The 48,507-nt window shown below is 70.5% G+C and carries 36 protein-coding genes (1 of these 36 cut by a window edge); 21 read left to right on the forward strand and 15 right to left on the reverse strand.

Features of this window, described 5'->3' with window-relative positions; genetic code table 11:
* The 3 genes from ACI2L1_RS28365 to ACI2L1_RS28375 all read left to right on the forward strand — a co-directional run.
* Positions 1 to 168, forward strand: partial view of an FGGY-family carbohydrate kinase gene (locus tag ACI2L1_RS28365; RefSeq protein ID WP_404742206.1) — the 3' end only. The gene continues 1,269 nt to the left of window position 1, outside the view; the window shows 168 of its 1,437 coding nt (coding positions 1,270-1,437); its start codon lies off the left edge, out of view; its stop codon occupies positions 166 to 168.
* Between the two features lie 170 nt (positions 169 to 338).
* Complete coding sequence (locus ACI2L1_RS28370; protein WP_404742207.1) at positions 339 to 2,072, forward strand: ABC transporter ATP-binding protein; 1,734 nt, start codon at positions 339 to 341, stop codon at positions 2,070 to 2,072.
* Positions 2,072 to 4,000: an ABC transporter ATP-binding protein gene (locus tag ACI2L1_RS28375; RefSeq protein WP_404742208.1), complete on the forward strand. Its 1,929-nt coding sequence runs from the start codon at positions 2,072 to 2,074 to the stop codon at positions 3,998 to 4,000. Before ACI2L1_RS28370 ends, ACI2L1_RS28375 begins: the two co-directional genes overlap by 1 nt.
* Before the next feature lie 32 nt (positions 4,001 to 4,032).
* Here the strand turns inward: ACI2L1_RS28375 and ACI2L1_RS28380 are convergent, their stop codons facing one another.
* The 5 genes from ACI2L1_RS28380 to ACI2L1_RS28400 all read right to left on the reverse strand — a co-directional run bounded on the left by ACI2L1_RS28380 (position 4,033) and on the right by ACI2L1_RS28400 (position 11,295).
* A complete protein-coding gene (locus ACI2L1_RS28380; RefSeq protein ID WP_404742209.1) occupies positions 4,033 to 5,334 on the reverse strand; it encodes an RNA polymerase sigma factor in 1,302 nt (433 codons plus the stop codon).
* A 192-nt stretch (positions 5,335 to 5,526) separates the two neighbouring features.
* On the reverse strand, positions 5,527 to 7,431 hold the full coding sequence (gene dnaG / locus ACI2L1_RS28385) for a DNA primase (RefSeq protein WP_404742210.1): 1,905 nt from the start codon (positions 7,429 to 7,431) through the stop codon (positions 5,527 to 5,529).
* Between the two features lie 184 nt (positions 7,432 to 7,615).
* The gene (locus ACI2L1_RS28390; RefSeq protein WP_404742211.1) at positions 7,616 to 8,881 is read right to left on the reverse strand and encodes an NAD(P)/FAD-dependent oxidoreductase; all 1,266 of its coding nucleotides are present in this window, start codon (positions 8,879 to 8,881) and stop codon (positions 7,616 to 7,618) included.
* A gap of 188 nt (positions 8,882 to 9,069) precedes the next feature.
* On the reverse strand, positions 9,070 to 10,311 hold the full coding sequence (locus ACI2L1_RS28395; RefSeq protein WP_404742212.1) for a deoxyguanosinetriphosphate triphosphohydrolase: 1,242 nt from the start codon (positions 10,309 to 10,311) through the stop codon (positions 9,070 to 9,072).
* 132 nt (positions 10,312 to 10,443) lie between these two features.
* Positions 10,444 to 11,295, reverse strand: a complete 852-nt coding sequence (locus tag ACI2L1_RS28400; protein ID WP_404742213.1) for a sirohydrochlorin chelatase — start codon at positions 11,293 to 11,295, stop codon at positions 10,444 to 10,446.
* A 213-nt stretch (positions 11,296 to 11,508) separates the two neighbouring features.
* Here ACI2L1_RS28400 and ACI2L1_RS28405 point away from each other — a divergent pair, with 213 nt between their 5' ends.
* Together ACI2L1_RS28405 and ACI2L1_RS28410 are read left to right on the forward strand one after the other, a co-directional pair.
* Complete coding sequence (locus ACI2L1_RS28405) at positions 11,509 to 12,195, forward strand: vancomycin high temperature exclusion protein (protein WP_404742214.1); 687 nt, start codon at positions 11,509 to 11,511, stop codon at positions 12,193 to 12,195.
* A gap of 169 nt (positions 12,196 to 12,364) precedes the next feature.
* Entirely contained in the window at positions 12,365 to 14,446 is a 2,082-nt protein-coding gene (locus ACI2L1_RS28410) for a molybdopterin oxidoreductase family protein (RefSeq protein ID WP_404742215.1), read from the forward strand.
* A 1-nt stretch (position 14,447) separates the two neighbouring features.
* On the opposite strand, the gene ACI2L1_RS28415 is transcribed toward ACI2L1_RS28410, so the two are convergent.
* Positions 14,448 to 14,867, reverse strand: a complete 420-nt coding sequence (locus tag ACI2L1_RS28415) for a gamma-glutamylcyclotransferase family protein (protein WP_404742216.1) — start codon at positions 14,865 to 14,867, stop codon at positions 14,448 to 14,450.
* 131 nt (positions 14,868 to 14,998) lie between these two features.
* Between ACI2L1_RS28415 and ACI2L1_RS28420 the strand changes: the two genes are divergently transcribed.
* Both ACI2L1_RS28420 and ACI2L1_RS28425 read left to right on the forward strand, forming a co-directional pair.
* Positions 14,999 to 16,654: a M4 family metallopeptidase gene (locus ACI2L1_RS28420; RefSeq protein ID WP_404742217.1), complete on the forward strand. Its 1,656-nt coding sequence runs from the start codon at positions 14,999 to 15,001 to the stop codon at positions 16,652 to 16,654.
* 78 nt (positions 16,655 to 16,732) lie between these two features.
* Entirely contained in the window at positions 16,733 to 18,058 is a 1,326-nt protein-coding gene (locus tag ACI2L1_RS28425) for an aminoglycoside phosphotransferase family protein (protein ID WP_404742218.1), read from the forward strand.
* Positions 18,059 to 18,104: 46 nt separating this feature from the next.
* On the opposite strand, the gene ACI2L1_RS28430 is transcribed toward ACI2L1_RS28425, so the two are convergent.
* Both ACI2L1_RS28430 and ACI2L1_RS28435 read right to left on the reverse strand, forming a co-directional pair.
* Positions 18,105 to 18,545 carry a VOC family protein gene (locus ACI2L1_RS28430; RefSeq protein WP_404742219.1) on the reverse strand — a complete coding sequence of 147 codons (441 nt, stop codon included), beginning with the start codon at positions 18,543 to 18,545 and terminating at the stop codon, positions 18,105 to 18,107.
* A 100-nt stretch (positions 18,546 to 18,645) separates the two neighbouring features.
* The gene (locus tag ACI2L1_RS28435; RefSeq protein WP_404742220.1) at positions 18,646 to 19,227 is read right to left on the reverse strand and encodes an NADPH-dependent FMN reductase; all 582 of its coding nucleotides are present in this window, start codon (positions 19,225 to 19,227) and stop codon (positions 18,646 to 18,648) included.
* Positions 19,228 to 19,506: 279 nt separating this feature from the next.
* Here ACI2L1_RS28435 and ACI2L1_RS28440 point away from each other — a divergent pair, with 279 nt between their 5' ends.
* Together ACI2L1_RS28440 and ACI2L1_RS28445 are read left to right on the forward strand one after the other, a co-directional pair.
* On the forward strand, positions 19,507 to 20,028 hold the full coding sequence (locus tag ACI2L1_RS28440; RefSeq protein WP_404742221.1) for a hypothetical protein: 522 nt from the start codon (positions 19,507 to 19,509) through the stop codon (positions 20,026 to 20,028).
* A gap of 111 nt (positions 20,029 to 20,139) precedes the next feature.
* Positions 20,140 to 20,784, forward strand: a complete 645-nt coding sequence (locus ACI2L1_RS28445; protein WP_404742222.1) for a class F sortase — start codon at positions 20,140 to 20,142, stop codon at positions 20,782 to 20,784.
* On the opposite strand, the gene cpt is transcribed toward ACI2L1_RS28445, so the two are convergent.
* Both cpt and ACI2L1_RS28455 read right to left on the reverse strand, forming a co-directional pair.
* Entirely contained in the window at positions 20,768 to 21,313 is a 546-nt protein-coding gene (cpt, locus tag ACI2L1_RS28450) for a chloramphenicol phosphotransferase CPT (protein WP_404742223.1), read from the reverse strand. The genes ACI2L1_RS28445 and cpt overlap by 17 nt on opposite strands.
* Positions 21,314 to 21,328: 15 nt before the next feature.
* Positions 21,329 to 22,111, reverse strand: a complete 783-nt coding sequence (locus ACI2L1_RS28455; protein ID WP_404742224.1) for a sulfite exporter TauE/SafE family protein — start codon at positions 22,109 to 22,111, stop codon at positions 21,329 to 21,331.
* 157 nt (positions 22,112 to 22,268) lie between these two features.
* Here ACI2L1_RS28455 and ACI2L1_RS28460 point away from each other — a divergent pair, with 157 nt between their 5' ends.
* The 5 genes from ACI2L1_RS28460 to nirD all read left to right on the forward strand — a co-directional run bounded on the left by ACI2L1_RS28460 (position 22,269) and on the right by nirD (position 28,319).
* Positions 22,269 to 23,348, forward strand: a complete 1,080-nt coding sequence (locus ACI2L1_RS28460) for a polyprenyl synthetase family protein (protein ID WP_404742225.1) — start codon at positions 22,269 to 22,271, stop codon at positions 23,346 to 23,348.
* Entirely contained in the window at positions 23,345 to 23,977 is a 633-nt protein-coding gene (locus ACI2L1_RS28465) for a biliverdin-producing heme oxygenase (RefSeq protein ID WP_404742226.1), read from the forward strand. Before ACI2L1_RS28460 ends, ACI2L1_RS28465 begins: the two co-directional genes overlap by 4 nt.
* Before the next feature lie 177 nt (positions 23,978 to 24,154).
* A complete protein-coding gene (locus ACI2L1_RS28470) occupies positions 24,155 to 25,369 on the forward strand; it encodes an NAD(P)/FAD-dependent oxidoreductase (RefSeq protein WP_404742227.1) in 1,215 nt (404 codons plus the stop codon).
* Complete coding sequence (nirB, locus tag ACI2L1_RS28475; protein ID WP_404742228.1) at positions 25,369 to 27,972, forward strand: nitrite reductase large subunit NirB; 2,604 nt, start codon at positions 25,369 to 25,371, stop codon at positions 27,970 to 27,972. The genes ACI2L1_RS28470 and nirB overlap by 1 nt, the downstream gene beginning before the upstream one ends.
* Positions 27,969 to 28,319, forward strand: a complete 351-nt coding sequence (gene nirD / locus ACI2L1_RS28480) for a nitrite reductase small subunit NirD (RefSeq protein ID WP_402260231.1) — start codon at positions 27,969 to 27,971, stop codon at positions 28,317 to 28,319. Before nirB ends, nirD begins: the two co-directional genes overlap by 4 nt.
* A 52-nt stretch (positions 28,320 to 28,371) precedes the next feature.
* Here nirD and ACI2L1_RS28485 read toward each other — a convergent pair whose 3' ends face one another.
* The gene (locus ACI2L1_RS28485) at positions 28,372 to 28,836 is read right to left on the reverse strand and encodes an SUKH-3 domain-containing protein (RefSeq protein ID WP_404742229.1); all 465 of its coding nucleotides are present in this window, start codon (positions 28,834 to 28,836) and stop codon (positions 28,372 to 28,374) included.
* On the reverse strand, positions 28,833 to 33,521 hold the full coding sequence (locus ACI2L1_RS28490; protein ID WP_404742230.1) for an RHS repeat-associated core domain-containing protein: 4,689 nt from the start codon (positions 33,519 to 33,521) through the stop codon (positions 28,833 to 28,835). The genes ACI2L1_RS28485 and ACI2L1_RS28490 overlap by 4 nt, the downstream gene beginning before the upstream one ends.
* Before the next feature lie 205 nt (positions 33,522 to 33,726).
* Here ACI2L1_RS28490 and ACI2L1_RS28495 point away from each other — a divergent pair, with 205 nt between their 5' ends.
* Positions 33,727 to 34,377, forward strand: a complete 651-nt coding sequence (locus ACI2L1_RS28495) for a LysE family translocator (protein ID WP_404742231.1) — start codon at positions 33,727 to 33,729, stop codon at positions 34,375 to 34,377.
* 4 nt (positions 34,378 to 34,381) lie between these two features.
* Here the strand turns inward: ACI2L1_RS28495 and ACI2L1_RS28500 are convergent, their stop codons facing one another.
* Positions 34,382 to 35,308: an oxidoreductase gene (locus tag ACI2L1_RS28500; protein ID WP_404742232.1), complete on the reverse strand. Its 927-nt coding sequence runs from the start codon at positions 35,306 to 35,308 to the stop codon at positions 34,382 to 34,384.
* A 229-nt stretch (positions 35,309 to 35,537) separates the two neighbouring features.
* Here ACI2L1_RS28500 and ACI2L1_RS28505 point away from each other — a divergent pair, with 229 nt between their 5' ends.
* The 3 genes from ACI2L1_RS28505 (at position 35,538) to ACI2L1_RS28515 (ending at position 37,865) form a co-directional block, all read left to right on the forward strand.
* The gene (locus ACI2L1_RS28505; protein WP_404742233.1) at positions 35,538 to 36,698 is read left to right on the forward strand and encodes an alkaline phosphatase PhoX; all 1,161 of its coding nucleotides are present in this window, start codon (positions 35,538 to 35,540) and stop codon (positions 36,696 to 36,698) included.
* Positions 36,699 to 36,800: 102 nt separating this feature from the next.
* The gene (locus ACI2L1_RS28510; RefSeq protein WP_404742234.1) at positions 36,801 to 37,292 is read left to right on the forward strand and encodes an excalibur calcium-binding domain-containing protein; all 492 of its coding nucleotides are present in this window, start codon (positions 36,801 to 36,803) and stop codon (positions 37,290 to 37,292) included.
* 153 nt (positions 37,293 to 37,445) lie between these two features.
* The gene (locus tag ACI2L1_RS28515; protein WP_404742235.1) at positions 37,446 to 37,865 is read left to right on the forward strand and encodes an excalibur calcium-binding domain-containing protein; all 420 of its coding nucleotides are present in this window, start codon (positions 37,446 to 37,448) and stop codon (positions 37,863 to 37,865) included.
* A gap of 143 nt (positions 37,866 to 38,008) precedes the next feature.
* Here ACI2L1_RS28515 and ppdK read toward each other — a convergent pair whose 3' ends face one another.
* A complete protein-coding gene (gene ppdK, locus ACI2L1_RS28520) occupies positions 38,009 to 40,729 on the reverse strand; it encodes a pyruvate, phosphate dikinase (protein ID WP_404742236.1) in 2,721 nt (906 codons plus the stop codon).
* 418 nt (positions 40,730 to 41,147) lie between these two features.
* Positions 41,148 to 42,350, reverse strand: coding sequence for an ROK family protein (locus ACI2L1_RS28525; protein WP_404742237.1), 1,203 nt, complete (start codon positions 42,348 to 42,350; stop codon positions 41,148 to 41,150).
* Between the two features lie 120 nt (positions 42,351 to 42,470).
* Here ACI2L1_RS28525 and ACI2L1_RS28530 point away from each other — a divergent pair, with 120 nt between their 5' ends.
* From ACI2L1_RS28530 to ACI2L1_RS28540, 3 genes are all read left to right on the forward strand, one after another.
* Positions 42,471 to 43,913, forward strand: a complete 1,443-nt coding sequence (locus ACI2L1_RS28530) for an MGH1-like glycoside hydrolase domain-containing protein (RefSeq protein ID WP_404742238.1) — start codon at positions 42,471 to 42,473, stop codon at positions 43,911 to 43,913.
* A complete protein-coding gene (locus tag ACI2L1_RS28535) occupies positions 43,910 to 45,850 on the forward strand; it encodes a glycogen debranching N-terminal domain-containing protein (RefSeq protein WP_404742239.1) in 1,941 nt (646 codons plus the stop codon). Before ACI2L1_RS28530 ends, ACI2L1_RS28535 begins: the two co-directional genes overlap by 4 nt.
* A gap of 251 nt (positions 45,851 to 46,101) precedes the next feature.
* On the forward strand, positions 46,102 to 47,853 hold the full coding sequence (locus tag ACI2L1_RS28540) for a CDP-alcohol phosphatidyltransferase (RefSeq protein ID WP_404742240.1): 1,752 nt from the start codon (positions 46,102 to 46,104) through the stop codon (positions 47,851 to 47,853).
* Positions 47,854 to 48,507: the final 654 nt, after the last annotated feature.

Genomic DNA, 48,507 nt, shown 5'->3' on the forward strand with positions numbered 1-48,507 from the left:
TGGGCGCTCGGGACGTCGCAGGGCACGCTCGATCCGCGTACCCCGCCGATGTGGCAGGGCCCGGCCGGGCAGGTCCTGGAGCCCGGCGAGGAGCTGGCGGTGGGGCAGGCGGTGCGGCAGCAGTACGTGTCGGTGCGGGAGCAGACGTACCCGGGGGCGTTCCGGTAGGCAAGCACCCGGAAGGTAAGGGTCCGGTAGGAGTCCGAGCCCGCGAGACCCCGTAAAGCCGTATGAAGCACTGCTGTCGGCTTAATCGGTTGAGGTAACGCGGGTGGAGTGTCCGACGATAGGGGCCAGGGGCAACCAACCGCCCCACCGCCGACTCCGAGAGACGTAGCGTGCTCATACGACTTCTGCGGACCTATCTCAGGCCCTACAAGAAACCCATCGCCCTCCTGGTGCTGCTGCAGTTCCTCCAGACCTGCGCCACCCTCTACCTGCCCACGCTCAACGCGGACATCATCGACAACGGCGTCGTGAACGGGGACACCGGCTACATCCTCGGCTACGGCGCTGTGATGATCGGCATCTCACTGGTGCAGGTGGTCTGCAACATCGGGGCCGTGTTCTACGGCGCCCGGACCGCCGCCGCGCTCGGCCGGGACCTGCGGGCGGCGGTCTTCGACCGGGTCCAGTCGTTCTCGGCGCGCGAGGTCGGTCACTTCGGGGCGCCCACACTGATCACCCGTACGACCAATGACGTCCAGCAGGTCCAGATGCTGGCCCTGATGACGTTCACGCTGTTGGTGTCTGCGCCCATCATATGCGTGGGCGGCATCGTGCTGGCGCTCGGCCTGGACGTGCCGCTGTCCGCGGTACTGGTGGCCGTGGTGCCGACCCTGGGCATCTGTGTGACGTTGATCGTACGGCGGCTGCGGCCGCTGTTCCGGTCCATGCAGGTGCGTCTCGACACGGTGAACCGGGTGCTGCGCGAGCAGATCACCGGCAACCGGGTCATCCGGGCCTTCGTGCGCGACGCGTACGAGGAGGACCGGTTCCGGAAGGCGAACACCGACCTGACGGAGATCTCGCTCAAGACCGGCAACCTGCTCGCGCTGATGTTCCCCGTGGTCATGACGACGGTGAACCTGTCGTCGATCGCGGTGGTGTGGTTCGGCGCCCACCGGATCGACAGCGGCGGGATGCAGATCGGCGATCTGACCGCGTTCCTCGCCTATCTGATGCAGATCGTCATGTCCGTGATGATGGCCACCTTCATGTTCATGATGGTGCCGCGCGCGGAGGTGTGCGCCGAACGCATCCAGGAGGTGCTGGACACCTCCTCCAGCGTGGTCCCGCCGGTGGCGCCCGTCACCGAGCTGCGGCGGCACGGGCATCTGGAGATCCGGGGCGCGGGCTTCCGCTACCCGGGTGCCGAGGAGCCGGTGCTCAGGGCGATCGACCTGGTGGCCCGGCCCGGCGAGGTGACCGCCGTGATCGGCTCGACCGGCAGCGGCAAGTCCACGCTGCTGGGCCTCGTGCCCCGGTTGTTCGACACGACCGACGGCGAGGTGCTCGTCGACGGCACCGAGGTGTCGACCATCGACCCGAAGCTGCTGGCCAGGACCGTCGGGCTGGTGCCGCAGAAGCCGTATCTCTTCGCGGGCACGGTCGCCACCAATCTGCGCTACGGCAACCCGGACGCGACCGACGAGGAGCTGTGGCACGCGCTGGAGGTGGCGCAGGCCAAGGGCTTCGTCGAGGGGCTGGAGAACGGGCTCGACTCCCCCATCGCCCAGGGCGGCACCAATGTCTCCGGTGGTCAGCGGCAGCGGCTCGCCATCGCGCGCACGCTGGTGCAGCGGCCGGAGATCTACCTCTTCGACGACTCCTTCTCGGCCCTCGACTACGCGACCGACGCGGCCCTTCGGGCGGCGCTCGCCGAGGAGACCGCGGAGGCCACCGTCGTGATCGTGGCCCAGCGGGTGGCCACCATCCGGGACGCGGACCGGATCGTCGTCCTCGACGAGGGCCATGTCGTCGGCACCGGCACCCACCGCGAGCTGATGGCGGACAACGAGACCTACCGGGAGATCGTGCTCTCCCAGCTCACGGAAGCGGAGGCTGCCTGATGGCCGGGCCCATGGGGCGCATGATGGCGGGCACCGGTCCCGAGAACCGCTCGCTGGACTTCAAGGTGTCCGGCAGGCGGCTGCTCGCCCAGTTCAAGCCGGAGCGGCTCACCCTCTACGCGATGCTGGCCTGTGTCGTGGTGAGCGTGGGCCTGAACGTGGTCGGGCCGAAGATCCTCGGCAGGGCCACCGACCTGGTCTTCGCGGGCATCATCGGACGGCAGATGCCCACCGGGGCGAGCAAGGAGGAAGTCCTCGCCGGGATGCGGGAGCGCGGCGAGGGTCAGGTCGCCGACATGCTCCGCAGCACCGACTTCACCCCCGGCAAGGGCATCGACTTCACCGCCGTGGGGCAGGTCCTGCTGCTGGCGGTCGGGGTGTTCCTCGTCGCCGGGCTGCTGATGGCGGTGGCGACACGGCTGGTCAACAGGACCGTCAACCGCACGATGTTCCGGATGCGCGAGGACGTCCAGACGAAGCTGTCGCGGCTGCCGCTGTCGTACTTCGACAAGCGCCAGCGCGGCGAGGTCCTCTCCCGGGCGACCAACGACATCGACAACATCGGCCAGACCCTCCAGCAGTCGATGGGTCAGCTCATCAACTCACTGCTCACCATCATCGGTGTGCTCGCGATGATGTTCTGGGTGTCCTGGCTGCTGGCCCTGGTCGCACTGGTCACCGTGCCGCTGTCGTTCGTCGTCGCCACCCGCGTGGGCAAGCGCTCGCAGCCGCACTTCGTGCAGCAGTGGCGCACTACCGGCAAGCTCAACGCCCACATCGAGGAGATGTACACCGGGCACACCCTGGTGAAGGTGTTCGGCCGCCAGGACGAGTCGGCCGCGCAGTTCGCCGAGCAGAACGACGCGCTGTACGAGGCCGGGTTCAAGGCGCAGTTCAACAGCGGGGTCATGCAGCCGCTGATGATGTTCGTCTCGAACATCAACTACGTTCTGGTGGCGGTCGTGGGCGGACTGCGGGTCGCGTCCGGCTCGCTCTCCATCGGTGACGTGCAGGCCTTCATCCAGTACTCCCGGCAGTTCTCGATGCCGCTGACGCAGGTCGCGTCGATGGCGAACCTGGTGCAGTCGGGTGTCGCCTCGGCCGAGCGGATCTTCGAACTCCTGGACGCGGAGGAGCAGGAGGCGGATCCGGTGCCGGCGGTGCGGCCCGAGGAACTGCGCGGGCGGGTGGCGCTGGAGGGCGTGTCCTTCCGGTACGACCCCGAGAAGCCGCTCATCGACGACCTCTCGCTGAAGGTGGAGCCCGGGCACACGGTCGCGATCGTCGGCCCGACGGGAGCCGGGAAGACCACCCTGGTCAACCTGCTCATGCGGTTCTACGACGTCTCGGGCGGCCGGATCACCCTCGACGGCGTGGACATCGCGAAGATGTCCCGGGACGAGCTGCGGGCCGGGATCGGGATGGTCCTCCAGGACACCTGGCTCTTCGGCGGCACCATCGCGGAGAACATCGCGTACGGCGCCTCGCGCGACGTGACCCGGGGCGAGATCGAGGAGGCGGCGCGGGCGGCACACGCGGACCGGTTCGTGCGCACCCTCCCCGAGGGCTACGACACCGTGATCGACGACGAGGGCAGCGGGGTGAGCGCGGGCGAGAAGCAGCTCATCACGATCGCCCGGGCCTTCCTGTCGGACCCGGTGATCCTGGTCCTCGACGAGGCGACGTCGTCGGTGGACACGCGTACGGAGGTGCTGATCCAGAAGGCCATGGCCAAACTGGCGCACGGCCGCACGTCGTTCGTGATCGCGCACCGGCTCTCGACGATCCGGGACGCGGACACGATCCTGGTGATGGAGAACGGCTCGATCGTCGAACAGGGCACGCACACGGACCTGTTGGAGTCCGGCGGGGCGTACGCACGCCTGTACAAGGCACAGTTCGCGCAGGCGGTGGCGGAGGTGGACTAGCGGGAAAGGGGCCGTTGGGAAACGGCCCCTTCTCAGTCCAGGTAGCCCCTCAGCTGATCCGCGAAAGCGTGATCCCGCAGCTTGTTCAGCGTCTTCGACTCGATCTGCCGTATCCGCTCCCGAGTCACCCCGAAGATCCGCCCGATCTCCTCCAACGTACGTGGACGCCCGTCGGCCAGCCCGTACCGGAGTTGGACTACCTTCCGCTCACGCTCGCCCAGCGTCGACAGCACAGCCTCCAAGTGCTCCCTGAGCAGTAGGAACGCCGCCGACTCGACCGGCGAGGCCGCGTCGCCGTCCTCGATGAGGTCACCGAGGGCGACATCGTCCTCCTCGCCCACCGGCGCATGAAGCGACACCGGCTCCTGGGCGAGCCGCAGCACCTCGCTCACCCGCTCCGGCGCGAGTTCGAGATGCGCGGCGACCTCTTCCGGCGTGGGTTCGTACCCGCGTTCCTGCAGCATGCGGCGCTGGACGCGGACGACCCGGTTGATCAACTCGACGACATGGACCGGGACTCGGATCGTCCGGGCCTGGTCGGCGAGGGCTCGGGACATGGCCTGGCGGATCCACCAGGTGGCGTAGGTGGAGAACTTGTAGCCGCGGGCGTAGTCGAACTTCTCGACCGCCCGGATCAGGCCCAGGTTTCCCTCCTGGACCAGGTCGAGCATGGTCAGGCCGCGGCCGACGTACCGTTTCGCGACGGAGACGACCAGGCGCAGGTTCGCCTCGATGAGCCGGCGCTTGGCCATCCGGCCCAGCACGACCAGGCGGTCCAGGTCGAGCCCCAACTGGCTGTCCAGATCCGGGGTGTTGAGAAGTTTCTCCTCGGCGAACAGGCCGGCCTCGACCCGGCGGGCGAGTTCGACCTCCTCGGCGGCGGTGAGCAGCGGGATACGGCCGATCTCCCGCAGGTACTGGCGGAACAGGTCCGAGGACGGCCCGCTGGTGTCGGCCCGGTTGCGGGCGGGTTCGACCGGCTCGGGGGGCTCGGTGGCCTCCAGCGCCTCCGCGGGCGGTTCGGCGGACTCGGCCGGTGTGTCCGGCTCGGCCTCGGGATGGTGCACGGCACGGCTCTGCGGGGGTACCGCGACCAGTACGTCGGTCTCGGCATCCGGCTCTGCTGTGTCGTCCGCACTGTTCTCGGTCTGTGCGAGGGTCTGGGTCTGCACGGGGGCGACCTCCAGGATGATCGCTGCCAAGGGGTACGGCAGCGGTACTTCGGGGGCGGAGTCGGCGGCCTCGCCGCTGTCCGTCCCGTACGCGATGAGCGGAACCGCGGGGGTCTGGGACCCGCTGGGGACGGATCGGCCGCGCTCCGAGGACTCAGGCACCGGAACCCAGTGTGGAGTACGACACACAGCCGCCACGAGGGGCGTGCGGTGACTTTTTGAGTCCGGTCCGTGACCGCGTGGTTACTTTGCCTTACGAGTGCGCGGCCCTGCGGGGCTTGAAACCTCTGCGCCACCCGGCGGAGCCGCACATCGATGCGGCCCCGCGCCCCTGGGGCCGGCCGCGTCAGCCCCTCAGAGAGCCGCCGTGCCCTGCTCCCGCAGTGCCTGGCCGTACTGCTGCAACACCCACATCTCGTTCTGCACGGCGGCCAGATGGGCCGGGTCGCCGCCGGTGCCGAGGCGGATCAAGGTGCCCTGGATCTCCTGGATGCGGCGGTCGACGGCGCGGCGGCGGACGGTGACCAGCTGGTCGCCGGCGTAGTTCTCGTCCACTGTGCGCCGCATGATCGCCTCGACGGCGAGTTCCGTGACCATCGCGCGGACCGCGTCGTCGGGGGCGGCCTCACGAACCCGGACCAGGTAGTCCTGCGAGTCCTGGACGCCGTACTCGGCGCCGCCGGCGTCCATGATGGCCTGGCGTACGGCCGCGTAGGGCGGGGCGGTGAACTCGTCGATGCCGTACGCGTCGAAGGCCGGGGAGACCAGTTCGGGGCGCTGGAGGGCGAGCTTGAGCAGCTCGCGCTCGGTGGCGTAGACGGGGTTGCGGAGGGTGAGGGCGGGGCCGGAGACCGCGGGGCGGGGGGCGCTGTCGTACGGCTGCTGCGGGCCGCGGGCCGCGGGGGCCGGGCCCTTGCCGCCGCGGTCGCGGGCCCAACGGGCCAGCTGGGCCACCCGCTTGACCACGAACTGGGTGTCGAGGATGCCGAGCATGCCGGCCAGCTGGACGGCGACCTCGTGCTGGGCACCGCTGTTCTTGATGCGGGCGACGATCGGGGCGGCTTCGTCGAGCGCCGCCGCGCGGCCCGCCGGGGTGTCGAGGTCGTAGCGGACGACGATCTGGCGGAGCGCGAACTCGAAGAGCGGGGTGCGGGGTTCGACCAGGTCGGCCACCGCGTCGTCGCCCTTGGCGAGGCGCAGGTCGCAAGGGTCCATGCCGTCGGGGGCGATGGCGATGTAGGTCTCGGCGGCGAACTTCTGGTCGTCCTCGAAGGCGCGCAGGGCGGCCTTCTGGCCGGCCGCGTCGCCGTCGAAGGTGAAGATCACGCGGGCCGAGCCGTTGTCCATCAGCAGGCGGCGCAGGATCTTGATGTGGTCGCCGCCGAAAGCGGTGCCGCAGGTCGCGATGGCGGTCGTCACCCCGGCGAGATGGCAGGCCATGACGTCGGTGTAGCCCTCGACGACGACCGCGCGGGACGCCTTGGCGATGTCCTTCTTCGCGAGGTCGATGCCGTAGAGGACCTGGGACTTCTTGTAGATCGCCGTGTCGGGCGTGTTGAGGTACTTCGGGCCGTTGTCCGCCTCGTAGAGCTTGCGGGCGCCGAAGCCGACGACCTCGCCGCCGATGTCGCGGATCGGCCACATCAGACGGCCGCGGAAGCGGTCGATGGGGCCGCGGCGGCCCTCCTGGGAGAGGCCGGAGAGCAGGAGTTCCTTGTCGGTGAAGCCCTTGCCGCGCAGGTAGCGGGTGAGGTGGTCCCAGCCCTGGGGGCTGTAGCCGACGGAGAAGTGGGCGGCGGCGGCCTGGTCGAAGCCGCGCTCGGCGAGGAACTGGCGGCCGGTGTCGGCCTCCGGGCCGGTGGCCAGCTGCTCCATGTACCAGTCGGCGGCGATCTTGTGGGCCTCGACCAGGCGGATGCGTTCGCCGCGCTGGTGGGCGGGGTTGTAGCCGCCCTCCTCGTAGCGCAGGGTGATGCCGGCCTGGGCGGCTAGGCGCTCGACCGCCTCGGAGAAGGTGAGGTGGTCGACCTTCATCACGAACGTGATGGTGTCGCCGCCCTCCTGGCAGCCGAAGCAGTGGAAGAACCCCTTGCTCGGACTGACCTGGAAGGACGGCGACTTCTCGTCGTGGAACGGGCACAGGCCCTTGAGGTTGCCGCCGCCCGCGTTGCGCAGCTGGAGGTACTCGGACACCACGGCGTCGATCGGGACCGCGTCCCGTACCGCCTTCACGTCCTCGTCGTTGATCCGTCCTGCCACGTGGTGATTCTACGGGGCCGAACTGACACTCCTGGGGCGAGACGGCTTTCCGGCCGGGGGTCCGGGGGTTGTCCCCCGGGAAATGCAGCACGGGGCCGAACTGACACTCCTGGGGCGAGACGCTTTCCGGCCGGGGGTCCGGGGGTTGTCCCCCGGGAATCGCAGCACGGGGGTGCGCCGACACTCAAGGGACGAGGCTTTCGAGCGGAACGTGCGGGTCCGCCAGGGAGTCGGTGTTCACCTGTGTCTTCGACCTGATCAGCTGCTGGATGGGCTCTGTGACGTCCCACACGTTCACGTTCATCCCGGCCAGCACTCGACGGTCCTTGAGCCAGAACGCGATGAACTCACGCTTTCCTGCGTCTCCCCGGATCACCACTTCGTCGTATGTCCCCGGGGGCGCCCAGCCGCTGTACTCCATCCCCAGGTCGTACTGGTCGGAGAAGAAGTAGGGCACACGGTCGTAGGTGAGCTCGCGGCCCAGCATCGCGCGGGCCGCCGCCGGGCCGCCGTTGAGGGCGTTGGCCCAGTGCTCGACGCGCAGACGGGTCTCGAACAGGGTGTGGTGGAAGGACGCCACGTCACCGGCCGCGTGGATGTCGGGGTCGGAGGTGCGCAACCGCTCGTCGACCACGATCCCGCCGCCATGGGTGCGGTCGGCGATCTCCAGACCGGCCGCCTCCGCCAGCGCGGTCCGGGGGGCCGCGCCGACCGCCGCGAGGACATCGTGCGCCGGATGCTCCTCGCCGTCGTCGGTGCGGGCCGCGAGGACCATGCCGTCCTGGCCGACGATCTCGGTGAGCTTCGCCCCGAAGTGGAAGCGGACGCCGTGCTCACGGTGCAGTTCGGCGAAGATGTTGCCCAGCTCGGGTCCGAGGACCGAGTAGAGCGGGGTGGACAGCGGCTCCACGACGGTGACCTCGGCGCCGTACTCCCGGGCCGCCGCCGCGACTTCCAGACCGATCCAGCCCGCGCCGGCGATCACGATGTGGCCGTTGTCCCTGCCCAGGGCGGCCAGGACGCCCTTGAGGCGCTCGGCGTGGGCGAGGCGGCGCAGATGGTGGACACCGGCCAGGTCGGTGCCCGGGATGTCCAGGCGCCTGGGTTCGGAGCCGGTGGCGAGCAGCAGCTTGTCGTAGCGGACTGCGGTGCCGTCCTCACCGAAGCGGACCGTTTTCGCCGTACGGTCGATGGCGTCCACGGTCTCGCCGAGGTGCAGCTCGATGTCGTTCTGTGCGTACCAGGCCGGTTCGTGGACGAAGACGCTGTCGCGCTCCTCCTTGCCGAGGAGGTAGCCCTTGGAGAGCGGCGGACGCTCGTAGGGGTGGTCGCGTTCGTCGCAGATCAGTATCACGCGGCCGGTGAAGCCTTCCGCCCGGAGCGTCTCGGCCGCCTTCGCGCCGGCGAGACCTCCTCCGACGATGACAAATGTCTGATCCGCGTCGACCACTTGATGCCTCCTACGGGGGGTCTGGGGGGTGTCCCCCCAGTAAACACAGCGGGTGCCGCCACATGGGAGCGTCCCGCACGGAGCGTGATGGGGGAAGAGGGAGTGGCCCGATCAGGCCACGGAGGGTCACATTCGGGCTCGATCCATGTCACTCCCGTCCCATCCGCACGACTCTTGTCCCGCAAGCATCACAGGTGTCCCGTGAGACGTGCGTGAAGCGAACGGGCGGACGCGTCGGTGAGGGAAGCGATCTGATCGACGATCACCCGTTTGCGGGCCCGGTCGTCGGGCGCCCGGTCGAACAGCGCGCGGAACTGGGGGTCGAGGCCGTCCGGCGCGCGGACCGTGAGCGCCTCGGCCAGTTCGGCGACGACGATCCGCTGGTCGGCCCGCAGCCGCTCCTGCTCGGCGCGCTGCATGACGTACCGGTCGGCGACGGCCTTGAGGACCGCGCACTCCAGGCGGGTCTCGTGCGGTACGACGAGTTCGGCGCCGTATCTCGTGAGCCGCCCGGTGCCGTGGTGCTCGCGCGTGGCCGCCTCGGCGGACAGGCAGAAGCGCCCGATGAGCTGGCTGGTGGCGTCCTTGAGGCGGGCCTGGGCGACGGCTGATCCGTCGTAGCCGTGCGGCCACCACGGTTCTTCCTGGAGTCGGTCCAGGGCGGCGGCGAGTTCTGCGGGGTCGGTGTCCTCGGGGACGTATCTGCCGAGGGCGACCTCGAAGACCGCCAGGCGTTCCGGCTCCGCGTGCAGGCAGTTGGGGTCGATGTGGCCCGCGTGGAGGCCGTCCTCGACGTCGTGCACCGAGTACGCAACGTCGTCGGCCCAGTCCATGACCTGGGCCTCGAAGGTGGTGCGGGTGCCGGGGGCGTCCTTGCGAATCCAGTCGAAGACGGGGCGGTCGTCCTCGTAGACGCCGAACTTGTGCGACGAGTGCGCTCCGCGGGGCCAGGGGTATTTGGTGGCCGCGTCGAGGGTGGCCCGGGTGAGGTTCAGTCCTACCGAGCCGTCCTCCGTGAAGCGTTTGGGCTCGATGCGGGTGAGGAGCCTCAGGGACTGGGCGTTGCCCTCGAAGCCGCCGCAGTCGTCGGCGAACTCGTTCAGGGCCTGTTCGCCGTTGTGGCCGAACGGGGGGTGGCCGAGGTCGTGGGCCAGACAGGCGGCCTCCACCAGGTCCGGGTCGCAGCCGAGGGCCGCTCCCAGTTCACGGCCGACCTGGGCGCATTCCAGGGAGTGGGTCAGGCGGGTGCGGGGGCTGGCGTCCCACGCCTGACTGCGCGTTCCGGGGGTGACGACCTGCGTTTTGCCGGCGAGCCTTCTGAGCGCGGCGGAGTGGAGGATGCGGGCGCGGTCGCGTTGGAACGCGGTGCGGCCGGGGCGTTTGTCGGGTTCTGGGGCCCAGCGTTCGGTTGACTGCAGGTCGTACGGCATGTCTCGACAGTACGGGCAGGGACTGACAATTCGCCGGTGCGTCTGCGGGGATCCGATGAGTGGCGAGTGCGGCGCCGATGTGGCTGGTCGCGCCCACGCGGCGGAGCCGCAGATCGATACGGCCCCGCGCCCCTATGCAGCTGAAGTCGCCTGTGTCGCCAATGCCTGGTTGTAGCGGTGGAGGATCAGGTCCGCCATGGCGGGGTGGGTGCCCAAGGGGGACGAGGCGATCCATGGGGCCTTCTCAGCGCACTGCGTCGCGAACAGGCCCGGGGCTGTGAAGTACGACGCCACCGCCACCCTTTCGCGGCCCCTTGCCGTCAGCGCCCTGATCGCCGTTTCGACCGTCGGAGTCGCCGCCGAGGCGTATGCCGGGATCACCGGGACTCCCAGGCGGCCCGCGAGGAGTTGGGCCGTGCGGCGGGTGTCCACGGCCGATTCCGGGTCGCGGGAGCCTGCCGCCGCGAGGACCACGGCGCTCGTTCGGCGGGTCTCCTCATCCATCCCCGTGTCCCAGCCCGCCTCCATCAAGCGGGCGTGCAGGGTGTCCACGAGGAGGGGGTGCGGGCCGAGGGGGGCCGCCACGCGTGTGCGTGCCCGGGAGGCCGCCGCCATGTCGGGGATGTCGCGCTTCACGTGGTAGCCGCGGGAGAGGAGGAGCGGGACCAGGACCGCCTCCGCCGTCCCCAGGGACGCCAGAGTGTCCGGGAGCAGGGGCTCGTTGAGTTCTATGTGGCCCAGGTGCACCGGCAGGTCCGGGCGCTGTGCGCGGACCTGGTCGAGGAGTTCGTGGACCGTGTTCAGGGTGCGCGGGTCGCGGCTGCCGTGGGCCACGAGGACGAGCGCGGGCGGCTCGGGGCGGCGCCTGCCGTCGAGCTGGACGAGGCTGAGCTGGCTGGCGAGCTGGCTGCTGATCCGGTTCATGATGTGCGCCGTACTCTCGAGATGGTCGCGAGGAGCTTCCGAGTTACTCGTCGCCGTCATGGAGAGATGGTGGCGGCCGGAAGTTGCCTTCCCGTTGCACAGGAATGACGGGTGTTTTCCGGCGGTTCACGGTGGGGTGCATGGGGTCTGTGAGGTGGTGTGACCTGCGCTTTCGTCAGCGAGAGTGAGACTGGTCACGTCGTCCGCGGCGAACCGCGCGGGCTGACGTCACGTCTCTCGTTGTCGAAATGGCGACCGGGGAGGGACCGTCCGATGCGACTGCCGAAGGGGCGAAGACCACGTCTGCCACGCACGCGTGCCGGTCGGCGGCGGCTCGTTCAGGCCGTGATGGCGGTGTGCGTGCTCGCGCTGCTGCCGTCGACGTGGATGTACGTCGTGACGGGTGACCGGCTGCGCACGACGGCCGACGCGCCGCGCACCGAGGTCGCCGTCGTCTTCGGTGCCGGGCTGTGGGACGGCGAGCCCTCGCCGTATCTCGCGCACCGGCTCGACGCGGCGGCGAAGCTGTACCGGGACGGGCGGATCAAGGTCGTTCTCGTCACCGGTGACAACAGTCGCAAGGACTACGACGAGCCCGACGCCATGCGCGTCTATCTGAGGCGGCACGGCGTCCCGGACACCCGGATCGTCAGCGACTACGCCGGTTTCGACACCTGGGACTCCTGTGTCCGCGCCAAGAAGATCTTCGGTGTCGACAAGGCCGTACTGATCAGCCAGGGCTTCCACATCCGGCGGGCGGTGGCGCTGTGCGAGGCGGCGGGTGTCACCTCGTACGGCATCGGCGTCGACGACAGGCACGACGCCACCTGGTACTACGGCGGCGTCCGGGAGATCCTCGCGGCGGGCAAGGCGGCGCTGGACGTGGCGTTGCGGCCGGATCCGCGGTTCCTGGGGCCGAAGGAGCCGGGGGTGACGAAAGCGTTGGCCTCGGCACGGTGAGCCTGTGGCGTCTTTCACACCGTGGGCGACGTCCGTACCGTCCGGTGGCGGCTCTCAGGTGCGCCGATGCGTGCCTCACGGTTTCCGGGCGCCGAGCGGGAGGTCGCCGTCTTGGGCGCGTAACAAAGAGCCGTCCCCGGTGTAACACGGCCGAAGCACGCTGAAGGGCATGCAGAACTCCGCGACGCCCACGCACTGCCCGTACTGCGCCCTGCAGTGCGGCATGAACCTCACCCCCGCTCCGGACGGGACCGTCGAGGTGAGCGAGCGCGCGGACTTCCCGGTGAACCGGGGCGCGCTGTGCGGCAAGGGCCGTACGGCGGCCGCGGTGCTCTCGTCCCGGGTGCGCCTGACCTCCCCGTTGGTGCGCTCCGGGGGCACGCTGGTGCCCGCCACCTGGGACGAGGCACTGGACCGGATCGCCCACGAGTTGTCCCGCACGCGCGCGGAGCATGGCCCGGACGCGTGCGGGGTCTTCGGCGGCGGCGGGCTCACCAACGAGAAGGCGTACACGCTCGGCAAGTTCGCGCGGGTCGTCCTCGGCACCTCACAGATCGACTACAACGGGCGCTTCTGCATGTCGTCCGCGGCGGCCGGCGGAATGAAGGCCTTCGGCCTGGACCGGGGACTGCCGTTCCCCCTTGAGGACATCCCGAAGTCGGGCTGTGTGATCCTCGTGGGGTCCAACCTCGCCGAGACCATGCCGCCGTCGCTGCGGTTCTTCAGCGAGCTCAAGGAGAACGGCGGCACACTGATCGTCGTCGATCCGCGCCGCACGAAGACCGCCGAGCAGGCCGACCTGCATCTGATGCCCCGCCCGGGGACGGACCTCGCGCTCGCCCTCGGGCTGCTGCACCTGGTGGTGGCAGAAGGCCGCACGGACGAGGCGTACATCAGCGAGCGCACGACCGGCTGGGAGGACGCGCGGGCCGCCGCGATGGCCCACTGGCCGGAGTACGTCGAGCGGATCACCGGTGTGCCGGTGCCTCAACTCCGGGAGACCGTACGGCTGTTCTGCGAGCCGGAGTCCGCGATGGTGCTGACCGCGCGCGGGCCCGAGCAGCAGTCCAAGGGCACCGACACCGTGAGCGCGTGGATCAACCTGTGCCTGGCGACCGGGCGGGCGGGGCGGCCGCGGTCCGGGTACGGCTGTCTGACCGGGCAGGGCAACGGACAGGGCGGGCGCGAACACGGCCAGAAGGCCGACCAGTTGCCCGGTTACCGCAAGCTGGACGACCCGGCGGCGCGGGCGCATGTCGCCGAGGTGTGGGGCGTGGACCCCGACTCGCTTCCCGGGCCGGGGCGCAGTGCGTACGAACTGCTGGACGCGCTGGGCACCGACATCAAGTCCCTGCTGCTGATGGGCTCCAACCCGGTGGTGTCGGCTCCGCACGCGGCGCACATCGAGGAGCGCTTCAAGTCCCTTGATTTCCTGGCGGTCTGTGACGTCGTGCTGTCGGAGACGGCGGAACTCGCGGACGTGGTCCTGCCGGTGACCCAGTGGGCGGAGGAGACGGGCACCACGACCAACCTGGAGGGGCGGGTGCTGCTGCGCCGACGGGCGATCACGCCTCCGGACGGCATCCGCAGCGATCTGGACGTCATGCACGAACTCGCCGACCGCCTCGGTGTGGAGAAGGGCTTCCCGACCGACCCCGAGGAGGTCTTCGAGGAGCTGCGCCGGGCGAGCGCGGGCGGTCCGGCCGACTACTCCGGGATCACGTATCGGCGGCTGGCGGAGGAGAACGGCGTGTTCTGGCCGTGCCCGACACAGGACACGGTGGTGCACCCCGGCACCCCGCGTCTCTTCCTGGACCGCTTCGCCACCCCGGACGGCCGGGCCCGCTTCGTCCCGGTCTCGCACCGGGCGATCGCGGAGGAGCCCGACGAGGAGTACCCGGTGCTGCTGACGACCGGCCGGGTCGTGGCGCAGTACCAGTCCGGCGCCCAGACCCGCCGCGTGGACGAGCTGAACGCCGCCGCGCCCGGGCCGTTCGTGGAGCTGCACCCGCGGCTCGCGGAGCGGCTGGGGGCGGCCGAGGGCGATCCGGTGGCCGTGGTCTCGCGGCGCGGGCGGGCCGTGGCACCGGCCCGCATCACGCTCGGTATCCGCCCGGACACCGTCTTCATGCCCTTCCACTGGTACGGCGAGGGCCGCGCCAACACCCTCACCAACCCGGCGCTTGACCCGACCTCGCGGATGCCGGAGTTCAAGGCGTGCGCGGTGCGGGTCGAGGCGGTGGAACGGTAACTCACCTGAGCAGCCAGTCGCCGCTCTCGATGAGCTTGCCGCGGGTACGCAGGCGGGCGGCGACGCGGGGTGCCGCCACATAGACCCAGGCTCGCACGGAGGTGCCGTCGGCCGTGCGGATCACCTCGCGGGCGACCCGTTCGTACAGGTTGCGCGGGTCCCCGGGGATGTGCTCCTCCAACTCGTCCAGGGCGACGAGCAGTTCGGCGTAGGCATCGGCCCGCGGGGTGACGAGTTCCCCCATGGTCACTCCCCCGACCTCCTCGACGGCGTACGGGTATCCGGGGCCGTCGTAGAGCAGTGCGCCCGCGAGTCGGGCCGGCTCCTCGGAGCGGATGCGGCCGCGCAGGAAGAGGTCGTGGTTGACCTCGCCGGGGCGGAGGGTGCCGTAGACGAAGAACGGGAGTCTCGCAGGGGTCACAGAAACGATTCTCTCCTCTCACATACCTGCACGTGACGCGGTATGGACATGGCTTGTCATGGCCTCTTAAATCTTCGTCAACATCCGCGCCACCCCCCACGCGCCCCGTTGGCGCCTTTCAGAGGAGACCGATGAGTCGGATACGGCCGTACGTCCGAGGTGCCCGTTCCCGTCGTCTCGCCACCGCCGGAGTGACCGCCACCGCCGCCACCCTGCTGGCCGCCGCCCTCTCCCCCACCGCAGGTGCCGCCGACCGTCCGACCAGGGCCACCGCGCTCGACAACGCCGCGTCGGCCCTGGCCGACCGGGCCTCGGCGCTGGGACTCACCTCCGCCCAGGACACCAAGGTCCGTGACGTGATCGTCGACGCCGACGGCACGCAGCACGTCCGCTACGACCGTACCTACCACCAACTGCCCGTGCTGGGCGGTGACTTCGTGGTCCATCTGGCGCCGGACGGGGCGTACAAGAGCTCCTCGCGCGCCACGAAGCGCGCGATATCCCTGTCGAGCGTCACCCCGGCCCTGTCCGCCCCGAAGGCCGCCGAGCTCGCGGTGAACGCGCTCAAGGCGGCCAACCTCGGCGAGACGCTGAAGAAGCTGACGGCCAAACCCCAGCTGGTCGTCGACGCGCTGCACGGAGCGCCGAAGCTGGCCTGGCAGACGAACGCGGTGGCGCAGGACTCGCTCGGCAACCCGGTCGCGCGGACGGTGCTCACGGACGCCGGGTCGGGCGCCCAGATCGACGCCTGGGACAGCATCGAGCAGGCCACCGGCGACGGCAAGTCGCTGTACGGCGGGACGGTTCCGCTGGAGACGACGCTGTCGGGGTCGACGTACCAGCTCAAGGACGCGACGCGCGGGAACACGTACACCGGCGACGCGGCCAACAAGACCGACCTGTGCTTCCTGAACATCTGCCTCAGCCGGGCGCCCGCGACCCTTTTCACCGACGCCGACAACCACTGGGGCACGGGGGCGGCTTCGGACCGGGCCACGGCCGCGGTGGACGCGCAGTACGGCACCGACGTCACCTGGGACTACTACAAGAACGTCCACGGCCGGAACGGCATCGCCGGGGACGGCAAGGGCTCGTACAACCGCGTCCACTACGGCAACAACTACAACAACGCCTTCTGGGACGACAGTTGCTTCTGCATGACCTACGGCGACGGTGACGGGACGCAGCTCGGCCCGCTGGTGTCGCTGGATGTGGCGGGCCACGAGATGTCGCACGGTGTGACGTCCAAGACGGCGGCGCTGACGTACTCGGGCGAGTCCGGCGGGCTCAACGAGGCGACCTCCGACATCTTCGGGACGCTGGTGGAGTTCTACGCGGGCAACTCCTCGGACACCGGCGACTATCTGATCGGCGAGAAGATCGTCCGCTCCGGCTTCGGCCGCGACGCCCTGCGCTACATGGACAAGCCCTCCAAGGACGGCAACTCCGCCGACTCCTGGAGCAGTTCGGTGGGCAACCTCGACGTCCACTACTCCTCCGGCGTCGCCAACCACTTCGCGTACCTGCTGGCGGAGGGCAGCGGGCCCAAGACCATCAACGGCGTCAGCTACAACTCCCCCACCTCCAACGGCTCTACCGTCACCGGCATCGGGCGGGACAAGCTGGGCGCCATCTGGTACCGGGCGCTGACGGTCTACATGACGTCCTCGACCAACTACGCGGGTGCGCGGACGGCGACCCTCAACGCCGCGAAGGATCTGTACGGTGCGGGCAGCACGGAGTACAACGCGGTGGCGGCGGCCTGGAGCGCGGTGAACGTGAACTGACGTCACTGTCCGGGGAGTTGTGGTGCGGCCGCCTCCGGATCCGGGGCGGCCGTGTCCGGCCGGGGGCGAGGAGGGCGCGTGGGTGAGGGCGACCCGCACATCCATGTCGAGGTGAAGGTGGTCCGCGGCGAGGCCGCCGTCCGCACCATGCTCGCGTCCACGTTCGGCCTGGTGGGCGACCTGCCGAGCGTCGTCACCACCGGGTGCGGGGTGCGGGTGCCGTACGCCATGACCTCGCCGCGGCCCGACCGGGTGACGTGTCTGGCCTGCCGGGAGCACGCGCGCGCCGAGCATCTGCGTTTCGCCGACGAGATCGAGCGCATCGGCAGCCTGCCGGGGTCTCCCGTCACCCCGCCGAGGCCCGGCAGGCCGCGGCGCGGCACCGCGAACTCGCGGAGCGGTTCTCGTCCGGCACCGGGGGCTGAAGAAAAGCGATGGCACGGGGCTCGTACGCGCGGATACGCTCCACCGCCGATATCCCCACCCCCTCTCCCCCGGAGCCCCATGTCGTCCACCACGAAGATGCACGCCGACGAGCTCGACATCGACACGGAGCTGGTGAGCGGGCTGGTCGCGGACCAGTTCCCGCAGTGGGGCGAACTCCCCGTCACCCGCGTCGACTCGGCCGGGACGGACAACGCGATGTACCGGCTCGGGGACGACATGGTCGTACGGCTGCCGCGGTTGCCCGGTGGCGGGCACCAGGTGGACTACGAGCACCGGTGGTTGCCCCGGCTGGCACCGCATCTGCCGCTGGCCGTGCCGGAGCCGTTGGCGAAGGGGGAACCCGGCCGGGGGTACGCGCTGCCCTGGGGGGTGTACGGGTGGCTGGACGGGGACAACGCCTACGACTCGCCGATCACCGAACTCACCGACACGGCGGTGGAGTTGGGGCGTTTCGTCGCCGCGTTGCGAGCGGTCGACGCCACCGGCGCACCGGCCTCCTACCGCGCCGGGCCCCTCCACGTCTGTGACGACGACACCCGGCCGGCGATCCGGGACCTCGGTGCCGACGGCATCCTGGACGCGACCCGTGCGATCGCCCTCATCGACGAGGCCCTCCGACTCCCGCACTGGGATCGCGCACCCGTCTGGCTCCACGCCGACCTCCTCCCCGGCAACCTGCTCACCGCGAACGGCCGTCTCACCGCGGTCATCGACTTCGGCTGCCTCGGCGCCGGGGACCCGGCGGCGGACACCCTCCCGGCCTGGACCCTGTTCAGCGGCGACAGCCGCCGCCTGTTCCGGGAGGCGACGGAGGTCGACGAGGCCACCTGGGAGCGGGGACGCGCGTGGGCCCTGCGCTGGGCAGTGGGCGCGGTGCACTACTACCGGGGCGGCAAGAACCCGGTCCTCACGGCGGTGGGGATACGGGCCATCGAGGAAGCACTCGCCGGGGACTGAACCCGACACCGCCTCCGGCCCCACGAAGACGTCGCAGCGCGATCGCTCACGACGGGCCCTGACCGAAGTCCGGGAGTGTCACCGTGCCGTCCTCCGCCAGGGGGAAGCCCGGGTTGTGGGCCACCTCCCAGGCGTGGCCGTCCGGGTCGGTGAAGGCGCTGGAGTAGAAGCCGATGGTGTTCACGGCGGGGGGTTTGGTGATGGTGCCGCCCGCCTCCGCGACCTGCGCGAGGAGGGCGTCGACCTCCGCCTCCGAGCGGACGTTGTGGGCCAGTGCGATGCCGCCGAAGCCGCTCGCGGGGCCCGGTTCCAGGCCGCAGTCCGCCGCCAGTTTCTCCCGGCTCCACAGGACCAGGCCCAGGCCGCCCGCCTGGAAGAAGACGGTCTCCGCGACCTCCTGGCCGCGCCAGCCGAGGGCCTCGTAGAAGGCCTTGGAGCGGGCGAGGTCCGAGACGCCCAGCGTGATCAGGGTGATGCGCTGTTCCATGCCCATCACCTCACCGTAGTCCCGACGGCGGGAGCCGGCGCGACACCCCGGCCGGGGGCGACACTCCGGCCAGGGGCGACACCGGGCCAGGGGTGCGCCTTCAGCCGCCGTAGGGCCTCGCCGCCCTCCCCTCCCTCAGCACGCTCCCCCACCACACCAGCTGGTCCAGCATCGTCTTCGCCGCCGCCTCCGGGCCCGAAGGGGCCTTCAGACGGCCGTCCTCGAAGGAACCCCCGGCGTTGTGGAAGCTCACCGTGTCCCGCACCGTCACCGCGTGGAGTTCGGCGAAGACCTGGCGGAGGTGCTCGGTGGCGCGCAGGCCGCCCGAGATGCCGCCGTAGGAGACGAGGGCCACCGGCTTGGCCTGCCACTCCGTGAAGTGCCAGTCGATCAGGTTCTTCAGGGCGGCCGGGAAGGAGTGGTTGTACTCGGGGGTGAGGACCACGAAGGCGTCCGCCGACGCGAGCCTGGGGGTCACCGAGGCGAGGGCGGCGGTCGCGCCGGGGGTCGGGGCGAAGGTCGTGGGCAGGTCGATCCCGGCCACGTCCACGACCTCGGGGGCCAGGTCGTCGCGGTCGCGCAGGCGGTCGAGGAGCCAGTCGGCGACGACGGGACCGAAGCGGCCGTGACGGTTGCTGCCGATGACGAGGGCGACCCGGAGAGGAGCGGTGTCTGTCTGCATGCGGCACAGCCTCGTACCTCGACCAAAGTTGAGGTCAAGCCCGGATCGCGGACAGCGGGGTCACCCGTTCACACCCGCACCCCGCACTCTTCGGGTTCTCTTCGACGAGCTGCCCGCCGTACTGCGATGACCTGCTGAAACCTCGGTCACGCGGCGCCGGTGCACGCCGACCTGACACCCATTCACCACATTTCTGACGCACCATCAGGAAGCGGGCTCGGCCCACTGCCACTTACCTCGACAGCAGAGGGACCCCACCCGAGAGCCCGAAGGAGCACCATGCGCCCCACCGCCCGCCTGCTGACCGGCAGCGCGCTCGCCGTCGCCGCAGCGGGTCTCGTCTGCGCACCCGCGTACGCCGGGGGCGCGAACGGCCTTGAGGTGTTCCCGTCCTCCGTCGTACCGGGCGGACAGGTCACGGTGAACACGGGGGCGTGCGGGGACGGCGGTACGGCGGCCGGGGACGCCAGCGCGGTGGGCGCGGGCCCCTTCACGCTGGCGCCCAGCACGCACGAGGGTGACGCGATCGGGCAGTTCCAGGTGCCGCCGAGTGCGCAGCCGGGGACGTACGAGATCGCCGCGACCTGCGCGGAGGACGGCCGGCGGGTGACCGGCGACCTGGTGGTGACGCTGGCCTCCGGGCGACAGCCGGTGCCTCCCAGGGGAAGTGTGAAGACGGGGGTCGGCGGCGCACTTGGCCACGATCCCGTGCAGACCGCGGCCGGTGTGGCGGCTCTCGCCGTCGCCGCCGCGGGCGGTACCTGGCTCCTGCATCGCCGGGCGAGAGGCGACGGGATCTGACGGACACCCTCCGCTGTCCGTCCGCCGGTACCGCATGTCCCCTCCCCCTCCGGGTCCGACGCCCCTCGCGGCCCGGAGGGGGACGGGCAGGCCAGCCGTAGAGGAGGCTCTGTGCTCAACCGCAGATTCGGCAACACCGCGATAGCGGGCGTCACCGTGGTGGCCCTGTGCTCCGGTGCGTGGCTGCTGCGCAGCGGCGCCGAGACGCATGCCCCGCCGCAGCCGTCCGCCGCCCAGGCGCACTCCCCCGCAGGGACCACCGCCGGCCAGGATGCCGGGAGGGGCGCGGCGGCCGCCCTGCCGCCGTCTCCGCCCGACCGGATCCGCGTCCCCTCGATCCACGTGGACGCGCCCCTGATGGGCCTCGCCCTCACTCCCACCGGCAGTCTCGATGTCCCGCCGGCCGCGAAGAAGAACCTCGCCGGCTGGTACGAGGCCGGCACCACCCCCGGCGAGACGGGCACGGCGATCGTCGCCGGACATGTCGACAACGCCGAAGGACCCGCCGTCTTCTACGCCCTGGGGGCCCTGCGCAGGGGCAGCGCGATCGAGGTGGACCGGCGCGACGGGAGCATCGCGGTGTTCACCGTGGACGCCGTCGAGGTGTACGACGCGAAGGACTTCCCCGACGAGAAGGTGTACGGCGCCGCGAGAAGGCCCGAGCTACGGGTGATCACCTGCGGCGGAGGCTACTCGCGCTCGACCGGGTACCGGGGCAACGTGGTGGTGTTCGCACACCTCACGGGGAGTCGCTGACGACCGCCTCGGCGATGGTCCGCGCACACACCAGGGCCTCGGTATGTGTGGTGTCCACCTCCAGGTCGTACACCACACCCTGGTGCACGATCGTCGCCTGCTTCTCGGCCATCCCGCGCGCCCGGTCGCCGCGGACGATCTCCCGTCCCGCGGCCACCTCGGGGTCGCACCGGACCCCCACCCACAGCACGTTCAGCCCGTCCAGGGACTTGCGCCACCGTTCCTGCGAGTGGCTGCCGCCCAGGAACACGTCGTCGACGATCACCCCGGCGCCCGCCCAGGCCGTCGCGGCGACGCCCGCCCGCCAGGCCGCCTCAAGGCGCGTGAACTCCTCGCCGACGCTCACCCCGCCGTCCGCCGCGAACGCGATCCCCGCGTCGGAGGACGTCAGCGACGCGGGCATCGACGCGACGAACCCGTCGATACCGAAGGCCAGCCACGGGTCGGACAGGACCGCCTGCAGACACCGCACGATCCCCGACTTGCCGGAACTGGAACCGCCGTTGAGCACGATCACCTGAGTCGTCACGGCGCCACCGTAGCGTCAGGCGAGCCACTGCTCGTACGCAATATTCGCGACCAGTGCGAACACGACCGCCAGCAGGACGACCCGTACGAACCCGCTGCCCCTCTTCAGCGCGGTGTGCGCGCCCAGGGTGCCGCCCGCGAGGTTGAACAGGGCCATGAGGGCGGCCAGTTGCCACAGGACGGTGCCCTGCCAGGCGAACATCGCGAGCGCCCCGGCGTTGGTGCAGCAGTTGACGATCTTGGCGGTGGCGGAGGCGGTCACGAGGTCGAGGTGGAGGACCGCGGTGAGGGCGAGGACCAGGAACGTGCCGGTGCCGGGGCCGATCAGACCGTCGTAGAAGCCGATACCGAGGCCCGCGAGGCCGATCGCGGCGAGGACCTGGCGGCGGGTGGCGGGGCCGGTCGCGGGGGCGGTGCCGAAGGCGGGGCGGAGGATCACGAAGGCGGCGACGGCCAGCAGGACGACCATGATCAGCGGCTTGAGCACCTCCGTGCTCATCCCGGCCGCGAAGAAGGCACCGGCCGAGGACCCGGCGACGGCCGCGATCCCGATGCGGACGGCCAGGCGTACGTCCACGGGGGCCTTGCGGGCGTACGTCACCGCGGCCCCCGAGGTGCCGACGATGGCGACCGCCTTGTTGGTGCCGAGCGCGTACGCGGCCGGGGTGCCGGACGGCAGGCCGAGCAGCAGGACCGGCAGCAGGAGGAGGCCTCCGCCGCCGACCACGGCGTCGATCCAGCCGGCCGCGAGGGCAGCGAGGCACAGGACGACGGCGGTGGTCAGCGATATGTCGGGCATGATCGCGACCCTAAGGGACGCCACCCTGAGGGATGGGCGCACGGGGCGCCGAGAGCATCCGGGGCGGTCACGAATCGGCCACACTCATAGAGAAAACGTGCACGTATGGCCAAAGATGATCTCGCTCTGATCTATGGGGAAGACCGACCATTCACCTGTGGACGCGACACACTTAGAAGCGGTCGTACGCCGGGACGCCGCGCTGCTTGAGGACGATCTGGCCGTGTTTCTCGGCGGCCTCTCCGGTGACCTGAAGGACTCGGTGTACGCCGCCGCGCTGGAGCGGTCCCTGTACACGCCGGTGGCCGACGCGCTCGGCTCCAAGGTGGGCCAGCAGGCCCTGCCCCCGGCCGCGGGGGCACCCGGCGGCCGGGCTCCGCTGCGGCCGTCGATGGTGTACTGGGCGTACCGCAACTACCGGGGTTTCACCGAGGAGCCGGACTCCGCCGACCTCGCGGTGATCCGGCGTACGGCCGTCGCCGTGCGGATCCTGCTGAAGGCCGCGGTCGTCCTCGACGACATCCAGGACGGCAGCGCGGTGCGGTACGGCGAGCCCGCGCTGCACGCCACCCACGGCGTCCCGGTCGCCCTCAACACCGGGTCCTGGCTGATCATGGCGGCGCTGCGGCACGTGGCGGACCCTGCGGTGACGGACAGCCTGGTCGGCTCCGTCGGGCGCGGCTTCACCGGCCAGGCCGCCGACATGGCGACCAGGTCGGCCGAGGCTCAGGCCGAGCTGCTGGCAGCGTCCCGCGCGGAGCGGGTGCGGTTCTGGGAGTCGGTCGCCGCGCACAAGACCGGCACGCTGTTCTGGATGCCGCTCGACGCGGCCCTCGCGGGTCTGCGGGTCGTCGAGGAGGAGCGGCGCACCCTGGACGAGGCGATGCGCCGGCTGGGACTCGCGAGCCAGTTGTTCAACGACCTGACCGACGTGGTCCCGGAGTTCGGGGGCGCCAACGAGGACTTCGACGGGCTGAGCAACCGGGTGTCCCTGGAACTGCTCGGCCCGGCGCCGGAGGAGGACGCGCGGTCGTACGTCCTGGGCCACCCGAGGCTGCCCGGCCTGCTGCGCGACCTCTCCGCCGAAGCGGCCGAGCTGAAACGGTCGGCGAAGGAACTCGTCCACGGCGTGTGCCGGTCCGAGGCGAGCGCGGCCTACTTCGACATCACGATCGACCGCAAGGGCCACCTCATCGACCGGCTCTGCGAGACGTTGCGGCAGCGAGGTGACACATGACTCCCACAGCGGCGGAGCGCCTGCGGTCCGCGACCCGGGCCTGGCACGACATCCTGCAGACCAGCGACTTCGCGCTCGCCCTGCTCGCGGGCAGGCTGCCGCTGGACCGGTACGTCGGCCAGCTCACCGCGTACCGGGTGATCCTGGCGGCCCTGGAGACCGAGCTGACCCGCACGACCTGCCCGGACGTGGTCCGGGTGTGGTCGCCGGACCTGATCAAGGTTCCGCTCATCGACGGAGATCTGCGGTACTTCGGGGAGGGGGGCGCCGGGGCCGGGAGCCTCGCGGCCGACGCGGCGGGAGCCTTCGCCGACGACATCCGGCGGACGGCCGTGGCCGCACCCCGCGAGCTGCTCGGGTTTCTGTATGTACTGGAGGGCTCCACCCTGGGTGCGCTGTTCCTGCGGCCGCATCTCCTGGCCGCGCACCGCCTCGGTGACACCGACGGCACCACCTACTACGCGAGCGGTGACCCCTCCCGCTGGGCCCGCCTCACCGCCCTCCTGAACGAGACCCTGACCGACCCGGAGCCCCTGAACCGGGTGATCGCGGCGGCGGAACGTGCGTACCGTCACACCGCGGCCGTGACGGAGGCGCTGTCGAGGGGGCTGGCCCAGGACGGGTCGTAGACCAGGCCGTACGCCCTCACCGGCCCCGATCCCGCCCGCCCCGGCCCTCCTCACAGCGCACACCGGCCGCCCGCCCCCAACCCTCACATCCGCCCCCCGCGCTCGGGGAGGGCAGCGTTCCTCGTGGGAAACAGACGCGATGCGGTCGGGTAACACCCGCACCGCACGCTCCTAGGCATGACCTCGAATACGCGTGTGGTGGTGATCGGCGCCGGCCTCGCGGGCGTCCGTCTCGCCCGGCGGCTCGGAGAGCTCGGCACGCCCGTGACGCTGATCGGCGAGGAGGAGCACCGCCCGTACAACCGGGTGCTCCTCGCCGAGGTGCTGGCGGGACGGTACACGCCGGACGTGATCGCGCTCCCGGCTCCGGCCGCGCTGACCCGTGCCCGGGTCGCCGGCATCGACCGCGAGGCGCGGACCGTCGAGTGCGCGGACGGTTCGAAGATCGCATACGACCGGCTGGTTCTGGCCACCGGCTCGAACCCGGTCCTGCCGCCGCTGCGTGGACTGTTCACCCCGGATCATGTGCTGCCGGAGGGCGTCCACGCCTTCCGCACCATGGACGACTGCCTCGGGCTGTCCGAGGCGGTCCGGCCGGGAGTGAAGGCGGTCGTGATCGGCGGCGGCCTCCTCGGGGTCTCGGCGGCCCGCGCGCTCGCCCAGCGCGGCGCCCAGGTGATCCTCGCCCAGCAGTCCGAGCGGCTCATGGAGCGCCAGCTCGACCCGAGCGCCTCCAAGCTCGTCCGCCGTCACCTCGGAGACCTCGGCGTCGAGGTCCACACCGATCTGCGCGTGCGTGACGTGCGCTGCGTCGGCGGCGCGGTCCGCTCGGTCGAGATGGCCGACGGATACGCCCTCGACGCCGAGATCGTGGTCCTGGCCTGCGGGGTCCATCCCCGTGTCGGCCTCGCGCAGACCGCGGGCCTGGACGTGCGCAAGGGGATCGTCGTGGACGACGAACTCCGCACCTCCGACCCGTACATCCACGCCATCGGCGACTGCGCACAGCACGACGGCAACGTCTACGGACTCGCCACCCCGGCCCTCGAACAGGCCGATGTGCTCGCCGAGTTGCTGGCCGGTCGGGCGAACGCCCGCTACACCGGCACCCGTTCACTGACCCGGCTGACCCTGCCCGGCCAGACCGCGTTCGACCTGGCGGCGTTCGGCGAGACCGAGCCGCTCCCGGGCGACGACGTCGTCCAGCTCGCGGACGCCACCCGCGGCACCTACCGCAAGGTCGTCGTCCGCGACGACCGCCTGGTCGGCGGGGTTCTCGTCGGCGAACTCGGCACCGTCGGCGCGCTCGCCCGCGCCTGGGAGGGAGCAGAGCCGCTCCCCTCCGACGGCGGACCGCTGCTCCACCTGCTCACCAACGATGGAGGCTCCTGATGACCGCCACCCCGGAGGCCACGGAGGCCACCCCCACGATCGTGCTCGTCGGCCACGGCATGGTCGGCCAGCGCTTCCTCGAAGCCCTCGCCGAGCGCGGCCTGACCGCGACGCACCGTGTGGTCGTGCTGTGCGAGGAGCCGCGGCCCGCGTACGACCGCGTCGCCCTCACCTCGTACTTCTCGGGCAAGACGCCCGAGGAACTCTCCATGACGGACATGGAGTTCATCGAGACGCACGGCATCGAGCTGTACATCGGTGATCCCGCCGAGGCGATCGACCGCTCGTCGAAGAAGGTCACGGCCCGCTCCGGCCAGGTCTTCGACTACGACACCCTCGTCCTCGCCACCGGCTCGTACCCCTTCGTTCCGCCGGTGCCGAACAAGGACGCCCAGGGCTGCTTCGTCTACCGCACGATCGAGGACCTCCTCGCCATCGAGGAGTACGCGAAGACCCGTACGACCGGTGCCGTGGTCGGTGGCGGTCTGCTCGGTCTGGAGGCGGCCGGTGCGCTGAAGGGGCTCGGACTCACCTCCCACATCGTGGAGTTCGCGCCGCGGCTGATGCCGGTGCAGGTCGACGACGGTGGTGGCGCGGCGCTGCTGCGCACCATCGAGGAGATGGGCCTGAGCGTGCACACCGGGGTGGGCACGCAGGAGATCGTGGTCGACGCCGAGGGCGCCGTCACCGGCATGAAGCTCTCCGACGGCTCCGAACTCGCCACGGACCTGGTGGTGTTCAGCGCCGGTGTCCGCCCCCGCGACCAGCTGGCCCGCGACTGCGGTCTCACGGTCGGCGAGCGCGGCGGCATCACGGTGGACGAGCAGTGCCGTACGGTCGCCGACCCGCACGTGTTCGCGATCGGCGAGTGCGCGCTGGCCGCCGACGGCCGGGTGTACGGCCTGGTGGCCCCCGGTTACGAGCAGGCCGAGACCGCGGCGGCGACCATCGCCTCCGACGAGGCCGCCTTCCTGGGCGCCGACCTGTCGACCAAGCTGAAGCTGCTCGGCGTGGACGTGGCCTCGTTCGGTGACGCGCACGGCGCGACCGCGGACTGCCTGGACGTCGTCTACTCCGACTCCCGCGCGGGCCTGTACAAGAAGCTGGTCATCGGCCGCGACGGCACGCTGCTCGGCGGCATCCTGGTCGGTGACGCGGACGCGTACGGCACGCTGAAGGCGTTCACCGGTTCGGTCCCGCCGGTCTCCCCCGAGTCGCTGGTGCTGCCCGCCGGCGCCGGGGAGTCCGTCCAGCTCGGCCCGTCCGCGCTGCCGGACGAGGCGATCATCTGCTCCTGTCACAACGTCTCCAAGGGCGCGATCCGCGGCGCGGTCACCGATCACCAGTGCACGACCGTGCCCGAGGTGAAGAAGTGCACCAAGGCCGGTACCGGCTGCGGCAGTTGCGTCAAGGTCCTCGGCCAGCTGGTCACCGCCGAGCTGGAGGCGTCCGGCGTCGAGGTCGACAAGGGCCTGTGCGGCTGCTTCTCGCAGACCCGCGAGGAGCTCTACGAGATCGTCCTCGCCCTGCGCATCAACACCTACCAGGACCTCCTGGACCGCTACGGCCGCGACGAGGCCAAGGGCGGCGACGGCTGCGAGATCTGCAAGCCGGCGGTCGGCTCGATCATCGCCTCCCTCGCCCCGACGATCGGCGCGAGCGGCTATGTCCTGGACGGCGAGCAGGCCTCCCTGCAGGACTCCAACGACCACTTCCTCGCCAACATCCAGAAGAACGGCTCCTACTCGGTCGTGCCGCGCATCCCCGGCGGTGAGATCACCCCCGAGGGCCTCATCGTGATCGGCGAGATCGCCCGTGACTTCGGCCTCTACACGAAGATCACCGGCGGTCAGCGGATCGACATGTTCGGCGCCCGCGTCGAGCAGCTCCCGCTGATCTGGACCCGGTTGGTGGACGCCGGTTTCGAGTCCGGCCACGCCTACGGCAAGTCCCTGCGCACGGTGAAGTCCTGCGTCGGCCAGACCTGGTGCCGCTACGGCGTCCAGGACTCGGTCCGGATGGCGATCGACCTGGAGCTGCGCTACCGGGGGCTCAGGTCGCCCCACAAGCTCAAGTCGGCGGTGTCAGGCTGCGCCCGCGAGTGCGCCGAGGCACAGTCGAAGGACTTCGGCGTGATCGCCACCTCCAACGGCTGGAACCTCTACGTCGGCGGCAACGGCGGCGCGACCCCGCGCCACGCCGACCTCCTGGCCCAGGACCTCACCGACGCCGAACTGATCAAGCTGATCGACCGGTTCCTGATGTTCTACATCCGTACCGCGGACCGCCTGGAGCGCACCTCGACCTGGCTGGAGCGCATCCCGGGCGGCCTGGACCATGTCCGTGACGTGGTCGTCGAGGACTCCCTCGGCATCTGCGAGGAGCTGGAGTCCCTGATGACGGCCCACGTGGCGCACTACGCCGACGAGTGGGCGACCACCATCAACGACCCCGAGAAGCTCGCCCGGTTCGTGTCCTTCGTGAACGCACCGGACACCCCCGACCCGGTCGTCGGCTTCGTCCCCGAGCGCGAACAGATCAAGCCCGACCTGCCGCTGCTGACCATCGGCCACCGCCCCCTGGAAGGAAGCGCCCAGCGATGACCCTGGCACCCGAGACCACCGACCTGAAGGTCGAACTCCAGCTGAACGGCGACTGGTTCGCGGTCTGCGAGCTGGCCCGGCTGCTCCCCGGCCGGGGCGTGGCGGCCCTGCTGCCCGACGGCCGTCAGGCGGCCCTGTTCCGCGACCGCGCCGGCAACCTGTACGCCGTCGACAACCGCGACCCCTTCGGCGGCGCGGCGGTCCTCTCCCGCGGCCTGACCGGCACCCACCAGGGCCGCCCGTTCGTGGCCTCGCCGCTGCTGAAGCAGCGGTTCGACCTGGAGACCGGGCAGTGCCTGGACGACGAGTCGGTGCGGATCGCGACGTACGAGGTTCGAGCGGCATGACTCCACCGGTCCCGGCGACGCCGGGACCGGATCGGGTGTGGTGTGACGCGGGTCAGAAGAAGGTCTTGTCCCAGTCGGCCGTGACAAGCGCCCGAACAGCGTCCTCGAAACCGTTCGCGACCCGCTGGATTCCGGCGTCTCCGGCGAACAGGATGTCGTCGTTGTCAGCCAACAGTACGCACTCTTCGGTGGAGAACACCATGCCGACCGGCAGGACAGGCCGGCCAATACGTTTGGCGTAGATGTTCATGTTCCGGGGCGTGCCGTGCGGGGCGTCCAGAGTCCTCTCGACCGACGTCGTGAACTCTTGCCGTCGCTCCCGCCACTCCCAGTTCACGGTGATCTCACCATAGATCTCGAGGAATTCCCGAAGTCGGGGAGAAAAGTCGAATCCCTCCTCCGCATACCTTCGGCGGGCATCCTCGAGATCCACCGGGCGGACCTCAAAGCGCGCCACTCCGGTAAAGGTGTCCCGGAGCCCTGCAATGACTGCCGACCGCTCAGGAATGTCGCTCATCCTGTCAGGACCTCTCCTCCGAAGCCGGGGACCCAGGTTTTGCAGTTGTCGCACATCTTGAACTTCTTGCCCTTGGGGTTGACGGTGACGAGGTCGATATTCTTGGGGTCTGCGCCATCCTCAATCGCGTTGGTGAACATTCGCGGCTCGGCACACACTCCCGGCGGGCGGCCGGACTCGATCTGTGATTCTTTCGGCATCGCGTCGATCACTGCCTGCTGGTGACCGGTCTCCGGGCCACTCTCGCCGTAGTAGATCTTACCGGTGGTCCGGTCCTGGCCCACCGCGTAAGCGCCCGGGACGCTGTCCCCATCCTCGAGGTTGCTCGTGACGTGCTGTATTCGCGCCTTCCCCAGATCCATCAACTGCTTCTTGATGTCGGCGCCGTCGTCCGGCATCAGGCCCAGCGGGTCGCACCAGGTGTGCGGATTGTGGACGTAGGCGTCGGGATTGGGCGCAGGGCTCAGCCCGAGCGGGTCCGGCGTGGTGTAGCGGGCGCTGGTCGGGTCGTAGTAGCGGTTGAGGTTGTAGTGCAGCCCGGTCTCGGGGTCGAAGTACTGGCCGGGGAAACGCAGCGGTGTGGTCGTGGTGCTGTCGGCCGACCATGTGGTGTTGCCCCACAGGGTGGGCACGGTCCGCCAGGCGATGGCGCCGGTGGCGGTGTCGACGAGTTCGGTCGGGGTGCCGATGAGGTCGGTGACGATGGCGAAGAACCGGCGGTCGATCTGGTCCTGCGGGGTGCCGGCGGTCGCCGGGGTGGTGATGGTCTCGGTCTGGGCCAGCGGGTGCCGGCCCTTGTGGTCCCAGCTCATCGTGTACGGCCCGGGAAGGCCGGGTGCGTGCGTGGTCTGTTCGGCGAGGGTCGACCCGTCCCAGGTGAACTCGGTCCGTTCTGCGACCGTGACACCGTCGTCGGCCAGGCGGTGCTTGGCGATACGGCGGCCGAAGGGGTCGTAGAGATAGGCCCAGCGGATGCCGTCGGGGGTGGTGACGTGGGTGAGGCGGTTCTCGGCGTCCCAGGTGTAGTGCCAGGTGGCGGGCTTCCGTGACAGACGGGTGAGCCGGCGGAGTGTGGTGCGGCCCGCGGCGTCGTACTCGTAGTGGACACGGCCTGCGGTCGCGAGCTCCGTGCCGGTGTACGTGCGGGCGCCGACCGCCGCCTCGGCGGCACCGGTGGCGGGCCAGTGCGCCTCGGTGAGGTTGCCGGCCGGGTCGTAGGCGTAGGTCTCGTTCCAGGTGGCCGCGTGGACGGCGGTGACGCGTCCGGCGTCGTCGAGGTCGAAGGTCCGCGGGCCGCTGAGCTGGTCGTCCACGCCGGTCAGGGCTCCGTCGGCGCGGTAGCTGTAGTCCCGGCGTTGCAGCACCGCCTGGTCGGAGCGGAGGATCTGGCCGGTGAGACGGTGCTCGGCGTCCCAGGCGCTGGTCAGCGTGAGGTGGCCGTCCAGGAGGCGTTCGCACTCGTGCCCGGCGTCGTCGTAGGCGAAGTCGAGCCTGCCGCCGCTGGTGGCGAGGGACGTACGATGGCCTGCCTGGTTGTAGGTCCAGGCGCTGTGGTGACCGCCGGGGGTGGTGCGACCGACGCGGCGGCCCACGGCGTCCAGGGTGTGGGTGAGGGTACGGTCGTTCACGGTCTCGGTGAGCAGGCGGCCGAGGGGGTCGACGGTGCGGTACAGGTCGGTGTCCGGGCCGGTGGCCCGGATCAGGTGGCCCGCGGTGTCGTAGGCGTAGCTGGTGACCGCGCCGTCGCAGTCCTTCTCCACCAGGCGGCCGAGCACGTCGTAGCCGTACCGGATGCGCTGCCCGGTCGGTATGGTCCGCGCCACCACGTCGCCCGCGCCGTCGAGTTCGTAGCCGACGCTCCGGCCGTGGAAGTCGGTCTCCGAAACCAGCCGCCCGGCGGCGTCGTAGACGTAACTCCATGTCTGCCCAAGAGCGTTGGTGACAGACACGAGCTGCATGTGCTCGTCGTAGCCGAAGGTGAGTCGGGTGCCGTCGGGGTCGGTGCGGGCGGCGATCGTCTCGAAGGGCGTGTACTCGAAGCCGGTGACCCGGCCGACCCGGTCGGTGTGCGCGAGGAGGTTGCCCTCATCGTCGTAACTCCAGGTCTGGACGGCCCCGTCCGGGGCCGTGTACGAGGTCAGCAGGCCCTCGACGCTCCAGGTCAGCCGGATGACGGCGCCGAGTTGGTCGGTGACGGCGGTGACCCGGCCGAAGGCGTCGCGCTCGTAGCGGCTGGTGGCCCCGGCCGGGTCGGTGACCTCGACGGGCATGCCGGCCGCGTTGCACCTCACGAGGGTGGTGTGGCCGAGGGCGTCGGTGACCGAGGCGAGATGACCCGAGGTGTCGTAGCCGTACCACGTGGTGGCGCCTGTGGGATCGGTGACGGAGGTACGGCGGCCGGCCTCGTCGAAGGTCTGCTGCCAGGTCCGGCCGCCGGGCCGGGTGAGCTGTGTCGGATGGTGCGCGTCGCCGAAGTAGAGGGCCGTGGACTGCTCGCCGTCCGGGCGTACGACGGCGACGAGCTCGCCCGCGTCGTCGTACACGAAGCGGGTGGTCCGGCCGAGCGGGTCCGTGCGGGACAACAGCCGGTCGTAGGCATCCCGTTCGAAGAGCGTGGCGTTTCCGAGGGGGTCGGCCTCGGCGACGATCTGGGCGTGCTCGTTGACTTCGTACCGGGTGGTGTGGCCGAGGGCGTTGGTCTCGGTGTGGACCCTGGTCCCGGTGGCCGGGTCCGGATCGCCGTAGGTGAAGCGGAACTTGAGAGAGCCGTCGGCGCCGCCCTCTTCGACGACCCGGTCGAACTCGTCGTAGGTGTACAGGTACTGCGTGCCATTGCGGTCGGTCCAGGACAGGATCCGGCCTTCGGCGTCGTTGGCGAAGGACAGCGGCCGGTCGGAGGAGTTGTAGACGTCGGTCAGATGGCCGCCGTTGTAGCCGTACCGCACGACGGTAAGGTCCTGACCGTCCTCGCCCGCGCCGGCCAGCCGCAGTTCGGTGATCCGGCCGGCCTCGGTGGCCACGAGAAGTCGGTAGCCGCCGGAGTGGTTCATGGCGGTCGGGGTGCCGTCGTCGTCGTAGGCGAAGTCGACGCGGTTGCCGGCGCGGTCACGGATACACGTGAGCAGGGCCGTCGTTCCGTCGGGGCGGCGGGCGAACTCCCGGACGAGGCCGGTGGCCGGGTCGGTGAGCGTGTAGTCGCCCGACTCGTCGATCCGCAGGTCCTGTCGTACACCGGCCGTCGCCTGCGTGGGCGCGTCGGGATCGGGGTGCGGATATGCCTGCGTGAACCGGTCCGCGCTGAGGTAGACCACACCCTCGGCGTCGATCTCCAGGCGCTCGTCGAAGGTGCAGATCCATCGCGGTCCCATCCAACGGCCGGCACGGTAGCCGGACTCGAAGGAGCGCTTGAACAGCAGCGGGAGCGAGCCCGGCAGCGAGACGTCCATCTGCTCGATGAACATCCGGCCGGTCGCCATGTCCACGGGCTCACCGCCCTGGCAGACGGAATCCCGCGGACGGCCGGCCTCACGGGAGTTGCGGACCTGGTCGCGGCCGCTGCCGTTGCCATGGGGCGCGACGCCGGAGGCCGTCGTCCTCGGGCCTGACGGAGATCCGTCCCCGCCCTTGCCGTCGCCCTTCAGGATGCCCTTCAGACCGTCGGCGATCCGGTCGTCGTTGTCCCGGTGGTTCGTGGCCATCTTCTTCAGGCCGCGGGTCATGTTGTCGTCGAGGTGCTTGGCGGAGGACTTGACGCCCTTCTCGATGCCGTCGATGACCTGGTCCAGCATGGCGTTGGCAGCGTCGGCGATCGCGTCTCTGCCCTTGGTGCGGCCATGGGTGGACTTGGCACGGGAGATCCTGCCGCCGGCCCGATCGCGGATCCTGCCGCCGGCGCTGGTCAGCCGGGTGCCGACGCGGTCATAGGTGTCGAGGTCCATGCTGAACCGGCCGCCGTCTGCGCCGCTTCCCCCCGCGCTGTTGAGCCGCATCGACCCGCCTGCGTCCTTGGCGGCGTCGATTCCCTCGCCCAGTCCCTCCTTGCCCGCCCTGCCGGTCCGGCCGAGGTCGACACCGTTCTGCACCCCCAGCGCGTTGCCGCCGAGTTGGACGACCAGGTCGCCTGCCATGTTGCCCAGGGCCAGGTAGACCGGCCCCATCGCGATGTCGATGATCTGCTCGGCGACCTGCTCGCAGACTTCCTTGAAGATACGTTTGACCGCGATCCGGCAGACCTGGGTCCCCGCCAGACCACCCAGGGTCGACAACCCCAGCGTGACCGGAGCCGCGGCGACCGCCGCTGCGATCTCGGCCGCGAGAATGCCCAGTTGGGCGATGGCGGCCAGCTTGGCACCCTCGATCAGTACGGCCACGCCGTCCAGGGCGGTGGCCGTCAGCCGGCCTGCCTCGGCGAGGTTGGTGAGGTGGGTCCCCTTGACCTTGCCCCAGTGCGCCTCCAGCGCCTGGACGGCCATGCCCTCGTTACTGCCGATCAAATCCATGATCGCCGCGTGTGCGTCGGCCGCGCCGTCATCGATGTCGTCGGCGAACTCCCGCATGGCCTGGGCCATTTCGCGGTAGTCGTCCTCGTCCACGTTCGGCCAGCTGACACCGATCAGGTCCAGCGCCTCGTCCAGATAACCGGGCAGAGTGACGCCCATGACATACCCCCGTACGTCGTCGCTCACCTGATGTCGCAGCAGTTAACTCAGGTCGCACAAGCATACGTAAGAGTTCGGCAAGAGGGCGGGGCGGTTGCCCCCGCGATGTGGTCGGGACGGGTTTGTCCCGCAGGGTGAATGTGCACTCGGCCGGCAGATTGAGCGCCTGACCGTGGCCGGAAGGCAGAAAACCAGTGGAAAGGTCCCACCCTCCCCGTGCTTGCATGACCACATGGTGCCCACTGACCGTCTCCTCGCCTTCGCGGCCATGTCGTTCCTTCTGATCGTGGTCCCCGGACCCAGCGTGCTGTTCGTGATCGGCCGGGCGCTCGCCCAGGGCCGGCGCGCCGCCCTGACCACGGTGGCGGGGAACACGACCGGCGCCTATGTGCTGGTCCTGGGTGTCGCGTTCGGGATCGGGTCGGTCGTGGAGCGCTCCGTCCCCGTCTTCACGGCGCTGAAGCTCGCCGGCGCCGCCTACCTCGTGTATCTGGGCGTCAAGGCGTGGCGGGGACGCGGTTCACTGCGCGCGGCGTTCACCGAGGACCTGACGGCGGCCGCGGCGGGACACGGCGGTCTGCGGACGTTCTGGGAGGGGTTCGCGGTCGGGGTGACCAACCCCAAGACCATCGTGTTCTTCGCCGCCGTGCTGCCCCAGTTCGTGGATCGCGACCAGGGCCGTACGGTCGCGCAGATGCTCCTGCTCGGGTTGGTGTTCAACGTCATCGCGCTGGCCTCCGACGCCGTGTGGGGGCTGGTCGCGGCGACCGCGCGGGGCTGGTTCGTGCGCTCGCCGCGACGACTCTCCCTGGTGGGCGGGGTCGGCGGGCTGACCATGGTCGGGCTCGGTGTGACGGTGGCGGTGACCGGGCGGAAGGACTGAGGGGTCACCCCTTCAAGCTGTCGTAGGACACCCCCGTGAGCTCCTCCGAGGCGGCCCAGAGGCGTTGGGCCGCCTGGTCGTTGCGGGTCCAGGGGGCCCGCCAGGTCGGGGCCGGGGAGCCGCGCAAGCCTGCCAGGGAGGGGCCGGTGAAGGAGTCGGGGGGTACGTCGGGGGCCGTGGCCGCGTAGAGGGTGGGAAGGGCGCCGGCGTCGGCGGACTGGGCGAAGAAGCGGTTGCCCACGCGCATGAACCGCTCGACGCCTTTGCGGCCGGCCATCCTGGGTCCCGCGGCCTGGAGGTTGGTGGCCGCGTACCCCGGATGCGCCGCCGCGGCGACGATATCCGAGCCATGCGCCGCCAGCCTGCGTGCCAGTTCGTGGACGAAGAGCAGGTTGGCGCTCTTGGAGCGGGCGTACGCGACCCAACGGCGGTAGCGGCGCTCGCTGTTGAGGTCGTCGATGTCAATGTTGGCCAGCGCGTGCGCCGGACTGGAGACGGTCACGACGCGGGCGGCGGGTGTCGCGAGCAGCGTGGGCAGCAACAGGCCCGTCAGCGCGAAGTGGCCCAGGTGGTTCACGCCGAACTGGGCCTCGAAGCCGTCCGCCGTCGTCCCGTACGGCAGCGCCATCACACCCGCGTTGTTGACCAACAGGTCGAGGCGGTCGTACGGATAGGCCGTCACGAACTCCCTTACGGAGGCCAGGTCTCCGAGGTCCAGGCGGGCGAACTCCACGTCCGCGTCCGGGATTTCGCCGACCAGCCGGCCCCGGGCGTCGACACCGCGCGCCTCACTGCGGCAGGCGAGCACCACGCGGGCGCCCCTGCGGGCGAGTTCCCGCGCGGTGACGTAGCCGATGCCGCTGTTGGCCCCGGTGACGACGGTCACGCGTCCACTCTGATCAGGGATGGCGTTCTCGTTCCAGCCGGACATGACCGGGCTCCCTCCGCCTACGGTGGGACCAGCCTACGAGCGGGGGGCGCGGCGCGTAATCGCCCGGTAGGGGCCGCGCGTGGACGGTACGGGAGGCTCGCCATGTGGACCGTACGCCCGATTCATGACCTGGCCACGACACAGCCACTCCACAGCTCTAGGGTCCGTCAGCGCACCACCCCGTCGCCGGCCGGTGGCGGGTCGCTCACGACTCACCCTTGGAGCGAGTGTGGAACGTCGTACCCTCCTGCGTGCGAGCGTCGTCGGCGGTGTCTCCGCCGCGTTCGGCGGAACCCTGTGGCGCGGTGCCGCGTACGCCGCCCCGGCCCAGCCGGGGACCGGGCCGTACGGGGCGTTGGGCTCGCCCGACGCCAACGGGATCAGACTGCCCTCCGGCTTCGGCAGCCGGGTCGTCGCCCGGTCCGGGCAGACGGTGCCCGGGACGTCGTACACCTGGCACAACGCCCCTGACGGCGGGGCCTGTTACGCGGACGGCACGGGCTGGATCTATGTCTCCAACTCGGAGATCAACCCGTCGGGCGGGGCGAGCGCGGTGCGGTTCTCGTCGTCCGGGGCGATCACGTCGGCGTACCGCGTCCTGTCCGGCACCCGGCAGAACTGCGCGGGCGGGAAGACCCCTTGGAACACCTGGCTGTCCTGTGAGGAGGTCGACCGGGGGTTCGTGTACGAGACGGACCCGTGGGGGACGAACGCGGCGGTGCAGCGTCCGGCGATGGGCCGCTTCAAGCACGAGGCGGCCGCCGCGGACCCCGTGCGCAAGGTGATCTACCTGACCGAGGACGAGACGAACGGCCGCTTCTACCGTTTCGTACCGACGACTTGGGGCGACCTGTCCGCCGGCACCCTCCAGGTGCTGGTCGCCGGGACCGCCACCTCGGGCACCTTCAGCTGGACGAACATCCCCGACCCGGACGGCTCCCCCACCTCCATCCGCACCCAGGTCTCCGGCTCCAAGTCCTTCAACGGCGGGGAAGGTTGCCACTACGCCGAGGACACGGTCTGGTTCACGACGAAGGGCGACAACCGGGTCTGGCAGCTCAACCTCACCTCGAACACCTATGAGTTGGCGTACGACGACTCGCTCGTCACCAGCGGCACCGCCCCGCTCACCGGCGTCGACAACATCACCGGCTCCGCCTCGGGCGACCTCTTCGTCGCCGAGGACGGCGGCAACATGGAGATCTGCATGATCACCCCGGACGAGGTGGTCACCCCGTTCCTCCGTATCGACGGCCAGTCCTCCTCGGAGATCACCGGCCCGGCCTTCTCCCCCGACGGCACCCGCCTGTACTTCTCCAGCCAGCGGGGGACGAGCGGGAGTTCATCGGGCGGGATCACCTACGAGGTGACGGGGCCGTTCCGGTCGTAACACCACATGACATGTAATGGTCACGGAATGAACACTTCACGTCCATAACTCCGCGACCAGCAATACGGTCATCCCCTCACGTAACACCTCCAGGGGGACGAGATGGCCAACCCGTACAACACCCAGCCCGTGCCGCCATGGCAGCCGACGCCGACGCCCGCTTCCCGGCCCGCCCCCAGGTGGGCCCGGAAGCGGTACGTCCTGCCCGCCCTCGCGCTCGCCCTCTTCGTCGGCGTCGGCATAGGCAGCGGCGGCGGCGGCGACCAGGGCAATACGGCGGGTGACGCGAAGCCGGCCGCCGCCGAGCCCGAACCGACGGTGACCGTGACGACGACGGCCACAGCCACGACCACGGCGGAGCCGGAACCGGCGGCCACCGTGACCGCCACGAAGACGGTCAAGGTGACCAGGACGGTCACCCAGCAGGCCGAGGCGGAGACCGACTCCGGATCCGACGACACGGGCTCCGACAGCACCTACTACGCCAACTGCAGCGAGGCCCGCGCCGCCGGCGCCGCACCGATCCGCCGCGGCGAGCCGGGATACGCCTCACACCTGGACCGGGACAACGACGGCGTGGCCTGCGACAGTTGAGCCGCCCGGACGCTTGCGGAGAGCTACCTTCCGGTCACGTCACGTTCACATCACAGGTTCTCCATGTCGCCGACACAGGATCTGCACCTCACTAGGTTCGTCACCTCATATCCGGCTGATCGCCACTTCTTGATCACGCGCACGGATATCACCATGAACCTGGAAGGACCCGCTGTGAAACTGCTCCGCAAGCCCGGCGCCATCGTCGTCGCCGCGCTGGCCCTGGCCATGCTGCCGGGTGCCGCCTCGGCCCACGACGGCGGCCACCCGTTCGAGAACTGCACCGAGGCCTACGCCGCCGGGTACGCGAACATCCTCAAGGACGACGAGCACTACGGCACGCATCTCGACCGGGACGGCGACGGCATCGGCTGCGACCAGCCGCCCGCGGACTTCAAGCCCCACAACGACGAGGCGGCCGCGGCGGCCGAGGACACCGGCGAGAAGAACCCGGACCTCGCGGAGACCGGCGGCGGGGACACCTCCGTGTATCTCGCCGCCGCAGGTTCGGCCGTCCTGCTCACCGGCGGTGCACTGGTGGCGTCGACACGCAGGCGCCGTATGACGCGCTGAGGCCCGGGCGCGAGGCGGAAGAACGGAGAGGGCGGCACCCCCGCACAGGGTGCCGCCCTCTCCTCGTGATCCGGAACCGCCGCCCATCGGTTGAGGGTCGGGGACGGGCGGCGGTTCCGGGGTTCAGTGGGCCGTAGGACGGCCTACCGGTGGTCGCTGCCGTTCGCCGTGATCGCCGCGCGTCCCGCCTCCAGACGGGCCACCGGGATGCGGAACGGCGAGCAGGAGACGTAGTCCAGACCCGCCTCGTGGAAGAAGTGGACCGACTCCGGGTCACCGCCGTGCTCGCCGCAGACGCCGAGCTTGAGGTCGGGGCGGGTCCTGCGGCCGGCCTCCGCGGCCAGCTTCACCAGGGAGCCCACGCCGTCCTTGTCGATCGTCTCGAACGGGCTGACGCCGAAGATGCCCTTCTCCAGGTACGCGGTGAAGAAGGAGGCCTCGACGTCGTCCCGGCTGAAGCCCCACACCGTCTGGGTGAGGTCGTTCGTGCCGAAGGAGAAGAACTCCGCCGCCTCCGCGATCTGACCCGCGGTCAGCGCGGCCCTCGGCAGCTCGATCATCGTGCCGATCGACAGCTTCAGCTCCACACCCGTCGCCGCCTCGACCTCCGCGACGACCTGGTCGGCCTCCTCGCGGACGATCTCCAGCTCCTGGACCGTGCCCACCAGCGGGATCATGATCTCCGCGCGCGGGTCGCCCTTGGCGTTCTTGCGCTCGGCCGCCGCCTCCGCGATCGCCCGTACCTGCATGGTGAACAGGCCCGGGATCACCAGGCCGAGGCGCACTCCGCGCAGGCCCAGCATGGGGTTCTGCTCGTGCAGCCGGTGCACGGCCTGGAGCAGCCGCAGTTCGTTCTCGTGCGGCTCCTGACGGGACTCGGCGAGGGCCACGCGGACCGACAGTTCGGTGATGTCGGGGAGGAACTCGTGCAGCGGCGGGTCCAGCAGCCGTACCGTCACCGGCAGGCCGTCCATCGCCGAGAACAGCTCCACGAAGTCCTGCTTCTGCAGCGGGAGCAGCGCCTTCAGCGACTCCTCGCGCTCGGTCTCCGTATCGGCCAGGATCAGCCGCTCGACCAGCTCGCGGCGGTCGCCGAGGAACATGTGCTCGGTACGGCACAGGCCGATGCCCTGCGCTCCGAAGCGACGGGCGCGCAGCGCGTCCTCGGCGTTGTCCGCGTTGGCGCGGACCCGCAGCCGGCGCTTGCGGTCCGCGAACGCCATGATCCGGTGTACGGCCTCGACCAGCTCGTCGGCGTCGTTGGCACCCGCGTGCATCCGGCCCTCGAAGTACTCCACGACGGGGGACGGGACGACCGGGACCTCACCGAGGTACACCTTGCCGCTGGACCCGTCGATGGAGATGAGGTCGCCCTCCTCCACGACATGCCCGCCCGGCACGGTCATCCGGCGCCGCTTGGTGTCGACCTCCAGCTCCTCGGCGCCACAGACACAGGTCTTGCCCATGCCGCGCGCGACCACGGCCGCGTGGGAGGTCTTGCCGCCCCGGGAGGTCAGGATGCCCTCGGCCGCGATCATGCCGTCCAGGTCGTCGGGGTTGGTCTCCCGGCGGACCAGGATGACCTTCTCGCCGGAACGCGACCACTTCACCGCGGTGTACGAGTCGAAGACCGCCTTGCCGACAGCGGCGCCCGGCGAGGCCGCGATGCCCCGGCCGACCTGCGCGACCTTGGTGTTCTCGTCGAAGCGGGGGAACATCAGCTGGGCGAGCTGGGCGCCGGTGACCCGCTGGAGCGCCTCGGCCTCGTCGATCAGGCCCTGGTCCACCAGCTGGGTGGCGATGCGGAAGGCCGCGCCCGCCGTGCGCTTGCCGACCCGGGTCTGGAGCATCCACAGCTGACCGCGCTCGATGGTGAACTCGATGTCGCAGAGGTCCTTGTAGTGGTTCTCCAGCGTCTCCATGATCTGCATCAGCTGGTCGTACGACTTCTTGTCGATCGACTCCAGCTCCGCGAGCGGGACGGTGTTGCGGATGCCCGCGACGACGTCCTCGCCCTGGGCGTTCTGGAGGTAGTCCCCGTAGACGCCCTGGTGGCCGGAGGCGGGGTCACGGGTGAAGGCGACACCGGTGCCCGAGTCGGGGCCGAGGTTGCCGAAGACCATCGAGCAGACGTTGACGGCCGTGCCGAGGTCGCCGGGAATGCGCTCCTGGCGGCGGTAGAGCTTGGCACGGTCGGTGTTCCAGGAGTCGAAGACCGCGTGGATGGCGAGGTCCATCTGCTCGCGCGGGTCCTGCGGGAAGTCCCGGCCGGCCTCCTTCTTCACGATCTTCTTGAAGGCGGTGACCAGCTTCTTGAGGTCGGCCGCCTCCAGGTCGGTGTCGACCGTGATCTTCTTGGCCTCCTTGGCCTTGTCGAGGGCCTCCTCGAAGAGCTCGCCGTCGACGCCGAGGACGGTCTTGCCGAACATCTGGATGAGGCGTCGGTAGGAGTCCCAGGCGAAACGGTCGTCGCCGGCCTGCTTGGCGAGACCCTGGACCGACTTGTCGGAGAGACCGATGTTCAGGACCGTGTCCATCATTCCGGGCATGGAGAACTTCGCGCCGGACCGGACCGAGACGAGCAGCGGGTCGTCGGCCTGGCCGAGCTTCTTGCCCATGCCCTGCTCCAGCGCGTCGAGGTGTGCACTCACCTCGTCACGCAGTGCCGCGGGTTCCTCACCGCTGTCCAGGTAGACCTTGCAGGCTTCCGTCGTGATGGTGAAGCCGGGGGGAACGGGGAGTCCCAGGTTGGTCATCTCGGCGAGGTTCGCGCCCTTGCCACCCAGGAGGTCCTTGAGGTCCTTGTTTCCCTCGGTGAAGTCGTAGACGAACTTCGCTACGTGGGGTTCTTTGTTTTCCGACACGGGTCTCGACTCCCTCGAGGACGCGGTGGCTGCCCTGACGGCCAGGAACATACCCAGATCGAAGGCGTCTGGGTACGTCTACTCGGGCGTCACACGCCCGTAACCAGTCGTCCGCCAGCGGATCGAAACTCAAAGCTTGGCAAGCGACACGCGCCCGATGTTTTCATTTCTTGAACGCAGCAACCCTCATAGACCGCTAGAACCGCTCACATGAGCGGCATTGGGCACGTCTGATTTCGATCGATGAACGATCAAGGGGTGGCACTGAGTGCCACCCCTTGGAGAAGTGCAGTCGCTCAAGATCCGCTCATCTGAGCTCAACCCTTATCAGGCGTGGCGAGAATCACGCTGCCACAGGGAGCCGGATTTCACCATGCGGACGGGCATTCGGAACGGAACGGAGACGGAAACACGGACGTCATACGCCCATGGCCAGCAACCGCTCCTCCACCCGCTCGGGCGCGTACAGGTGCTCCACCACCAGTGCCCCCGCCCCGACCAGCCCGGCCCGCTCCCCGAGCCGTGAGGTCACGACCTCCAGCCGAGCGGTGGAGCGCGGCAGGGCCCGCTGATACAGCAGCTCCCGGACACCCGTGAGGAAGGGAGTTCCGGCCAGATCTCCGGCGATCATCAGGACGCCCGGGTTCAGCAGGGTCACGACCGTCGCCAGCACGTCCCCGACCTGCCGCCCGGCCTCACGCGCGAGCGCGGCCGCCTCCGGATGCCCGGAGGCCAGCAGGTCCCGCACATCCGAGCCCGACGCCGCCGGCACCCCGGCCGAGGCCAGCCGCCGCGCCACGGCACCGCCGCTCGCGACGGCGGCGAGACAGCCGTAGGAGCCACAACGGCACAGCGCCTCCGCCCCCGCGGGGATCCGGATGTGCCCGAGGTCTCCGGCACCACCGTCGACACCCCGGTAGACCGAGCCGTCCACCACGACCCCGGCGCCGATGCCGGTCGAGACCTTGACCAGGACGAACGCCGAGCAGTCGGGGTGGGCGGTGCGCTGTTCGCCGTACGCCATGAGGTTGGCGTCGTTGTCGACGAGCACGGGGACCGGCCCTGCACCGGTGTGCTCGGTGAAGGCTCCGGCGAGGCGGCCTCTTATGTCGTAGCCGTCCCAGCCGGGCATGATCGGCGGCTGGACCACTCGGCCGCTATCGGTGTCGACGGGGCCGGGGACCGCGAGCCCGATGCCGCAGACCTCCTCCGCCCGGTGCCCCGCCTTCTCCAGCAGCTCGGCGAACCAGTGGCCCAGCTCGCCGAGTACGTCGTCCGGGCCGTCCTCGATCACCAGGGTGCCGCTGTGCTCGGCGAGGATCTCGCCCGTCAGGGACAGTACGGCCGCGCGCGCGTGCCGGGTCTCCAGGTCGGCGGCGAGGACCACGGCGTGGGCGTCGTCGAACTCCAGAGTGATGGAGGGGCGCCCGCCGAGCGGCGAGTCCACCGGCCCTCCGGCGCCCTCGCGCAGCCAGCCCGCGCGGAAGAGGCGGTCGAGGCGCTGGCCGACGGTCGCCCGGGACAGTCCGGTGGCCTGCTGGAGCGCTCCGCGCGTGACGGCTCGCCCGCTGCGGACCAGTTCGAGCAGATCTCCGGCGCCGGTCTGACTCCGTCCAGCCATGCGCACCCCCTTGTGTTTCTCAACTCTGCATTACATATTGGGTTTTGCGTGTTAAATAGACGTAACTCTACGGTAGCCCTGGCCGAACCGGTCAGCCACACGTCTTTCGGGGAGCCCCGAGTGGATCGCACTGCCCAGCTCATCACCCCTTCCGCGGAGCGTTCGATCGCATACGATCCGCCGAATTCGTCACATTCCCTGCACGCCAGGGCGGCGAGGGTGCTGGAGGGCAACTGGACCGGCGCCTCCACGGTGCCCTCGCGCAGTCTGTACCCGCACCAGTGGTCCTGGGACTCCGCGTTCATCGCCATCGGCCTGCGCCATCTCTCACCGCTGCGGGCGCAGACCGAGCTGGAGACGCTGCTGGCGGCCCAGTGGGGCGACGGGCGCGTCCCGCACATCGTCTTCAGCCCCTCCGTACCCCTCGACGCGTACTTCCCGAGCCCCGACTTCTGGCGCTCCTCGACCGCGGGACGCGCCGCGGGCGCCCCGCGCACCGTACAGACGTCCGGCATCGTGCAGCCACCTGTCCACGCACTGGCCGCGTGGCTGGTCCACTGCGCCGACCCTGGGTTGTCACGAGCGCGTGGCTTCCTCGCCTGGGTGTACCCGCGCCTCGCAGCCTGGCACCGCTATCTCCTCCACCGCCGCGACCTCGGCGGAGGCGGCCTCGCGTCCGTCGTGCACCCCTGGGAACAGGGTATGGACAACAGCCCCTCCTGGGACCTCCCCCTGTCCCGCGTCACCCCGGCCCCGGCCCGCTCCTTCCGCCGCGCCGACCTCGACCACGGGGCGGCCGAGGACCGGCCGACGGATCTGGACTACGGGCGGTACGTGCAGCTGGCGACGGAGTACCGGGACGCCGAATACGCCGACGGTGCCGGCGAGTTCGCGGTCGAGGACCCCGCCTTCAACGCCCTGCTCATCGCCTCCGAGCACGCCCTCGCCCGGATCGCCGGCGAGCTGGGCGCGCCCGGCACGGCCCGGCACGCGCACGCGGAGCGGCTGACGGCGGCCCTGGTGGAGCGGCTGTGGGACCCTGCGTACGGCATGTTCCTGTGCCGGGATCTGCGGAGCCCCGCCCCGGACGGGCGCGGCACCCTGATCCCCGAGCGCGGAGTGTCGGGTCTGATCCCTCTCCTGCTCCCGGGCCTCCCGCGGGACATCGTCTCGACGCTCCTCAACACCGCCTCCGGCCCCCACTTCGGGCTCGGCACCACCACCCGCCTCCTCCCCAGCCACGACCTCCTCGGCGAGGCCTTCGACCCGCACCGCTACTGGCGCGGCCCGGCCTGGTTCAACACCAGTTGGCTCCTTGAACGGGGTCTGCGCACCCACGGGGAGCTCCAACAGGCCGACGCACTGCGGGAGTCGGTGCTGGAGCTCGCGGCGGCCACCGACTTCGCGGAGTACGTCGACCCGTACACCGGCGAGGCCTGCGGGGCGACCGGCTTCAGCTGGACCGCCGCGCTCGCGCTCGACCTGCTGCACAGCGGCACCACGCTCACGAACGGCACCACAGTCACGGCGGACATGGGACTCAAGGGAGGGAACCGGCGATGACGGACCGGCATCATCTGCTTGTGCACGGCGGGACGTTCGCTGCCGTGGGTGACGGCGGGGACATCAGCGGCGTCCGGGGCGGCGGCAGCTCCCCGGACGGGTTGTTCGTACGGGACGCCCGGCACCTGAGCCGCTGGCAGCTCACGGTAGACGGGGCGGTGCCGGAGGAGCTGTCGCCGGTCGCCGACGGCGACACCGCGCGCTGTGTCCTGGTCCCGCGAGGCGGCCGCCAGGAACCGCCCGCCTACACCCTCTTCCGCGAACAGGCGGTGGGCGACGGCTCGTTCGTGGAATCCCTCCGCGTCACCAGCAACCGCCCGACACCGACGACCGTCCGCCTCGCCATCACCGCGGACGCCGACTTCACCGACCAGTTCGAACTCCGCTCCGACTACCGGACGTACCCGAAGACCGGCGCCACCCGCTCCCGCGAAGTCCTCGACGACGGCGTGGAGTTCACCTACCAGCGCGGCGAATGGCGTTCCTGTACGACGGTGACGGCCACCCCCGCCCCGGACGGCGTCGAGGAGACGGGCACCGGAGCCCGCCGCCTCGTGTGGACGCTGGACCTGGAGCCGCACGGCACGGCCGAGTTGACCCTGCGAGTGATGGCCCGCCCGCACGGTGACAAGCGGGCCCGCCGGGTGCCGAGCTCCCCCGCCGCCCTGAACCGCCAACTCCTGGCGATGGAGGGCGAGTTCGTGGAGGGCGTCGCCTTCCCGACCGGCTGGCCCGAACTCGCGGCGGCCTGCGCACGTGGCCTCGCCGACCTCGCCTCCCTCCAGGTCCCGGCGACCGGCCCGGACGGCGAGGTGCTGCGCGTACCGGCCGCCGGAGCCCCCTGGTTCCTCACCCTCCTCGGCCGGGACGCCCTTCTCACCTCACTCTTCGCCCTCCCCTACCGCCCCCAACTGGCCGCCGCGACGCTCCCCGCGCTCGCCGCGACCCAGGCCACCGAGACCGGCCCGAGCTCCGTGGCCCAGCCCGGCAAGATCGTGCACGAGGTGCGGCACGGGGAGCTGGCGCACTTCGGGCAGGTGCCGTACGGCCGTTACTACGGCTCGGTGGACGCCACCCCGCTGTTCCTGGTGCTCCTGGGGGCGTACGTCGAACAGACCGGGGACGTCTCACTCGCCCGCCGCCTCGAACCCCACGCCCGCGCGGCGATCGGCTGGATGCTGGACCACGGCGGACTGACCTCGCGCGGCTACCTCGTCTACCGCGCCGACCAGGGCGGTCTCGCCAACCAGAACTGGAAGGACTCCCCCGGCGCGATCTGCGGCGCAGACGGCACGCGGGCGAGCGGTCCGGTGATGGCGGCGGGGGCCCAGGGCTATGCGTACGACGCGCTGCGCCGGACCGCGGGGATCGCCCGCACGGTGTGGGACGACGCGACGTACGCGGCGCTCCTCGAACAGGCCGCGGCCGATCTGCGGGACCGGTTCCAGCGGGACTTCTGGATGCGGGACCGTGCGTTTCCCGCGCTCGCGCTGGACGGGGAGGGCAGCCAGGTCGACGCGCTGGCCTCCGACGCCGGGCATCTGCTCTGGTCCGGGCTGCTCGACAAGGAGTACGGCGAGCTGGTGGGGCGGCGGTTGCTGGAGCCGGACTTCTTCTCCGGGTGGGGCGTGCGGACGCTGGCCGCGGGCCAGTCGGCGTATCACCCGCTGTCGTATCACCGGGGCTCGGTGTGGCCGCACGACAACGCGCTGATCACGCTGGGGCTGGCTCGGTACGGGTTGCACGACGAGGCACGGACGGTCGCGCACGGGCTGGTGGACGCGGCGACGGCCACCGGGCATCGGCTGCCGGAGGTGCTCGCGGGGTACGGGCGGGAGTCCCATGGGGAGCCGGTGCCGTATCCGCATGCGTGTGTGCGGGAGTCTCGGTCTGCGGCGGCGCCACTTGCGTTGTTGACGGCTGTTGGAGGCGCGTGATCGGAGGGGCGGATCTGTTGTGTGGCGTCTGCGGGTCGGGTGGGGGCTGATCGCGCCCACGCGGCGGAGCCGCATATCGATACAGCCCCGCGCCCCTGAAAGCCGAAATCTGACCGTTGACCAAGCGTTGGGCCGGTGTTTGCTCCAGGGCGTGAACTGACGGCCCGAGCCCTCCGTACGGGAATGTGGCGGATCCGAGACCCCATATCGGGTCCGCCTTCTACCAAGGACCCGTACGGAAGGACCCTCGGGTGTCCGAGACCATCGCAGAGAGCACGTCACCCGAGGCCGAGGCGACCGCTGCCGACGGCCCGCCGCCGGACAAGCCGTCCCTGCGCGCACGGTTCGGACGATGGCGGGACTCGCACCCCACCGCCGTACGGAACATCCAGTGGGCCCTGAACGTGCTCGCCGCGGTGCTCGTCCTCGGAGCCCTGCTCCTGCCGAACAAAACAGTGAACCTGCATGTCAGGGAGTTCGTGCGGATCCCGGCGGAGGCGATCCTCGCGGCGGCCGTGATGCTGGCGCTGCCGCGTCGGCCGAGGCTGGTGGTGGCCATTGTGTCCGGGGTGTCGCTCGGGGCGCTGACGATCCTGAACCTGCTCGACATGGGGTTCAACGAATACCTCGGGCGGGCCTTCAACCCCGTCCTGGACTGGGAGTTGCTCGACGACGCCCGCTCGTACGTGGACGACTCGCTGGGCACGGGCGTGGCGATAGGGGCCACGGTCGGCGCGTTCGTCCTGGTCCTCCTGCTGCTGTCCCTCATGACGCTGGCGATGGTCCGGCTGAGCGACCTGCTGCTCCGGGACAAGCAGGTCGCCACCCGGGGAACCCTGATCGCCGCCACCGTGTGGGTCGCCTGCTCGGCACTCGGTCTCCAGGTGGCCGGCACGCCGATCGCCTCCGAACACACCGCCGCGATCGCCGAGTTGCAGGCCCGGCGGGTGCTCTACACGATGCGTGACGAGGCGGACTTCCAGAAGGTGGCCAGGACCGACACGTTCGGCAACACACCGGGCGACCAGCTGGTCCCCGACCTCCGCGGCAAGGACATGATCTTCACCTTCATCGAGAGCTACGGCCGCAGCGCCGTGGAGGACGCGGACATAGCGCCCGGAGTCGACAAGACCCTGACGGAGAGCACCGCGGCCCTCGCGAAGGCGGGCTTCCACGCGAAGAGCGGCTGGCTGACCTCGGCGACCTACGGCGGCAACAGCTGGCTCGGCCACTCGACGACCCTCTCCGGCCTGTGGATCGACAACCAGCAGCGCTACCGCACGGTCATGGCCAGCGACCACCTCAGCCTCACCAAGGCCTTCAAGAAGACCGGCGACTGGGACACCGTCGGGGTGATGCCGGGTGTGCAGAAGGGCTGGCCCGAGCAGAAGTACTACGGTCTCGACAAGGTCTACAACGCCTTCCAACTCGGCTACCAGGGGCCGAAGTTCAGCTGGTCGACGATGCCCGACCAATACACCCTGGAGGCCTACCAGCGCCAGGTCCACGGCAAGAAGCGCGACAAGCCGCTGATGTCCGAGATCATCCTCACTTCAAGCCACCAGCCCTGGGCACCGATCCCCAAGATGGTCGACTGGGACGACCTGGGCGACGGCTCGATCTTCAAGGCCATCCAGAAGGCCGGCAACAATCCGTCCGACATCATCGCCGACTCCACCCGCTCCAAGCAGGAGTACGGCAAGTCGATCTCGTACTCCGTCACCGCGCTCACCCAGTGGCTGGAGCGCTACGGCAGTGACGACACGGTCCTGGTCTTCCTCGGCGACCATCAGCCGATCTCCCGGGTCAGCGGCAACAACGCGAGCCGTGACGTACCGATCTCGATCGTCGCCAAGGACCCCAAGGTCCTCGACAAGATCGCCTCCTGGAACTGGACCGACGGCCTCAAGCCGGCCCACAACGCCCCGGTCTGGAAGATGAGTTCCTTCCGAGACCGCTTCCTGACGGCATACGGCTCGACTCCGCATCCGTCACAGGGGTAGCGCTTCGCGGGGCGGGTCGCGCAGTTCCCTGCGGGCAGCTGGCGCTGGGCTTGGGCCGTGCGCCTAATGATGTGCCTCGCTGTGTCGACTGGCGGGTGCGGGTCCGTTGTGGCTGGTCGCGCAGTTCCCCGCGGGCAGCTGGCGCTGGGCTTGGGCCGTGCGCCTAATGATGTGCCTCGCTGTGTCGACTGGCGGGTGCGGGTCCGTTGTGGCTGGTCGCGCAGTTCCCCGCGGGCAGCTGGCGCTGGGCTTGGGCCGTGCGCCTATTGATGTGCCTCGCTGTGTCGACTGGCGGGTGCGGGTCCGCTGTGGCTGGTCGCGCAGTTCCCCGCGCCCCTAGGGGGTTGCAGGCGGCCTGCGCCACGAGGGGCCGTCAACCACCACGCGCGCCACGACGGGCCGCTCGTCATCCCGCGCGCCACGACGGGCCGTTTGCCACCCCGCGTACCCCCACGGGCCTGCCAGCCGCGTACGGCGCGCAGGGGACGGGGTGGGGGGTGTCCGCCCGCAGCGGCCGGCGTCCGTTGTCCAGCACATCTGAATCAACAGCACCCGCCGGACCGAGGACGGATACCCCCCACCCCCGCCCCCCCCCCCCCCCCCCCCCCCCCCCCCCACCCCCACCCCCCCCCCCCCCCCCCCGCCCCCCCCGGC

This window comes from Streptomyces sp. NPDC019531 (assembly GCF_044903305.1).
Taxonomy (GTDB): domain Bacteria; phylum Actinomycetota; class Actinomycetes; order Streptomycetales; family Streptomycetaceae; genus Streptomyces.

Coding starts and splice junctions, on each gene's coding strand:
- ACI2L1_RS28375 (WP_404742208.1), top strand. CDS start 2,072: ATGGCCGGGCCCATGGGGCGCATGATGGCGGGCACCGGTCCCGAGAAC.
- ACI2L1_RS28395 (WP_404742212.1), bottom strand. CDS start 10,311: ATGCCGTACGACCTGCAGTCAACCGAACGCTGGGCCCCAGAACCCGAC.
- ACI2L1_RS28400 (WP_404742213.1), bottom strand. CDS start 11,295: ATGACGGCGACGAGTAACTCGGAAGCTCCTCGCGACCATCTCGAGAGT.
- ACI2L1_RS28405 (WP_404742214.1), top strand. CDS start 11,509: ATGCGACTGCCGAAGGGGCGAAGACCACGTCTGCCACGCACGCGTGCC.
- ACI2L1_RS28410 (WP_404742215.1), top strand. CDS start 12,365: ATGCAGAACTCCGCGACGCCCACGCACTGCCCGTACTGCGCCCTGCAG.
- ACI2L1_RS28420 (WP_404742217.1), top strand. CDS start 14,999: ATGAGTCGGATACGGCCGTACGTCCGAGGTGCCCGTTCCCGTCGTCTC.
- ACI2L1_RS28430 (WP_404742219.1), bottom strand. CDS start 18,545: ATGGAACAGCGCATCACCCTGATCACGCTGGGCGTCTCGGACCTCGCC.
- ACI2L1_RS28435 (WP_404742220.1), bottom strand. CDS start 19,227: ATGCAGACAGACACCGCTCCTCTCCGGGTCGCCCTCGTCATCGGCAGC.
- ACI2L1_RS28440 (WP_404742221.1), top strand. CDS start 19,507: ATGCGCCCCACCGCCCGCCTGCTGACCGGCAGCGCGCTCGCCGTCGCC.
- ACI2L1_RS28455 (WP_404742224.1), bottom strand. CDS start 22,111: ATGCCCGACATATCGCTGACCACCGCCGTCGTCCTGTGCCTCGCTGCC.
- ACI2L1_RS28465 (WP_404742226.1), top strand. CDS start 23,345: ATGACTCCCACAGCGGCGGAGCGCCTGCGGTCCGCGACCCGGGCCTGG.
- ACI2L1_RS28470 (WP_404742227.1), top strand. CDS start 24,155: ATGACCTCGAATACGCGTGTGGTGGTGATCGGCGCCGGCCTCGCGGGC.
- nirB (WP_404742228.1), top strand. CDS start 25,369: ATGACCGCCACCCCGGAGGCCACGGAGGCCACCCCCACGATCGTGCTC.
- nirD (WP_402260231.1), top strand. CDS start 27,969: ATGACCCTGGCACCCGAGACCACCGACCTGAAGGTCGAACTCCAGCTG.
- ACI2L1_RS28485 (WP_404742229.1), bottom strand. CDS start 28,836: ATGAGCGACATTCCTGAGCGGTCGGCAGTCATTGCAGGGCTCCGGGAC.
- ACI2L1_RS28495 (WP_404742231.1), top strand. CDS start 33,727: ATGGTGCCCACTGACCGTCTCCTCGCCTTCGCGGCCATGTCGTTCCTT.
- ACI2L1_RS28500 (WP_404742232.1), bottom strand. CDS start 35,308: ATGTCCGGCTGGAACGAGAACGCCATCCCTGATCAGAGTGGACGCGTG.
- ACI2L1_RS28510 (WP_404742234.1), top strand. CDS start 36,801: ATGGCCAACCCGTACAACACCCAGCCCGTGCCGCCATGGCAGCCGACG.
- ACI2L1_RS28515 (WP_404742235.1), top strand. CDS start 37,446: ATGAACCTGGAAGGACCCGCTGTGAAACTGCTCCGCAAGCCCGGCGCC.
- ACI2L1_RS28525 (WP_404742237.1), bottom strand. CDS start 42,350: ATGGCTGGACGGAGTCAGACCGGCGCCGGAGATCTGCTCGAACTGGTC.
- ACI2L1_RS28535 (WP_404742239.1), top strand. CDS start 43,910: ATGACGGACCGGCATCATCTGCTTGTGCACGGCGGGACGTTCGCTGCC.